Source organism: Rossellomorea oryzaecorticis (assembly GCF_038405515.1).
GTDB classification, from domain to species: Bacteria; Bacillota; Bacilli; order Bacillales; family Bacillaceae_B; genus Rossellomorea; species Rossellomorea oryzaecorticis_A.
Genome location: NZ_JBBYAF010000005.1, coordinates 56459 through 113144 on the forward strand (window position 1 = coordinate 56459; position 56686 = coordinate 113144).

The 56686-nt window shown below is 40.0% G+C and carries 64 protein-coding genes and 1 pseudogene (2 of these 65 cut by a window edge); 49 read left to right on the forward strand and 16 right to left on the reverse strand.

The genetic code is table 11. From position 1 onward, the window contains the following. Both AAEO50_RS03905 and AAEO50_RS03910 read left to right on the forward strand, forming a co-directional pair. Positions 1-114, forward strand: the 3' portion of a protein-coding gene (locus AAEO50_RS03905) for a hypothetical protein (protein ID WP_341980655.1). Its footprint begins 36 nt before the window's first position; only the last 114 of its 150 coding nucleotides appear in the window; its start codon lies beyond the left edge, outside the window; the stop codon is at positions 112-114. Positions 115-270: 156 nt separating this feature from the next. Next, entirely contained in the window at positions 271-1233 is a 963-nt protein-coding gene (locus tag AAEO50_RS03910) for a DUF2268 domain-containing protein (RefSeq protein WP_341980658.1), read from the forward strand. 58 nt (positions 1234-1291) lie between these two features. On the opposite strand, the gene AAEO50_RS03915 is transcribed toward AAEO50_RS03910, so the two are convergent. Next, positions 1292-1765 (reverse strand): DinB family protein, encoded by a 474-nt coding sequence (locus AAEO50_RS03915; RefSeq protein ID WP_341980661.1) that lies wholly within the window; start codon positions 1763-1765, stop codon positions 1292-1294. Between the two features lie 137 nt (positions 1766-1902). Here AAEO50_RS03915 and AAEO50_RS03920 point away from each other — a divergent pair, with 137 nt between their 5' ends. Continuing rightward, entirely contained in the window at positions 1903-2448 is a 546-nt protein-coding gene (locus tag AAEO50_RS03920) for a histidine phosphatase family protein (RefSeq protein ID WP_341980663.1), read from the forward strand. Between the two features lie 36 nt (positions 2449-2484). On the opposite strand, the gene AAEO50_RS03925 is transcribed toward AAEO50_RS03920, so the two are convergent. Together AAEO50_RS03925 and AAEO50_RS03930 are read right to left on the reverse strand one after the other, a co-directional pair. Beyond that, positions 2485-3705, reverse strand: coding sequence for an MFS transporter (locus tag AAEO50_RS03925; protein WP_341980665.1), 1221 nt, complete (start codon positions 3703-3705; stop codon positions 2485-2487). Then, the gene (locus tag AAEO50_RS03930; RefSeq protein WP_341980667.1) at positions 3702-4742 is read right to left on the reverse strand and encodes a winged helix-turn-helix domain-containing protein; all 1041 of its coding nucleotides are present in this window, start codon (positions 4740-4742) and stop codon (positions 3702-3704) included. Before AAEO50_RS03930 ends, AAEO50_RS03925 begins: the two co-directional genes overlap by 4 nt. Positions 4743-4914: 172 nt before the next feature. On the opposite strand from AAEO50_RS03930, the gene AAEO50_RS03935 reads away from it, so the two are divergent. Beyond that, a complete protein-coding gene (locus AAEO50_RS03935) occupies positions 4915-5325 on the forward strand; it encodes a VOC family protein (protein WP_341980669.1) in 411 nt (136 codons plus the stop codon). 137 nt (positions 5326-5462) lie between these two features. On the opposite strand, the gene AAEO50_RS03940 is transcribed toward AAEO50_RS03935, so the two are convergent. Then, positions 5463-6083, reverse strand: a complete 621-nt coding sequence (locus AAEO50_RS03940) for a class I SAM-dependent methyltransferase (protein ID WP_341980671.1) — start codon at positions 6081-6083, stop codon at positions 5463-5465. Between the two features lie 119 nt (positions 6084-6202). Here AAEO50_RS03940 and AAEO50_RS03945 point away from each other — a divergent pair, with 119 nt between their 5' ends. The 11 genes from AAEO50_RS03945 to AAEO50_RS03995 all read left to right on the forward strand — a co-directional run bounded on the left by AAEO50_RS03945 (position 6203) and on the right by AAEO50_RS03995 (position 13181). Beyond that, a complete protein-coding gene (locus AAEO50_RS03945) occupies positions 6203-7093 on the forward strand; it encodes a LysR family transcriptional regulator (protein WP_341980673.1) in 891 nt (296 codons plus the stop codon). Positions 7094-7159: 66 nt separating this feature from the next. Further along, positions 7160-7696 (forward strand): DUF4269 domain-containing protein, encoded by a 537-nt coding sequence (locus AAEO50_RS03950; RefSeq protein WP_341980675.1) that lies wholly within the window; start codon positions 7160-7162, stop codon positions 7694-7696. An 18-nt stretch (positions 7697-7714) separates the two neighbouring features. Beyond that, positions 7715-8197, forward strand: coding sequence for an NUDIX hydrolase (locus AAEO50_RS03955; RefSeq protein ID WP_341980677.1), 483 nt, complete (start codon positions 7715-7717; stop codon positions 8195-8197). A gap of 63 nt (positions 8198-8260) precedes the next feature. After that, positions 8261-8758, forward strand: coding sequence for a GNAT family N-acetyltransferase (locus tag AAEO50_RS03960; RefSeq protein WP_341980679.1), 498 nt, complete (start codon positions 8261-8263; stop codon positions 8756-8758). 48 nt (positions 8759-8806) lie between these two features. Then, a complete protein-coding gene (locus AAEO50_RS03965) occupies positions 8807-9604 on the forward strand; it encodes a protein phosphatase 2C domain-containing protein (RefSeq protein WP_341980681.1) in 798 nt (265 codons plus the stop codon). Between the two features lie 158 nt (positions 9605-9762). Further along, on the forward strand, positions 9763-10056 hold the full coding sequence (locus tag AAEO50_RS03970) for a hypothetical protein (RefSeq protein ID WP_341980683.1): 294 nt from the start codon (positions 9763-9765) through the stop codon (positions 10054-10056). 44 nt (positions 10057-10100) lie between these two features. Next, the gene (locus tag AAEO50_RS03975) at positions 10101-10352 is read left to right on the forward strand and encodes a hypothetical protein (RefSeq protein ID WP_341980685.1); all 252 of its coding nucleotides are present in this window, start codon (positions 10101-10103) and stop codon (positions 10350-10352) included. 87 nt (positions 10353-10439) lie between these two features. Then, positions 10440-10613 carry a hypothetical protein gene (locus AAEO50_RS03980; protein WP_341980687.1) on the forward strand — a complete coding sequence of 58 codons (174 nt, stop codon included), beginning with the start codon at positions 10440-10442 and terminating at the stop codon, positions 10611-10613. Between the two features lie 251 nt (positions 10614-10864). After that, a complete protein-coding gene (locus tag AAEO50_RS03985) occupies positions 10865-11716 on the forward strand; it encodes a pirin family protein (protein WP_341980688.1) in 852 nt (283 codons plus the stop codon). A 62-nt stretch (positions 11717-11778) separates the two neighbouring features. Next, a complete protein-coding gene (locus AAEO50_RS03990; protein WP_341980691.1) occupies positions 11779-12381 on the forward strand; it encodes a nitroreductase in 603 nt (200 codons plus the stop codon). 482 nt (positions 12382-12863) lie between these two features. Beyond that, entirely contained in the window at positions 12864-13181 is a 318-nt protein-coding gene (locus AAEO50_RS03995; protein ID WP_341980693.1) for a DUF3892 domain-containing protein, read from the forward strand. A gap of 71 nt (positions 13182-13252) precedes the next feature. On the opposite strand, the gene AAEO50_RS04000 is transcribed toward AAEO50_RS03995, so the two are convergent. Beyond that, positions 13253-13780 (reverse strand): GNAT family N-acetyltransferase, encoded by a 528-nt coding sequence (locus AAEO50_RS04000; protein WP_341980695.1) that lies wholly within the window; start codon positions 13778-13780, stop codon positions 13253-13255. A 113-nt stretch (positions 13781-13893) separates the two neighbouring features. After that, complete coding sequence (locus AAEO50_RS04005) at positions 13894-14706, reverse strand: STAS domain-containing protein (protein WP_341980697.1); 813 nt, start codon at positions 14704-14706, stop codon at positions 13894-13896. A gap of 257 nt (positions 14707-14963) precedes the next feature. Here AAEO50_RS04005 and AAEO50_RS04010 point away from each other — a divergent pair, with 257 nt between their 5' ends. Together AAEO50_RS04010 and AAEO50_RS04015 are read left to right on the forward strand one after the other, a co-directional pair. Beyond that, positions 14964-15848: a TIGR01777 family oxidoreductase gene (locus tag AAEO50_RS04010; protein ID WP_341980699.1), complete on the forward strand. Its 885-nt coding sequence runs from the start codon at positions 14964-14966 to the stop codon at positions 15846-15848. A 202-nt stretch (positions 15849-16050) separates the two neighbouring features. Then, positions 16051-16713, forward strand: coding sequence for a tubby C-terminal domain-like protein (locus tag AAEO50_RS04015; protein ID WP_341980701.1), 663 nt, complete (start codon positions 16051-16053; stop codon positions 16711-16713). A gap of 63 nt (positions 16714-16776) precedes the next feature. Here the strand turns inward: AAEO50_RS04015 and AAEO50_RS04020 are convergent, their stop codons facing one another. Together AAEO50_RS04020 and AAEO50_RS04025 are read right to left on the reverse strand one after the other, a co-directional pair. After that, positions 16777-17595 (reverse strand): STAS domain-containing protein, encoded by an 819-nt coding sequence (locus tag AAEO50_RS04020; RefSeq protein WP_341980861.1) that lies wholly within the window; start codon positions 17593-17595, stop codon positions 16777-16779. 144 nt (positions 17596-17739) lie between these two features. Further along, a complete protein-coding gene (locus tag AAEO50_RS04025) occupies positions 17740-18165 on the reverse strand; it encodes a hypothetical protein (RefSeq protein WP_341980703.1) in 426 nt (141 codons plus the stop codon). 282 nt (positions 18166-18447) lie between these two features. On the opposite strand from AAEO50_RS04025, the gene AAEO50_RS04030 reads away from it, so the two are divergent. The 4 genes from AAEO50_RS04030 (at position 18448) to AAEO50_RS04045 (ending at position 24374) form a co-directional block, all read left to right on the forward strand. Then, positions 18448-18873: a VOC family protein gene (locus AAEO50_RS04030; protein ID WP_341980705.1), complete on the forward strand. Its 426-nt coding sequence runs from the start codon at positions 18448-18450 to the stop codon at positions 18871-18873. 230 nt (positions 18874-19103) lie between these two features. Continuing rightward, positions 19104-22271, forward strand: coding sequence for an SNF2 helicase associated domain-containing protein (locus AAEO50_RS04035; RefSeq protein ID WP_341980707.1), 3168 nt, complete (start codon positions 19104-19106; stop codon positions 22269-22271). Positions 22272-22412: 141 nt separating this feature from the next. Further along, the gene (locus AAEO50_RS04040; protein ID WP_341980709.1) at positions 22413-23591 is read left to right on the forward strand and encodes a TraB/GumN family protein; all 1179 of its coding nucleotides are present in this window, start codon (positions 22413-22415) and stop codon (positions 23589-23591) included. A gap of 207 nt (positions 23592-23798) precedes the next feature. Further along, positions 23799-24374 carry a GNAT family N-acetyltransferase gene (locus AAEO50_RS04045; protein ID WP_341980711.1) on the forward strand — a complete coding sequence of 192 codons (576 nt, stop codon included), beginning with the start codon at positions 23799-23801 and terminating at the stop codon, positions 24372-24374. 182 nt (positions 24375-24556) lie between these two features. Here the strand turns inward: AAEO50_RS04045 and AAEO50_RS04050 are convergent, their stop codons facing one another. Continuing rightward, positions 24557-25504 (reverse strand): nucleoside hydrolase, encoded by a 948-nt coding sequence (locus tag AAEO50_RS04050; protein ID WP_341980713.1) that lies wholly within the window; start codon positions 25502-25504, stop codon positions 24557-24559. 301 nt (positions 25505-25805) lie between these two features. On the opposite strand from AAEO50_RS04050, the gene AAEO50_RS04055 reads away from it, so the two are divergent. The 3 genes from AAEO50_RS04055 (at position 25806) to AAEO50_RS04065 (ending at position 28548) form a co-directional block, all read left to right on the forward strand. Next, positions 25806-27491 (forward strand): acyl-CoA dehydrogenase family protein, encoded by a 1686-nt coding sequence (locus tag AAEO50_RS04055; protein WP_341980715.1) that lies wholly within the window; start codon positions 25806-25808, stop codon positions 27489-27491. Positions 27492-27796: 305 nt separating this feature from the next. Next, on the forward strand, positions 27797-27937 hold the full coding sequence (locus AAEO50_RS04060; RefSeq protein WP_341980717.1) for a hypothetical protein: 141 nt from the start codon (positions 27797-27799) through the stop codon (positions 27935-27937). An 86-nt stretch (positions 27938-28023) separates the two neighbouring features. Continuing rightward, complete coding sequence (locus AAEO50_RS04065) at positions 28024-28548, forward strand: N-acetyltransferase (RefSeq protein WP_341980720.1); 525 nt, start codon at positions 28024-28026, stop codon at positions 28546-28548. A gap of 131 nt (positions 28549-28679) precedes the next feature. Here the strand turns inward: AAEO50_RS04065 and AAEO50_RS04070 are convergent, their stop codons facing one another. Continuing rightward, positions 28680-29003: a YnfA family protein gene (locus tag AAEO50_RS04070; protein WP_341980863.1), complete on the reverse strand. Its 324-nt coding sequence runs from the start codon at positions 29001-29003 to the stop codon at positions 28680-28682. A gap of 215 nt (positions 29004-29218) precedes the next feature. Between AAEO50_RS04070 and AAEO50_RS04075 the strand changes: the two genes are divergently transcribed. The 6 genes from AAEO50_RS04075 to AAEO50_RS04100 all read left to right on the forward strand — a co-directional run bounded on the left by AAEO50_RS04075 (position 29219) and on the right by AAEO50_RS04100 (position 35822). Continuing rightward, a complete protein-coding gene (locus AAEO50_RS04075) occupies positions 29219-29545 on the forward strand; it encodes an ArsR/SmtB family transcription factor (RefSeq protein ID WP_425383151.1) in 327 nt (108 codons plus the stop codon). An 18-nt stretch (positions 29546-29563) separates the two neighbouring features. Then, positions 29564-31669: a cation-translocating P-type ATPase gene (locus tag AAEO50_RS04080; protein ID WP_341980722.1), complete on the forward strand. Its 2106-nt coding sequence runs from the start codon at positions 29564-29566 to the stop codon at positions 31667-31669. Between the two features lie 461 nt (positions 31670-32130). Beyond that, positions 32131-32370 carry a hypothetical protein gene (locus AAEO50_RS04085; RefSeq protein ID WP_341980724.1) on the forward strand — a complete coding sequence of 80 codons (240 nt, stop codon included), beginning with the start codon at positions 32131-32133 and terminating at the stop codon, positions 32368-32370. Positions 32371-32775: 405 nt separating this feature from the next. Beyond that, positions 32776-34161, forward strand: a complete 1386-nt coding sequence (locus AAEO50_RS04090) for a polysaccharide deacetylase family protein (protein ID WP_341980725.1) — start codon at positions 32776-32778, stop codon at positions 34159-34161. 261 nt (positions 34162-34422) lie between these two features. Continuing rightward, the gene (locus tag AAEO50_RS04095) at positions 34423-35466 is read left to right on the forward strand and encodes an aldo/keto reductase (protein WP_341980728.1); all 1044 of its coding nucleotides are present in this window, start codon (positions 34423-34425) and stop codon (positions 35464-35466) included. Then, positions 35463-35822 carry a cupin domain-containing protein gene (locus AAEO50_RS04100; protein WP_341980731.1) on the forward strand — a complete coding sequence of 120 codons (360 nt, stop codon included), beginning with the start codon at positions 35463-35465 and terminating at the stop codon, positions 35820-35822. Before AAEO50_RS04095 ends, AAEO50_RS04100 begins: the two co-directional genes overlap by 4 nt. A 41-nt stretch (positions 35823-35863) precedes the next feature. Here AAEO50_RS04100 and AAEO50_RS04105 read toward each other — a convergent pair whose 3' ends face one another. Next, positions 35864-36412 (reverse strand): GNAT family protein, encoded by a 549-nt coding sequence (locus tag AAEO50_RS04105; RefSeq protein ID WP_341980734.1) that lies wholly within the window; start codon positions 36410-36412, stop codon positions 35864-35866. 151 nt (positions 36413-36563) lie between these two features. Here AAEO50_RS04105 and AAEO50_RS04110 point away from each other — a divergent pair, with 151 nt between their 5' ends. From AAEO50_RS04110 to AAEO50_RS04135, 6 genes are all read left to right on the forward strand, one after another. Then, a complete protein-coding gene (locus AAEO50_RS04110; RefSeq protein WP_341980736.1) occupies positions 36564-37022 on the forward strand; it encodes a GNAT family N-acetyltransferase in 459 nt (152 codons plus the stop codon). 32 nt (positions 37023-37054) lie between these two features. After that, entirely contained in the window at positions 37055-37504 is a 450-nt protein-coding gene (locus AAEO50_RS04115) for a GNAT family N-acetyltransferase (RefSeq protein ID WP_341980737.1), read from the forward strand. A gap of 124 nt (positions 37505-37628) precedes the next feature. Beyond that, positions 37629-38246, forward strand: a complete 618-nt coding sequence (locus tag AAEO50_RS04120) for an HAD family hydrolase (RefSeq protein ID WP_341980739.1) — start codon at positions 37629-37631, stop codon at positions 38244-38246. 144 nt (positions 38247-38390) lie between these two features. After that, the gene (gene glsA / locus AAEO50_RS04125) at positions 38391-39329 is read left to right on the forward strand and encodes a glutaminase A (protein WP_341980741.1); all 939 of its coding nucleotides are present in this window, start codon (positions 38391-38393) and stop codon (positions 39327-39329) included. A gap of 197 nt (positions 39330-39526) precedes the next feature. Next, positions 39527-40144, forward strand: coding sequence for a hypothetical protein (locus tag AAEO50_RS04130; protein WP_341980743.1), 618 nt, complete (start codon positions 39527-39529; stop codon positions 40142-40144). 13 nt (positions 40145-40157) lie between these two features. Continuing rightward, positions 40158-40712: an AAA family ATPase gene (locus AAEO50_RS04135; RefSeq protein WP_341980745.1), complete on the forward strand. Its 555-nt coding sequence runs from the start codon at positions 40158-40160 to the stop codon at positions 40710-40712. Between the two features lie 410 nt (positions 40713-41122). Here the strand turns inward: AAEO50_RS04135 and AAEO50_RS04140 are convergent, their stop codons facing one another. Next, the gene (locus AAEO50_RS04140) at positions 41123-41509 is read right to left on the reverse strand and encodes a sporulation protein (protein ID WP_341980747.1); all 387 of its coding nucleotides are present in this window, start codon (positions 41507-41509) and stop codon (positions 41123-41125) included. Positions 41510-41976: 467 nt separating this feature from the next. Between AAEO50_RS04140 and AAEO50_RS04145 the strand changes: the two genes are divergently transcribed. The 3 genes from AAEO50_RS04145 to AAEO50_RS04155 all read left to right on the forward strand — a co-directional run bounded on the left by AAEO50_RS04145 (position 41977) and on the right by AAEO50_RS04155 (position 44489). Continuing rightward, complete coding sequence (locus AAEO50_RS04145) at positions 41977-42600, forward strand: ArsR/SmtB family transcription factor (RefSeq protein ID WP_341980748.1); 624 nt, start codon at positions 41977-41979, stop codon at positions 42598-42600. 120 nt (positions 42601-42720) lie between these two features. Further along, on the forward strand, positions 42721-43983 hold the full coding sequence (locus tag AAEO50_RS04150) for an MFS transporter (protein WP_341980750.1): 1263 nt from the start codon (positions 42721-42723) through the stop codon (positions 43981-43983). A gap of 65 nt (positions 43984-44048) precedes the next feature. Further along, positions 44049-44489, forward strand: a complete 441-nt coding sequence (locus AAEO50_RS04155; RefSeq protein WP_341980752.1) for a DUF1801 domain-containing protein — start codon at positions 44049-44051, stop codon at positions 44487-44489. 15 nt (positions 44490-44504) lie between these two features. On the opposite strand, the gene AAEO50_RS04160 is transcribed toward AAEO50_RS04155, so the two are convergent. Both AAEO50_RS04160 and AAEO50_RS04165 read right to left on the reverse strand, forming a co-directional pair. After that, complete coding sequence (locus AAEO50_RS04160; RefSeq protein ID WP_341980754.1) at positions 44505-45023, reverse strand: hypothetical protein; 519 nt, start codon at positions 45021-45023, stop codon at positions 44505-44507. Between the two features lie 119 nt (positions 45024-45142). Beyond that, positions 45143-45484, reverse strand: coding sequence for a YqzG/YhdC family protein (locus AAEO50_RS04165; RefSeq protein WP_341980756.1), 342 nt, complete (start codon positions 45482-45484; stop codon positions 45143-45145). 277 nt (positions 45485-45761) lie between these two features. On the opposite strand from AAEO50_RS04165, the gene AAEO50_RS04170 reads away from it, so the two are divergent. The 4 genes and pseudogenes from AAEO50_RS04170 to AAEO50_RS04185 all read left to right on the forward strand — a co-directional run bounded on the left by AAEO50_RS04170 (position 45762) and on the right by AAEO50_RS04185 (position 49130). Then, positions 45762-46184 carry an NUDIX hydrolase gene (locus AAEO50_RS04170; protein WP_341980758.1) on the forward strand — a complete coding sequence of 141 codons (423 nt, stop codon included), beginning with the start codon at positions 45762-45764 and terminating at the stop codon, positions 46182-46184. Further along, positions 46160-46872: pseudogene (locus tag AAEO50_RS04175) on the forward strand (diphthine--ammonia ligase). Before AAEO50_RS04170 ends, AAEO50_RS04175 begins: the two are co-directional and overlap by 25 nt. A gap of 167 nt (positions 46873-47039) precedes the next feature. After that, positions 47040-47666: a TetR/AcrR family transcriptional regulator gene (locus AAEO50_RS04180; protein WP_341980760.1), complete on the forward strand. Its 627-nt coding sequence runs from the start codon at positions 47040-47042 to the stop codon at positions 47664-47666. 42 nt (positions 47667-47708) lie between these two features. Then, a complete protein-coding gene (locus AAEO50_RS04185; RefSeq protein WP_341980762.1) occupies positions 47709-49130 on the forward strand; it encodes an MDR family MFS transporter in 1422 nt (473 codons plus the stop codon). A 109-nt stretch (positions 49131-49239) separates the two neighbouring features. On the opposite strand, the gene AAEO50_RS04190 is transcribed toward AAEO50_RS04185, so the two are convergent. After that, positions 49240-50676 (reverse strand): MDR family MFS transporter, encoded by a 1437-nt coding sequence (locus AAEO50_RS04190; RefSeq protein ID WP_341980764.1) that lies wholly within the window; start codon positions 50674-50676, stop codon positions 49240-49242. A gap of 112 nt (positions 50677-50788) precedes the next feature. Here AAEO50_RS04190 and AAEO50_RS04195 point away from each other — a divergent pair, with 112 nt between their 5' ends. From AAEO50_RS04195 to AAEO50_RS04215, 5 genes are all read left to right on the forward strand, one after another. After that, the gene (locus AAEO50_RS04195; protein ID WP_341980766.1) at positions 50789-51508 is read left to right on the forward strand and encodes a class I SAM-dependent methyltransferase; all 720 of its coding nucleotides are present in this window, start codon (positions 50789-50791) and stop codon (positions 51506-51508) included. Between the two features lie 202 nt (positions 51509-51710). Further along, positions 51711-52346, forward strand: a complete 636-nt coding sequence (locus AAEO50_RS04200; protein WP_341980768.1) for an FMN-dependent NADH-azoreductase — start codon at positions 51711-51713, stop codon at positions 52344-52346. A gap of 276 nt (positions 52347-52622) precedes the next feature. Continuing rightward, the gene (locus AAEO50_RS04205) at positions 52623-53282 is read left to right on the forward strand and encodes an O-methyltransferase (RefSeq protein ID WP_425383145.1); all 660 of its coding nucleotides are present in this window, start codon (positions 52623-52625) and stop codon (positions 53280-53282) included. A 138-nt stretch (positions 53283-53420) separates the two neighbouring features. After that, positions 53421-54065, forward strand: a complete 645-nt coding sequence (locus AAEO50_RS04210; RefSeq protein WP_341980770.1) for an SDR family oxidoreductase — start codon at positions 53421-53423, stop codon at positions 54063-54065. A gap of 256 nt (positions 54066-54321) precedes the next feature. After that, complete coding sequence (locus AAEO50_RS04215; RefSeq protein ID WP_341980869.1) at positions 54322-55290, forward strand: STAS domain-containing protein; 969 nt, start codon at positions 54322-54324, stop codon at positions 55288-55290. Between the two features lie 68 nt (positions 55291-55358). Here AAEO50_RS04215 and safA read toward each other — a convergent pair whose 3' ends face one another. Further along, the gene (gene safA / locus AAEO50_RS04220) at positions 55359-55988 is read right to left on the reverse strand and encodes a SafA/ExsA family spore coat assembly protein (RefSeq protein ID WP_341980772.1); all 630 of its coding nucleotides are present in this window, start codon (positions 55986-55988) and stop codon (positions 55359-55361) included. Positions 55989-56180: 192 nt separating this feature from the next. Between safA and AAEO50_RS04225 the strand changes: the two genes are divergently transcribed. Continuing rightward, on the forward strand, positions 56181-56686 hold the 5' portion of the coding sequence (locus tag AAEO50_RS04225; protein ID WP_341980774.1) for an SAM-dependent methyltransferase. Its footprint extends 259 nt past the window's final position; 506 of the gene's 765 nt are visible here — the first part of the coding sequence; its start codon is at positions 56181-56183; the stop codon falls past the right edge of the window.

Here is a 56686-nt window from a genome sequence, read left to right on the forward strand (position 1 = left end):
AGGCAGAAGTTAAGAAAAAAGGAACGATATCAAACATCTTCATTGGAAATCATCATCATCGCGATCCTCATGTTTGCTTTTATTATTGGTAAATGGATCTTTTCATTAAATTGAAGCAGTACAGCTTGGGGATCCCAGTGTGTACTGTTTTTATTTTAAACAAGATATTTTACAAAATAATCAATAGACGAAACCTTTTGGTAATTCATTCGTACTTAATGGTGCAATTAAACTTTGAAAGGGGTGTGCATCATTAGTCGATTATATCTTATGCTGCTAATTGTACCGTTATTTTTATTAATCAGCTGTTCGAAAGCCACAATTCAAGAGCAGATCAAAGAGGGGGAAATTCCTTCTCAAACTACATTGAAATTCACCCATAATGGACAGACCTTTCACATCATTCCTCTTTATGAAGAAGTGCTGAACTATACAGGTTCGGCAAGAGATAACGCTTCCCTGAATACGAAGAAGATGTACTTTGAAAAAGTACTTGAACCTTTTCAGGACAAAGTCGATGAACATAATGCAGATGCCGGGTCCTATTATTTTGATTATTTTTTCCCCACTAAGGATGTCGCAGAACTAGAAGAAAACACTGCTGAGCTTCTTCAAAATCAGAAAGTAATCAATGGTTATATCAAAGAATCTCTTATAAAATCCTCTAAGCATATCGCAGGCGGCGACAAAACAATCTTTATGCTTCCCAGTAATCCTGAGATGACCGTCATCCCGGATAAAATGGAAGGTATTTCCGGTGTCACCTTCAGTGATGATGTAATTTTGCTGCAGATTGATCCTTCATTTACAGAGAAAGCCCTGAAGTATACTGCAGCTCATGAATATCATCACACAATAAATATGGAAGTTATGGGGATGAAGCGAGAAACTTTATTAGGATTAACCCTTAATGAAGGAAAGGCGGATTCATTCGCAAAGATTGTCTATCCTGATCATAATCCTCAATGGACCGAGACGTTACCTGAGGATTCAGAGGAAGCTGTATTGGCAGAACTTAAGAAGAATCTGAACTCATTTGATTTATCGGTTTACTATGAATTCTTTGGAGGGGAGCCATCAAAAGGGCTGCCTCAATGGTCCAATTACAGGATAGGTTTCAGCATTCTGCAAAGTTACTTGGACGCCCATCCTGAGGATTCAATTGAGGAATGGACAAAGCTTGAAGCGGAGGAAATTCTTCAAGGAAGTGAATATAAGCATTTGTTAAATTGAAATAATTCATTAAATGAAAGAGTATTGAATATATTACTGTCCAATGCTCTTTCATTGATTACTTCCATTCCCTGAATATCAAATCAGATGACACTGGTTTCTTATCGATTTCCCTTGCCCACACCGATAACTGCCCCATATGATGAACTTCGTGGGTAACGATATGCAGCAGGACTTTATGATAAGGGAAGTCATAGCTGACGCCTTTCCGTGTGGTAACTGACAAAATCTTTTCATTCAGGTCTGCCTCAATGGTATGCAAGAATTGTTGTGTGTTCTTTTTGATTTCGTTTGAAAACACGATTATCTCTTCAAGACTTGTAGACTTAGTAAAGTCTTTCTTTGAAACTGGTTCCCCATTCATCTGACTGATCCAAATATGCTCGCAATTAATTACATGGAGTAAGTTGTGTAAGATACTGCCCATACCGCCGACCCGCTCTTTCGTTAATTCTTCATTTTGAACGTTTCGGCACCATTCAAACCACTCCTTCCTCACTTGCCAGTTGTATGAAAATAGATTATTAATCATTGAATTGTTCTCCATTCTTTAATATCGTTTTTGAAGGAAAGCGAATTATAAAACCTTTATTTTCCATATTTTATATACTATACTAATCTTACAATTAATCAATATCTCAATGAAATAATAATGAGAGGTGGCCGTATATGATATACGTAGTCAGACATGGGCAAACGGATCTCAATAAAGAAGCAAGACTGCAGGGCAGGAATGGATTGCCATTAAATGAGGAAGGACGCAAACAAGCTGAGAGTTTGAGAGAACGATTGAAAGAAGTAAGGTTTGATTATGTGTATTCATCTCCCCAGGAAAGAGCCATTCAAACGGCTGAAATTGCAACTGGAATGCAGCCTCTCATAGAGCCTCGGCTGGATGTTTACGATTTAGGAGAAGCTGATGGATTAAAGAAACATGAAGTTCAACTGGATGGCATACTTCCCGACAGAAACTTATACTCAGGTATGGAAGACATTCAAGATTACATAAATAGAGTATTCAGCTTTATGGGGGAACTGCAGCTGAAGTACGGGGAAAAAGAAGTGAACATACTACTATCCGGACACAGATGTACGACGGGAGGGATCGGGGCTTTTTTTGAAGGTGTACCTGAAGATCAGAATATATTAAGATTTTCCTCTAACAACGGTGACTACAAAAAATATGAGTTTGCGATAAAAAAGATGGTAAAATGAAGATAAACAAAAAAGAACGGATGCAGCCGTTCTTTTTTATGCATTTTTAAGGTTTTTACCTGCATCATGAACCTGTTCTGATTGAATAAATGATCTAATCAAATAATATATTCCCGGAATGAAGATGCAGCTGCCAATGATTAAGTAAATGTACCTCATCTCCATCAGGCTGATCGAAGCGAACAGGATTCCAAGCGGCATGGTGACTCGAAGGAAGAACAAACGAACCGCGCTTAATTGCGAGAGTCGATTGCGAGGAGCATGCTGCTGGAAAATGGCTGCACTTTGAGCGTTGAAGAGAGGGAACATGATACCTCCAAACAGCTCACACAGCCAAGCGAGGTAAATGGAATCTACTAAAAATAGCAGTGAGAATGAGAGACCGCCCCCGATTAAGCCTGCATACATAAATGCGGAGGTACGTGGTAATTTTCTTAATATAAGCGTACCAGCCGCATACCCGACCGGGAAGGAACCGGCAAAGATTGCATATTCCCATTGTTGTCCGCTCAATTCACTTCTAATGAAAGGCACGCTTAAGACCATCGCTGCCCCTACGGCGAACTGAACGAGTGAAGAAAGAAACGTCAATCGTACAAGAACCGGTACGCTGAAGAAACTCTTATATCCTTCTTTCATTTCCGACCACCAAAATCTCCTTGACCATGCTGCCCCCTTTTTTTGATGGGGTAACTTGATACGTGCAAGTGAAAAATAACTCAATAAAAATAAGGAGGCAGAAAGGATATAAACATAATGCAGCGGAATCAGGAACAGAAATAAAGAAGTGACTCCGGGAGCAAGAAAGCTCATTAATCGGAGCGTTCCATCCAATAAACCGTTGGCGTTTATCAGTTCTTCTTCTCTACACAGTTCAGGAACCAATGAAAAAGATAGGCTCCCATAAATCGGCTGTAATAAACCGAGTATGCATTGAAGAACAATAAGGCCAATGATTGCCGCTTTATCATTTCCCATCGTATAACCCAGTAAAGGGAATAAATAGACAACCGCCCTGATCAATTGCATGTTCATTAACATTTTTTCCTTTACCACATGGTTCAGGATTGGAGCACTTACGCTTTGCAGGATCAAGGAGGGGATGAAATAGACAAGCCACAAGGCACCCATCCATTCCTTGGAACCGGTGATTTCATATAACAACAGACCATTAATGATCCCTCCCGCTGCCCCCGCGAACTCTGAGACGATTTCCCCGGTCCATAACGCTTTGAACCCAGCAGAATATCTATTCATTTTCTTATTCCCAGAAATTGTTCAAGCTTATTCGTTAATGAATGAATCTGTATTTCATTTATCGAGTAAATACCTTTATCTGTTCTGACGAGTTTTGCTGCCTTTAATAGGGAGAGCTGATGGTGAACAGTCGTTTTAGAAAGGTTGAACCTTCCGCTGATTTCCTGGAGGGAGAGAGGGCCTTTCATAAGTTCATAAAGTAATTTCAAGCGGGTCCCGTCTCCTAACGCTTTATGTCCATTTATCAAATCCTGCCCAGGTACTCCGGGTTCCAATAAGTACTCTTCTTTTACAGGGTAGAAGAAGAGTTTCGTTTCAGAGGTACGTTGTTCCATTACCCATGGACGATAGGAAACATGGGGGATCAATTTGATGGTCCAAATCGAGGGTTCAGGTACATAGCGTACTCCTCCGGTTATCCGCTCTATTTCTTCAATTGGATTTTTTTCATCCAATGATGCTTGCAGCTTATCTTCATATTGTAAAGCTTTGCTCCATGTAGACCATTCTTCTTTTTGGCTGATCCAGGCAAACCATTCCTGTACAGAGTCAATCAATAATTCACGAAGTTCATCCAGCCCTTGCCGGGACAGATTTTGTATGTATCCTCCAAGAAATTCATGATCTTTGAATTGTTCAACATACGTATTTAAGAGTTCGTTATTCAACATATTTTCTGCAAGGGATCTTCTTAAGTTTTCACATTCTCTATTTTTATACGGCAGCACGATTTCATAAAATTCCTCGTAGGTTACCTGATAGAGAGAATTCGAAAAATCTCGAATGGTTTCTGCTGATAATTTATTTTGAAGCATAATAAGGGCAAACCAGGAATTTGTCTCTTCGATCCAAATTAGTCTATTTTGTAAGGCAGCCGGCATCGAAGGACTATCCATTTTCCATTTCTCATCAAAATCAAAGGTATGCCGCAGCTTGGAATGTGTATATCCTGCGATTCCTAAAATGATTTCCCATACAGGAGATGATTCAACTTTAAGAGATATCTTTTCTTTGGATTGGGGTGAATAATACTTCATCATTTTCCTCCTTTAGGTAAAAGCGTCTTGGTTATAGGATATAGTAAGAAAAAATATAATTCAATATATTTCGAATTATATATTCAAAAAAATTAAATTGTTAATATATCCACATTTGAAGGGATTCAACATGGAATTGAAGAAATAGTATCTCAGAAAAAGGAGGTAAAATATGAGTGAGAAGCTAATAAGAGTGGGTACCAACTATATTCCTGTAATCGATGTGGACCGTTCAGCAGAATGGTACGAAGGAAATCTTGGAGCGGTGTTGAACTATAAAGACGGAGAGAAAGCCATACTTGATCTGGCTAACCAAAGCCTATTTCTTGTAAAAGCAGAAACGGGACAAACTGCAAACTTTCATGACCATGATGGAGCAGTGAGGTTTTCAATGACGTTCGAAGTGGATGGACTGGAAGTATTGAATTCCCTTCACACAGAATTAACTGAAAAAGGAATTGTTGTCGGGGAAATTGAAAACAGGGGACATGCGGGCAGAAACTTTGTCTTCACCGATCCTGATGGTAATAAGTTTGATGTCTGGAGTGAGTTGAGCCCCACTTTTAAAGAGAGATGGAATTGAACGATTTAAAAAGGACCAATTATTTAGGTCCTTTTTTTCGTTTGATAAGCCGGCTGTGGATTGGTGAAACGGAATGATTTCAAATCAAGTTTAAATTATGATTTTAATTTAAAAAGCGACAGTAATCGCTTTTTGACTTACTTCTTTTTCCCAGCAATGGCAACGGTATGATAACCTCTGGAATCGGGTCCCATTAGCATTTCGATGTGATGAAAGCCGGTCTTGGTCATGACTGGAATCAATTGTCCCTCTATCAGCTCTTCAATTGAAGGCCACGCTTCTCCATCTTTTCCATTAGAAATGGTAAGAATCGTCATTCCTCCCGGGACTAACAAGCGGTGCATCTCTTTGACTGCTGCCTGCAGATCCTCCCAGAAGTATAAGGAATGGATGCTGAAAATTTTATGAAAGCTCTCGTTCTCCAAGGGGAGGGAATCAACGCTGCTGTGCACCAGCTCTGCTCTTCCTGATTGGATTTCTCTATGGTTCCTTCTATTCGCCAACTTCAATACAACAGGGGAAAGATCCACACCCGTTACATGTTGGACTTGCTCTGTCTTTAAAATTTTGTTCAAGGCATATCCTGCACCACAACCGAGTTCCAATACTGTGTCTTGTCTGTTCAAGTCCAAGAGACTGATCGTCCAATGAGTCTCTGGCTGGTGCTGTTTAACCATCTTTTCCCCAATGACATATCCAATCAATCCGGACGGCGTTTTGTATTGACGATCAATATAGGTGTGGAATAATTGCAGCATGGTAAGCACTCCTCTTCTGATTATTTTAACATCCATTTAAAGTATAATAGAGATGATGTATTAAACAATACAATATCAATTATACTTAATATAAATATTTTTAATAATGAGGTGAGCATATGGATATTAATCAGCTAAAGGCTTTTGATTACGTAGTGAGGATGGGCAGTTTCAGTAAAGCTGCCAGATACTTAAATTTATCCCAGCCGACTATCTCTTTAAGAATTCAAGGATTGGAGAAAAAAGTTGGTGGACCACTATTCCAGAAAGCAGGTAAGTCGTTGGAATTAAGTGAATTAGGGAAAGGATTTTTACCTTACGCCCGCCAGGCATTGGAAATCTTAAGCAAGGGGGTGGAAACCGCTCGTCATATGCAAGAAGGAAAGGCAGGTAAATTATCGGTCGGAACTTTGCCGACGTTCACAACTAAGCCTTTCAGTGAAATCATCTTCTCTTTATATAGGGATAATCCTGATATAGATATTGAGATTCATACTGGGCATAATCAGCAAATCGTGGACATGCTATTCGAAGGTCAAATCAAAATCGGCTTTATCACTCATCCTTTTTTCAATACAGATATTAAGAAACATCTTGTGTTGAAGGAGCCCCTTAAGTTAGTTGCACATCAATCAAATGGAGTCTGGGAGGTGTTGAATGAACACGGCACTACCTTAAACCAAATCTTTGGGAATAGCCGGCCGTATATAATGGTGGATTGGAGCAGTGATTCCAAGCAATGGCAAAAAAATCATATGGAACGGGACGTGGAAACCATTGAGCTTCCCCCGTTGAGCGCGCTTGACTTTATCAGCAATGGAAGAGGAGTTGCTTTGCTGACGGCTTCCATGATTGATACTCCCGCGATAAGTGAAAACATAAAGATCCTTGAGCATGCCAGTATACCTAAAGTCCATAGGGAAATAGCGTTGGTAAGTTTGGAATCCGAGCAGGATCTGTCACCTGTATATAAAAACTTCATTGAGTTGGTGAGGGAGACAGCTGAGTGAGGAAATTTATGTTAAAATAAATTTATAATTTTTGGAATTTTCGTATATGAGTAGGCGATTATAGAGATGCATGGGATATATGAACAAATGAAAGCAGGAAGTCCAAGGCAGCAAGCTGCCTATGAAGCTGTACAATCATTGAATGTGATGAATGACTTAAATCATTATCAACCGCTTGTATGCGGCACGATTCCAATCGGTATTGATATCGAAACGTCGGATCTGGACATCATTATGGAAGTGGAAGATTTGCAGCTCTTTGAAAAAGAAGTTCATCGATTATATAGCGCGAATGAACAATTCAGATTGAAATGGAAAGTCATCAGAGGAATACCTGTTGTAAAAGCAAATTTTACATATGGAAACTTTGAATTTGAATTATTTGGCCAGCCGCAATCGGTTTTTAATCAAAACGCTTATTTACATGTGGTAATAGAATATTCCATTCTGAAAAGCAGACCCGAAATGAAGCAGCAGGTAATTCGCCTCAAAATGGATGGCCTTAAAACGGAAGAAGCATTTTGTGAACTGCTCGGAATCAGCGGGGATCCTTATATGGGGTTGATTCGTTACGGTATAGAAAAAGAAATCATTAATCAATAAATTCAGGAGGGGAAGACGATGAAAATGCCTACGCATATAGTTGCTGTGGGAGGAATTGTTGAAGACGGAAAGGGAAATGTCTTATTGGTGAAAACCGTTCATAGAGGGTGGGAGACTCCAGGTGGACAAGTTGAAGTCGGAGAAAATCTGACTGATGCATTAGTGAGAGAGATAAAGGAAGAGAGCGGAATAGATGCTGAAGTATCGCAAATGATCGGGGTATACTCCAACACCGGAAATTATATTTGGCATGATGGTGAAACGGAAGTGCCGACCAAGGTCATGTTTGATTTTATCTGTCGATACACAGGCGGGGAGCTTGGTGTGTCTGAAGAAACAACCGACAGCAGCTGGGTTGCAAAAGAAAAAGTGTTGGATTTAGTTGAAACACCTGCAATCCGTGCTCGGTATCAAACATATTTGGAGTTCGAAGGAAAAATTAATTATATGGAGTATGTAACTAAGCCTGTTTTTGAATTGAAAGAAAAAAGGTCAGTATAAGGTTTTTTTGAGCTAGGGGAATTATTTATATGTTTTTCAGGTTACAACACGGAGGATGGTTGCATGGTTATTAGAGAAATACATACTGAAGACGCTGAAGAAATAATGAATTTGATCAAGGAAGTTGAAGCACACTCGGAATATATGCTTATGGAACCTGGAGAACGGCAGACTTCTGTAAAACAACAAAGAAAGATGATTGAACGTATACAGAAGCAGGAAAATGCGGTTATATTGGTTGCGGAGAAAGAAGGTAGATTGATAGGGTACCTGATGGCGCTTGGCGGATCTGCGAAAAGGACCAGACATTCTGCATACCTCGTCACTGGCATCTTGAAGGATCTCAGAGGTCAGGGTGTGGGAACTTCTCTATTTCAAACGGTGGAAAAATGGGCGGATAAACATCGTATATCACGCCTTGAACTCACTGCAGTGACTCGAAACTCTGCTGGAATCGCACTCTACCAAAAGAGCGGTTTTGAAATAGAAGGCACAAAACGCAATTCACTAATCATTAATGGAGAATTTCATGATGAATACTATATGTCCAAATTACTTTAACCAATTAATGACCCTTCAAAGAATAAAATATTTAAAGGAGTTTAACAAATGCATGAATTCAGTTGGGCAGGCAGTCAAGAACATTACGTTGATCAAGTTCAGGTAAAATCAATAAATGATATTGTGGTAGGACTATTTGGAGGAAATTCTTCCGCGGGACAATTTAAAAACGAAGACGGTTGTCTGGTCTGGTCCTCACCGGGAGAATGGGAGTTTGTCATAATCCTGGATGGGCATGACACAGCAGAAAGTGTCGAGTTAGTGCTGGAAACGCTTGAAAATAATAAATCACAAGTTTTTGAAATCTTTAAACAAGAAACACACGAAACGCTTCGTAGCTTGCAAGACTTTTTTATTGATACATTCAAGAGTGACAATTTTAGAGAGAAAGCAAAAAATATCCAAGGTGAAACGGCTTGCCTGATTGTGTACAGAAAAGAAAATCATCTATGGTGGCTCTCGATTGGTGACTGCATTCTCCATTTATTTAATCGGGAATTGTCTGCATTAGGGGAATTTCAACAGAATCACAGAAGTTTTTATGAATGGATTGGTAATAACAGTACGTTCAACAAGGCAATACCTAGTTATAGTACGGGAATAAAAGAATTGAGATCAGGAGAGAATCATATATTTTTGACAACAGATGGTCTGATAGAATGTCCGAATACACATTTTGAAGAAGCGCGATTCATTTTGCAGGAGTTCAGTGAAGGAACGCTTGAGGATGGGGTATATAATCTCATGAATGAAATTAAAAGAAACCAGGTTAAAGATAGTACAACAATCGTTACTTGGAAGACTTTTAATAACTTGGATGCGACAATTCCGAGTGATATGAAATAAAGCTTTAAAAAGGCGGTGAAAGGGAGGTTAAAAAGATTACGAACATGAAAAAGTTTCCATAAAAGTGAAACTTTCTATTCTCTAATTTCGTAAACTTTTTATAGCTATTAAAGGGGGGCATTGCAATTAACAAGAAGATTTTAACTATTTTAATCACCTTGGCAGCATTAATATTACTAAATTACTCATTCGTATTCATCTTTAACACCAAGTTCATTGACTATTCTTTTGTAGTTGGAATCATAGGGGCTGTTACGATTAAATTCTTCAATTCTTCCGGAAGCTTCACCGGCCGTCACATGGATATGCGTCTGCGCGGTACAACGGGAATTAAACAAGAGATTCAGGAGAAGAAATTCACACCGACTATCGGTTTTTATACGGCAATTGGGTACACTTTGGTTTCTGCTATAGTTCTATTTTTCTATTACAAAGATTTTTTTATTTCGTAGTAGTTTCATATGTTTTTCTAGTACGAAAAAAAGGGGGGACAGCAATGAAAAGAATGATGGGCAAGCTATCAACCGTATTATTCTTACTAGGATTGGCAGCATATATCACGATGTTATTTGGAAATGACTCATTTTTGTTGACCGGTGTGATTTTATCAATGATCGGCTTCTTATTTGCCTTATTCGCACGTAAAAGCTGGTACAGAAGAGTGGGATTATTCGGAAATGGGCTGATTATCTTCACGGTTATCATCATGCCGGTCGTCATCACGACTTTTTTCTGGAATCAGCCTTGATCTAAATCTACTAGTCTAGTGAGGAATATTAGATAGTATTTGAAATGAAGAAGGACTTAATCTTTCATTGAAAAAATGGAGGTCACCATGAGAAGAAAACTTATTGCAGCTGTCATCATTACAAGCAGCTTTCTGACAACAGCGGTAATTGCAAATTCTATAGCGTTCAACCATGCAAAGCAGTCATGTGTCGAGAATCAAAAAACTACTAGAGCAGAGAAAGAGTTCCTGGCATTTAATTGGTCCGTCAGCTGCAGGTAGTTAATAAATATAGGAGTGAAAGTGGAGCTTAAAGAGATTTTGCACTTTACTCCTTTTTTGATTCTCATAGTATTTTTACGTACTGAGTTTTTAAAGAATAGCTCAGAAAATATTCATGGAACAGTACAATTGCCATATTGGGAGATTATATGCTGTAATGAAAATAACTTGGTAATTCATACACACATTGTTAGTGCTGATTACAATCACTATCAGAAGGAGTTTTATAAATGTCCCCATCTCCAAAAGTCATGAAAAGAAGCGTAAAAGATTCATGGTACGTAAAATACGAAGAAGCACAGTTTCCTTCAATTCAAAAAGGTTGGGTGCTCCCCGCTGGCCGTTGGGCTGAATTTGATCCTTTTATCTTAATGGCGGAGGACTGGTTTAAACGCGGTACATTTTCAGATCATCCTCATAGAGGGTTTCAGACAATTACATATGTCATCGATGGAAGGCTTGAACACATTGATAACGGAGGCAGAAGGGATATTCTGGAACCTGGGGATCTACAATATATGAACGCAGGATGGGGCGCACGGCATGCAGAGGAAGGCGTGGACGATGATATTGCCCACACCCTTCAATTATGGCTGAATCTGCCAAAGCATCTGAAGAACTCAGATACTTTTTATCAAAATGTCTACTCAGAAGATGCACCTCAATTTAAGGTGGAAGGTGGTTCCGTGAAAGTTTTCGCAGGTGAAATTAGACCAGCTAAAGGACCCTTGAATTCACTTGTTCCTATTACATTAAGTGAAATAACCTTGGAGGATGGAGCCGAATATACTCATCATCTCCCTGAAAACCATAACTCATTTATTTACATTTTGTCCGGTGATGTAGAAATTGGTGAAAACAAATTAAACCTTAAAAAACATGGCGTAGCCACTCTTACGTATCATGAGCATGGAAGCAAAGAAACAACCAGCGAAGTACCCATTAAATCCAAACACCGTCGTTCCAAACTCCTTGTGTATTCAGGTGCACCCATCAAGGAAGAAATCGTACCATATGGACCATTCGTCATGAATTCGATGGATGAAATAAGAGAAGCGTTCCAAGACTTTCAAAATGGGAAATTCGGACCTCCAGCCAAATAAAGAAACGTATAGATAATAATTGTTTCATATAAATTAGGGAGAATATAAAAGGGGTGACCTGCATGGATATTTTCGAAGCGATTCAAAACCGTAGAAGCATGGGACTTGTCAAGGAAGAACCAGTCCCAAAAGAACTCATAGAAAAGATTCTGGATGCCGGAAATTGGGCACCCAGTCATCATCGGACAGAGCCTTGGCGCTTTTTTGTCCTGACAGGTGATGGGCGAAAACCACTTGGTGAAACACTCGTAAAAGTTGCCAGGGAAAATATGAACGAAACAGATAGTGAAGAAAGTAAGAAAAAGCTGGAAAAAACTGCTGCGAAACCATACCGGGCACCACTGATCATCGCAGTCGCCGTTGAACCAAGCGACAATCCGAAAGTGATTGAAATCGAAGAGTACGGAGCTGCCTATGCAGCAACTCAAAACATGCTTCTTGCAGCACATGCACTTGGGTTAGCGGGGATCTGGAGAACCGGTAAACCTTGCTATCACCCTTCAATGAACGAACTTTTCGGCTTATCAGATAAAGGGAAAGTGCTAGGATTTCTCTACTTTGGATATCCGAAGAAAGTTGCACCTGCCGGAAAACGCAAGGACGTCGAAGGGTCTGTGAAATGGCTTGGTGATGAGAGTGATTTCGTGAATTTGAAGGGAAACTGATAGGAGATTCATGATTTGATAAAGTTCACAGTATTAAAAAGCAGATGCTTTAAACAAAAAGTGCTCAGAATTCATATTCAGGGCACTTTTTCACGTGGTAAAGGTATATTATGGGGCAAATTTCATTGGAACTTGTTTTAAGCAGATTTAAACGACATTCATATCTGTGAAGACATTACATTTATGATCCATTATGTGTAAATATAATCCATTTTCAGGATTTATGATCCATTCTGGAAATATACAATCCATTATATGAAAATACGATCCATTCTCTAATTTTATGATCGTTTAAGAATCATTCTAATCTACCACCGCTTACCGCCTCTATATATCGATATTGAATAAAGGGTAGTACCCACTTTCAAATTGAATGCATGGTTTTAACACTCCTAAAGCGAATATGTAAACAATTCAAAACTCCATTTAATAAAAACACTATCTCCCGTACATACTAAACATACGTTCGGGAGGTGTAATCATTGGGAAATAAAGATTTTGAACAAATTTATGATCAGTACAAGCAGGAAGGAGCCCATCATCTTCAGCAGGAAACTTCAGGTTCCTCTGATGAAAGTGGTGGGGAAAAAATCATTGCCATACGTAAAAATGAGGACGATGATATTATCGCATTCAAAACAGAAAGTGGACGCGAACTCGATTACCTGACAGCGCTCGATGAAGCGAAATCAGGGAAACTCGCGCATGTCGATGTGTTTCACCGATACGGAAGAGATATCATCCGTAGTGAACCGGATGGAATTGAAGAGAACAATTTAAATAATTTGCCGCATTTTTAGGAAGCGAAAGGGAGTCTGAAACGTTATTTGATTCAGACTCCCTTTTTCTAAACAGCCTTGGCTCTGCAGTTTCATTTATTTCTTAAAACTGTAATGAACCCTCCCAGGATATCATGGCTTACTGTAAACCCTTTACGTTTATAAAATTCAAGAGCATTGCTGTTTCCGTTTGATACAAAGATAAAAATATCATCAATCTCATCAAATTGATTCAGCCAATCCATCGACATGGTGTAGAGTCGTGAACCGATTCCAAACTTTCTATAACCATCTTTGATGTAAAACTGAGAAAGGCAGCCTACATTTGCTTTTTGTACGGATGATAGATCAAAGAAAGTTGCAAATTCATTGGAATAGGTTTCCTTTGGAGAAACATTAGAATAGACATAACCCACAATTTGATTTCCATCCTTAACCACAACGGTATAATTATGAATAGCTTTATCAACAGAAGGAATCAATCTTGTTTCAAAACTCATATCATCAAAGAGTTCAGGAGTGATAGTTGCCACCGACTTTTGAAACGCCATCAGTTCATTACAGCTTTCACGGACATAATCCATTTTGTCTTCAGGAAGTACTTCAAAGGTGAAATTCACTTTTTTTCTCTCCTACCTTTTTATTGTATTACTATGTATGAATTAATTTTATAAGAAATCTTTTAAAACGGATACTTATTTAACATTATAAAAAAAATTGAAAGGCGATTTTATTATATATTCTCCAATGCTTGTTTGACATTTGTATAAGAAGTGACGTCATGGAACTCTGCTCCAATGGCTACTGCAATCTGCGCAAGTTGAGGGGAAATACCGGTGAGTATCGTACGGATGCCTAATAAACGCAAAACGCTCCCTATTTGTTGTAAGTAGCTGGCGGTCGTTTCGTCAAAAGTCTGCACACCCGAAAAGTCGACGATAACGTAATTGAGATTGAGATGTGCGATTTCAGGAATGACCTTTTCCATCAGATGGTTCACCCTATATGAATCGATGGTTCCTACCAAAGGAAGGACGGCGATGCCTTCTTTTAAAGGAACAATCGGATTCGAAAGGGTGTCTAGTTCTTTTTGATAGTCCTTTTTCATTTGTTTGGTCAATTTCTCAAAGGCAAAAACGGTTTCTACTTCGCTTACATCAAGCATGGCATTCATTTTTTGAAGGATCTTGATACTTTCTTTATTGGTGAGAGAAAATTCCTCCGCCCATTGAGTTGAAAGGTCTGCGAATATTTTTCTTGTGACGGGATAGCGAATAATTATTTCTGAAATTTTCCCACCAGAAAATATTTGACCTTCTGCGTTTTTCTTGCTCCACTCAATCAATTTTGAAGGAATTTCATTTGTCTCTTGTTCCAAGGAATCTCCCATAAATTGAAAAAACGTTTCATATACACAAACAGCATGATCTTTTTCCTCATCAGGAATTTTGATATTCATTTCTTTAATTCCTTGTTCGACTAGATTTGCTGCAATCCTTGAATGGTTATGCAGTAAGTAATAGGCAAGTTTTGAGAGTGATGACATGGTGAGTTGATACCTCCTTATAACATAATTATAGCAAGTTTGGAAAATGCGTTGTAGACAGAATTTTGTGAAAATGTCTATTTTTATAAGGATATGGAACTAAATATTTACTGCGATTTGAAGGCCCGTCCCTCACTCAGATAAAGCGTTAACGAGATGAGGGACGGGCCTTTAGTTTAGGGCAGTCAGAACTGGATGGTTATGGTATAATTAATGTGAATTATTTCACATAAAACTCCAGTGAAGGAGCGATATTCATGGTAAAGAGAGTTGTCATAGCAGGAGGGACCGGTTTTGTCGGTCAGTATTTAGAAGATAAATTCAGCGAATCTGGCTATGAGGTGAAAATCATTTCGCGGAGAGAACCTCATATTATCTGGGAGAACAGAAATGAAATCATACAGGCTCTTGAGGGTTCAGACCTTCTTATTAACCTTGCTGGTAAATCCGTCAACTGCCGCTACAACGACAGGAATAAAGAAGAAATCCTTAAATCAAGGACAACGACTACGGAAATACTGGGCAAAGCTCTCGAAGAATGTATAAATCCTCCAAGGTTGTGGATTAATTCGAGTACAGCAACGATTTACAGACATTCTGAAGACAAACCGATGACCGAAGTTGAGGGAGAGGTAGGCACAGGCTTCTCTGTAGAAGTAGCTAAGGAATGGGAGAAGTCATTTTTCTCATTTGACCTTCCAGTTACAAGACAGGCAGCCCTTAGAATGGCCATCGTTCTTGGGAGCGAAGGAGGAGTGATGACACCTTACAAAAACTTAGTAAAGTTCGGACTTGGCGGTGTTCAAGGACCCGGCACCCAAATGTTCAGCTGGATTCATATCGAAGATCTGTATAGAGTGATACTCTTTATTAAAGAACAGGAACAACTTTCAGGCATTTTCAATTGCTCTTCACCCGTGCCGATTACAAACCGTGAATTAATGGCTGCTTTGAGAAATAAGATGAATAAAAAAGCAGGTCTGCCTTCAGCTAAATGGATGCTTGAATTGGGGGCTGTATTCATCTGTACAGAAACCGAACTGATTTTGAAAAGCAGATGGGTCCTTCCAGAAAAGTTAATAGACGAAGGATTTAGTTTTAAATATCCGACAATCCAAGAGGCCATGGAAGACATTCTGTAAAACATTATTGAATTGATACAATAGGTTTAACATGATCTTTTATTTGAAACAGTGAAGCAGCCACGTGCTTATGGGTTTGACCCTTAAAATCATCAGCTGGGCACTAACTATGCTATTATGAATGACAGGTGCTTATTTTACTGAATTCCTCGGCTCCTAATGCTCAAGGTTAAGTAAAAGTGAACAGAAAGGAGGCATCATTATGTATACATCAGGAATTGTTCCCCCATGGTTTTACATCATGGTCATTATTGTCTTTATATTATTTGTGGGAATAGGCTATTGGGTGACTAGAAGTGAGAAAGGCTTGCAAACCGGGGGAGATGGAAAGCTTGCGTTGAAGGCGATATACCATGAGAATCGTTTCAGGGCATCAGCCAAACCTGCAGAAATCATCGACGTAAAAATAAACTATGTGGGTTATATAAAACGTTACTTTACTAGTATATTTCAACAGTTGCTTACGTTCTTTTCACCTCGTAGAGATATCCATCTAACAGGTGAAAATCACGATGGAAGTATGAAAATCAAATTACATAATGTTAGAACCCACAGTAAGTTCCTCCTCAGCAGCTGGGAAGCAGAGGTTACAACAAGTGGAAAAGTTGAGAGGTTTACCATTGAGAGCAAGTCTGAAAAGAAGTCAAATATCAGACTCTCATTCCCTTATGAAAACGAAGTGATTCAAGTATCAAATAACCCTAGAGATGGTTTGATAAGTTTTCAAAAGAATGAGGTAGAAATAGCCGTCATTACGTACCAAAGAAAGCTTCCGCCACGCAAGATCTTCATTGACTCAAAAGAAGGGGACCTGCCTCTGCTTTTATTGGCTTGTATGTTTGAGATTGTAAAATATTATGATTAAACAAAAAGTGGAAATATAGAAAGGGAGTCCCGGAAATCCAGGACTCCCTTTTCATCCCCTTCACTATTCCTGTAGAGTTTTCATGGCAATATGAAGACTTGAATAAATAGGGATATTCGAAATGTTGATACCCAGATTGATCATCGTCTGGGCAATTTCTGGTCTGATGCCAGTTAAGATAGCACTGATGCCTGAAAGGCCTAGAGCATCAATCACTTTAAAGATCCGATCAGCCACCATTGTGTCAATGATAGGGACACCGGATAAGTCTAAAATGATATGATCTAATTCCAATTGAGTTCCTTTTACCAGGGCTTTATCCATTAATTCGTGGGCACGCTTTGTATCAATATCGCCGACTAAAGGAAGAATCCCTATAGTGTCTGTGACTTTGATTACAGGAACAGACAGTTCTAGTGCGACTGATTCAGCTGCGTGAATTCTGGAATAGTATTTTTTACTGTAAGAAATGCTAAGCCAGTGGACAGCACGATCGACAACGGAGTTAAAGCGTGAAAGGACATCGTAAAATTCTGTATACGAAAGCTGCTGTTTTTCAGCTTCATCTCTGATGATTTTTCCAATGCGATCTCTGTAATTCCGAATCTCTTCAATTGCAATATCCAGGGGAAGATCTAATTCTATCAGTAAATCAACGGCCTGTTCTCCCCATTTTTTTAATTTTATATAGGAGGTTTCAAGGTCGTTGTTGATTGATTGAGCATAAATGTCAATAAGGTTATGCCGCCAAACCTTTAAATCTTTACTAATCTTACTTGAGTAATTATCATGATTATCAACTGCTCGTTGATCAACCATACTTTCTTTTAAGCTGAGTATGGCTTCAGCAATACCCATCATTTTTGTATTTTCCATATTCACAGACAAACAATCATTCCCCTTCCAGGACTTTTTAAAAATATGGTATCATAAAAAACATTCTTCGTCTTTTAATTTCCTGACTTTTTTAAATTTGTATTCATTTGTTATTTGATGTGATGGCCTGCTATGAAAGTCTTTTTCATGCTAATTTTCACTCCACTCCACCAATAATTTTTCAGATATTCCATAATAAACCGTATCCGTCTCGTCCCTTAACCCGTAACGGACAATACATGAATCAGCCACCCAATTTACTTCAATGGAATCCACCACTGCACATCGTTTCAAACCGGCAATTTCAATCATGATGGAATCATTCAGTTCATATGCAGTTTGAAATGACAACAGTGCCCTTTTAATAGAAGGAGAGGATAAACCATCTTCCACATTAACATACTTCTTGAAAACTCCGTCGATATCATACGTGATAAACGAAGAGTCCTCATATAATCGAAAACAAATCCTTTTTATCACACCGGCTTTCAAACTGCTTGCTTTACCTTGGTCTCCATACAATTCATCATTGCTAATGATCTTTTCCAATGGAATGACTTCAACCGTACCGTACATAAGCGGCCCTCCAAGTATGAATGTCTTATTTATACCTATTAGAAATCTTGGCTTAATAGACCAGGGAATGGAAGATTAATAGACTTATAAAAATAAACGGCATGTTATATTTCAAAGATAAATAGAAAAATAATCCAAAAATCTTATTGCGAACATTCGTTCTATCGATTATGATAAATATGTATTGGGTGATGGCAGAAATTTGAATTCTTCTACAGTAGGAGAAACCGGTATTGCATGGTGTTTCAAAACGCTATGATTCTAACTTAGGAGCTGATTTTGTTGACAGTACAAGTATTTCCTTATTTGGTGATGGATGGCAATGCGAGAGAGGCAATCAATTTTTACAAAGAATCGCTGGATGCAGAAGTTCTTTTTATCCAGTCTTTTGGAGAGAGTCCCGAGGACCCTGAGTTTTCCTTGCCCGAAGAAGCGAAAGACCGTATCATGCATGCAACGATAAAAATCGGTGAAACTGAATTGATGTTCAGTGACACATTCCCGGGACAGCCTCACTCAACGGGCAGCCAGGTGACACTATGCATCACAACGACCGACGCCGAGAAATCACAGAAACTATTTGATGGATTAAAGCAAGGCGGCGAAGTAACGATGCCTTTACAAAAAACGTTCTTCAGCCCGCTTTACGGATGTGTCATCGATAAATATGGCGTGACGTTCCAGATTTATACTGGCGAAGAAAAGTAAATTAAAAAAACTGTGATTACAAATATCACCCATACCACCTAACCTAGAACCTTACATAACATCAAATACAGTTAAAAAGCCTATCCCCAGTTCAAACGGGGTGGGCTTTTTACATTTAATAATCTCTATATATAGCAAAACAAGTTGCATCTTAATGAGACAGCAGCCACCCATAAATATGTTACAATCGATTTATCGAATAGTCGTTATAAAGCATGAAGGAGCGAAACATGAATATTAAGATTAAACATAAGATCATTCAAGATATGTGTGGTACTGTCTCCTTCAAGAGAGGAGAGTCATACTTTCGATCGAACAAAGTCAATATAGAAGAGTATAATGATAATAATTGTAAAGCGACGGTAAATGGTGCCGAAACGTTTCATGTCACTGTCAAAAAAGACGCTTACGGTGATTTGCAAACTGATTGCAGTTGCCCGAAACTGGCTTCGTTTGACTTGTCTTGTCAGCATGTCGCTGCAGTATTGATCGCCATTCAGCAGCAACAACAGACATCCGGCCGGAATTTGACTGAAGACTTTTTTACTTTATTCAATCAAAGAGAGGCCCGTTCAAGCGGTGAGCAGCGCCACTTTGAAACGAGGGAATCCGTCCATACTGAATTTACATGTATACCTGTCTCGCTGGGTGATGGCACCAATCACATCAGTATCCAAATGAGAATCAATAACTATCCAATTGAAAATTTACGGACATTTTTATTCAAGTTGCAAGAAGGAAGACCTTACGAGATCGCAGAAAACTTTACATACTCAACCAAGAAATATTTTTTCAATAGAGAAACGGATGCTATAGTGAGAGTTTTGATCAAAGTTCTCCTTGATGAGCGAATTTATATAGAGGAAATGAACGAGAAAGTACATCTAGATAAAATGACAATGATTATTCCTCCGTCTTCATGGGAAACCATACAACCTTTGCTCGTTAAACTATCTGATGCGAAATGGGGATATATGGGTAACTGGTTCAAAGGCATTCAGCAATCAACTACAACTCTCCCGTTGGTATTCAATTTTGATGAAACTGAGGACAGTCGATATACATTGAGTATTTCCGGTCTATCAGAAATGGTTTTATTAAAGCCATACCATTCCATTCTCTACAAAGGAAAGCTATTTGAACTAAACGAGACAGACTGCAGCAGGCTTGAAGAATTACAATCCATGCTGGATGCATCAAAAACAAATGAAATAGCCATTCCAAAAGAAAAAATCGGCTTTTTCCTTGAAAAAGTGGCTCCGCATCTAAAAAAGCTTGGGGAGGTAAGGATGTCAAAATCATTGACGGATCAGTTTATCAAATCTCCCTTGATTGCTAAACTCTACTTGGATCGGGTGAATAATAAACTGCTTGCCGGCCTCGAGTTTCAATATGACCATGTAGTCATAAATCCATTGGAAGAGGATGTTCCAGCCGGTTCTCTGATCATTCGGGATGACGAAAAGGAACAAGAAGTTTTAGCCCTCATGGAAGACAGTTCCTTTGCCCAGACGGAGGGCGGTTATTTACTCCACAATGAAGAATTGGAATTTGAATTTCTTCACTATCAAGTGCCCAAGCTGCAAAAAATTGTGCGTATTTATGCTACCACCGCAGTAAGAACTCGAATTTTCCGAGGGGACGCAAAGCCGCAAATCAGGGTAAAGGTGAAAAGAGAGCGGACCAATTGGCTGGAGTTCAAATTCGATATGGACGGAATTCCGGAAAGAGACATCCATGAATTGTTGTCAGCACTTGAGGAAAAAAGGAAATACTATCGAATGCGAAATGGCTCACTGATGTCATTGGACACAAAAGAAGCTCAGGAAATACAGCGCTTCCTGCAGAGAGCAGAGGTGAACCCGGGCACACTCGCAAACGGTCTCGAACTCCCAATGACTCAATGTCTGGAACTTCTGGATCATGTAGATGGAAGCGAAGGGTTCAAAATAGAAAAATCCTTCAGGGGGGTTCTGGAAAGTCTCCGTAATCCAAGAACTAGTGAATTCAAGGTGCCGAGAAATCTTGATTCCATTCTAAGGGATTACCAGAAGAATGGTTATCTATGGATGAAAACGCTCGCCCATTATGGATTCGGAGGCATTCTTGCAGATGATATGGGCCTTGGTAAAACACTACAGAGCATCACATTCCTTCAATCAATCCTGGAGGAAATCAGAAGTGACAAAGCACCTGCACTCATCGTTTGTCCTTCTTCAGTTACATATAACTGGTTAAGTGAATTTTCGAATTTCACACCGGACATTGAAGCAATGGTTATTGACGGAAACAAAACGAACAGAACAAGACTGCAAGCAAATATTTCGAAGGTCGATGTCCTCATCACATCCTATCCAATCGTCCGACGGGATGTCCATTGGTTTGAAAAACAGAAATTCTCAGCTGTATTTTTCGATGAAGCCCAGGCGTTTAAAAATCCGGTGACCCAAACGGCCCGAGCAGTTAAAAGAATTCAGGCCAGTCACCGCTTCGCCTTAACCGGAACGCCAGTCGAAAATTCAATTGAAGAACTGTGGTCGATTTTTCACGTTGTCTTCCCGCAGCTATTCCTTGGATTGAAGGAATACAGTCAGCTCACACGTAAAACCATCGCTCGCAGGATCCAGCCTTTTATGCTGCGGAGAGTAAAAGAAGATGTTCTCGAAGAACTTCCAGATAAAATCGAAATACGGGAAACCGTAGAACTGCATCCCGAGCAAAAGAAGCTCTATGCTGCTTACCTTGCAAAGCTTCGTCACGACACATTAAAGCACCTGGACAAAGACACACTGAGAAAAAACAAAATTAAAATCCTGGCAGGCATAACAAGATTGCGGCAGTTATGCTGTCACCCAGCCTTATTTGTGGACGGATATAAAGGAAGATCCGCAAAAATGGACCATCTCATGGAAATCCTTGAAGAATCGAGCCATTCGGGAAGAAGAGTCCTTATTTTCTCCCAATTCACCAAAATGCTTCAGCTGATTGGCAGGGATCTGGCAGGTAAAGACACACCATTTTTCTACCTGGATGGGGAAACACCTTCTGAAGAACGGTTGAACTTGTGTAATCGATACAATAAGGGGGAACGGGATATCTTCCTTATCTCACTTAAAGCGGGAGGGACCGGTCTTAACCTTCATAGTGCAGACACGGTTATCCTGTACGACACTTGGTGGAATCCTGCTGTGGAAGAGCAAGCTGCAGACCGGGCTCATCGGATGGGGCAGAAGAATGTCGTTCAAGTGATCAAACTGGTCGCACGGGGGACGATTGAAGAGAAGATTAATGAACTCCAGGAAAAAAAGAAAGATTTAATCTCAGAAATTATTGATCCGGCAGAAAAAATGGGAACTATCCTTAGTGAAGATGACATTAGGGAAATATTAAGGATTTAATTAACCTTTTCTCGGAAATTCATCTAATCTATTCATATAGGAAAAGTTTTCAGGCAAACGTTTATAAAAATGGTAAAATAAAAGAAGTATTTAATTTAACGATGATAAAGCTTATTATTATCCTAAAAAGGAAGGTACCCGATGTCTATTGATATAGAAGAACAAAGCATAACAAGGATTAACCAGGACGGGAAGGAATACATATTAATCGGCACAGCCCATGTATCAAAAAAGAGCGCAGAACAAGTCAAAGAAGTAATCGAAAGGGAACAGCCTGATTCCGTATGTGTAGAATTGGATGAACAAAGATACCTATCAATCGTGCAAGGCGATAAGTGGAAAGAAACGGACATTTTCAAAGTTATCAAGGAGCGCAAAGCTACTTTCCTGTTGATGAACTTAGCGATTTCTTCTTTCCAAAAAAGAATGGCGAAGCAGCTTGGCATTCAAGCTGGGCAGGAAATGATTCAGGGAATTGAATCTGCAAAGGAAGCGGGGGCGGAGCTTGTTCTTGCTGATCGTAATATCCAGATAACGTTCTCGCGAATTTGGAGCAATGTTGGTTTCACCGGAAAAGCAAAACTGCTCATGCAAATTATTTACAGTATCTTCAGCAATGACAGCATTTCGGAAGAAGAACTTGAGAAGCTGAAATCGAAGGACATGCTCGAAGGGATGCTTAACGAATTTACAGAAACCTTCCCTCGATTGAAGAAACCTTTGATTGATGAAAGAGATCAATACCTTTCTCAAAAGATTAAAGAAGCTCCAGGTAAGAAGATCGTCGCTGTCTTAGGAGCTGCTCATGTTCCGGGTATTAGAGAAGAAATCAAGAAAGACCATAATCTCGACCGATTGAATGAACGTCCCCCAAAATCCAAGCTTCCTAAAATCATAGGTTGGGGAATCCCAATTTTTATCCTTGCCCTTATTGCGTACACATTCATTTCTAATCCTGATGCAGGTATGCAGCAGTCAATCAGCTGGATATTATGGAATGGAGGATTTTCTGCCCTGGGTGTGGCAATAGGACTCGGACATCCTTTAGCTATTTTGACTGCGTTTGTTGCGGCACCCTTCACTTCACTTAATCCATTGCTGGCAGCAGGATGGTTTGCAGGTGCAGTTCAGGCATACATCAAGAGGCCGAATGTTGCCGATTTCGACCGGCTATCCGAGGATGTATTAAGTATGAAGGGATTCTGGTCCAATAAAGTGACTCGTGTATTATTGATTGTAGTGTTAGCTAACCTTGGGAGTTCGCTGGGAACTTTTATCGGGGGAGCAGATGTCATACGGTTATTCTTTGAAAACCTTTAATTTGATTTATGGGTAAGCTGCTTTCAGGAAAGCAGCTTTTTTTATTTAACTTATCGAGGTTGAAGTTTATAATAAGAACAAGTTTCCAGAGTAACCTGCTGAGCTCAAGTTAAGAGGCGAAGAAGTAGTAAAAACCTCATACTTGGCTGATATTAAAAAAGACCATAAAGGGACATCATTTGTGTAAGTTAAAGGGGGAAGTTTTATTTGATTAAAGTCCTGCATACAGAAAAACTGATTCTGAGACGTTTCAGCAAATCAGACGCTCCAAGTGTTCAAAATCTTGCTAACAACAAAGAAGTGGGAGAAATGATTGGTTTGCCTCAACCGTACTTATTGAAGCATGCGCTTGACTGGTTTGATATCCAACCCGGATTGTTTGAAAAAGAAATTGAATATCCATTGGCGATCGTGCAGAAAAGAACGGACGAATTGGTCGGCACGATCACGCTGCGGGTGGATAAAGACAACCAGAAGGGGGAGCTTGGATACTGGATCGGGAGACCTTTCTGGGGTTTGGGATTTGCAACGGAAGCCGTTAAGAGGATGATGTTGTTCGGAATGGAAGAGCTTGAATTAAATAAGATTTGGGCTTCTGCGCTTTCCAGGAACATCGGCTCCATAACAGTACTACAGAAAGCTGGCTTGGTTAAGGAAGGCGTGCTCAAACAAGATCGGCTACTAAGTGGAACATTTGAAGATATCGAGGTATTTGGTATTGTTAAAAGTGATTTTGAAAATCAGCTAAAATCCCAAAAAAGAAAAGGCCGCCAAGCATTTTAAGTTCTAATTTATTTTTCATATGTGTTTCCCTTCAATATGTAGTCTTCTTATGTACTTTCCAACGGTAGTTAAATTATTCAGATATGGATTGAACTCACTTGGATTCTCTCAGGTTCTTGGGTGATTTCAAGATATGAAGAAAAAAAGATATGAGCAAAAAGAGGGAAGAGTTTGAATTAGGCTCATCCAAACTCTTCCCCCGTCATAAGGGACATAAACCGATTATAAAACTTCTTATAATCAAACCCGAATGCAATCCGATGCTTCTTTGCGTCTTCCTCAAAATTGATGTATGGCCTGATGTCAGTGATGCTTTGTCCTTGATTGACATGCCCCTCTGTGGTCACGATATAGACAGGAAGTTCTCTGAAGGTGAACATGTCTTCGTAAAGTGGCGCCATAAGGGTGATCGCATCGTGCACGGGACTGCCCTGTATATCTGGATTTCGTTCTTTGTAGAAAGCATAGTAGTAATCGAGCAGAGGCTTTAACAGCTCAGTTCGTCCTTTGGAGTCGATATAATCCACCATTTCAGGCGTCACGATCGCATAATCGGTGACATTAAGAGGAATGATCGTCAATTTATCCGCATAGTTCATGACTAGCCGTGCCGCAACGGGGTCTGAATAAAAGTTCGCTTCTGAGACCGCTGTTACATTCCCTGGAACCCAAAATGCTCCTCCCATTACAAATATTTCCTTCACTGTATCCATAAGATCCGGATATAGGATATACATCGTAGCGAGCGACGTCAATCTCCCAATACTAACAATGGTTAGATCTCCGTCATATTGCTCAATGAGGTTTACAATTTCAAAGAAATTTTCAGATGTGTTACCCAATTTATCCGGGATGATAGGTCCCAATCCATACTCACCATGAATCTCTGGGTAAAATGTCGGTTGCTGGGCCGTCATCGGAATTTCCGCTCCTCCTATAATAGGAAACTTCTTTTCTTCCGGAACGTAGGTCATTAAGTAATTTGCTGTCTGGATTGCACGTTCCCTCGGGACATTTCCGTAATCTGCAACCACTCCCACAAGTTCTATATCATCACTTAAGTATGCATATATTAGCGCGATGATGTCATCGATACCGACATCAGCGAAAAGCAGAACCTTCTTTTTCACAAGGAAACACTCCTGCCTGTTTTTTCACATTATATGGGAACCGGATATTGTCCTGTGTCAAAATGGCAAGAATACTAGCTTCAGCCTCCATTCATAATAGTGAAGTTTATTGACTTTCTATCCTAACTATTGAACTTAACGGTAACTTAAATGGTAAAATAAAACTATCGGAATATTCTTGAAACAAAATGGTCAAAGGTGAAGTTCAAGAGAAATTGAATCAATTGGAGATAAGTGAATGAATCTACCCAATCACTTACCGTCATGCCAGGAAAATACATAAAGGGAGAGAAGTGAAATCATGAAGAAAATCGAGAACTTTTATCTTGAGGATCATCACCTCCAACAGCTTATGTGCCATTATCTCAAGGGCGACTTTTACCAATGGGCTGAAGGGGAGCTGACTGAATTCGGAGGAATGTGTGCTGGGGATATTGATGAGCGTGCGGCTCATACCGACCGAGAAGGACAGCCGCGGCTGATCAAGTATAATCGTTTTGGTGAGGAAGTCTCAGAGATCTGGGTAAATGAAGGCTATAAGAAAACAGTCGAGGAGACATACAAAAAAGGGATTGTCGGCTATATCCACAAAGAGATACCCGAACTCGGGTCTAAAGGTAACTATCTCTATTCATATGCACAGGGTTATCTTTTGTCCCAAACCGAGCCAGGATTCTACTGTCCAGTCACTTTAACGATGGCGACGGCATTACTGCTCGAAAAATATGCATCTGATGAAGTGAAAAAGAAATTCCTAAAACATGTGCTGGCGACGGGAGAGGTCGAGTTTTATGAAGGAGCAACATTCTTGACAGAGAGACAGGGAGGGTCGGATGTAGGTGCGAACGAAGTGCGTGCCGTTGAGAATGGTGATGAATATAATTTATATGGGGAAAAATACTTTGCATCTAATTCCGGTATGTGCGGTGTCGCCATGGTACTGGCTCGAATCGATGGTGCTGGAGTCGGAACGAAGGGTCTCAGTCTTTTCGCTGTACCATGGAGAAAAAAGGATGGCAGCTTGAATGGCATCCATGTCCGCCGGTTGAAGGATAAGCTTGGCGTTCGTGCCGTCCCTTCTGCTGAAATCGAATTTGATGGAGCAAGAGCCTATCTTGTGGGGGAACCAAACAAAGGCATTTATTATATGATGGAAGCCTTGAACCTATCCAGGATCTGCAACGCGGTTGCCTCAATCGGAATCATGCGCAGAGCCTATATGGAAGCGAGAAATTATGCATTTTACCGTACGGCTTTTGGAGAGAAGCTTGCACATTACCCCATGATCAGGGAGAGCCTTGTAAATCTGGCAGCTAAGCAGGAAGTAGAAACGAGTGCTGTATTCAGGTTGGTGGAAATGTTTGATCGGATATCGGATGATAATATTCCGACATCAGAAGATGATGCTGCACTCACCCGTCTGCTTATTGCCATTTTAAAAAAAGAAAGCGCTGAACAGGCAATCCATTTTTCACATGAAGCGATTGAATTACATGGAGGCAACGGATATATAGAGGATTTCGTTCTTCCTCGGCTTCTGAGGGATGCCCAGGTACTGACGGTTTGGGAAGGCACGGCAAACATATTAGGGCTTGAAGTGCTTCGGTTGATGAAGAAGTACCGGGTACACGAGTTGTTTCTGAGTAAAATGAAGAAGGAACTTGCAGGACTTCCTGAAGAGCTGATTAAGCTAGGCGAACCGGTCCTCGAAGGATTAATTGTTCTAGAAAAATTACTGGTGAAAGTAGCGGAGGCTGACGGTGATACCCAAACGTATCATAGTAAACGTATCGCAGAATTGATGGTACTGATTTATGAAAGCGTGGTTGCCCTAAGTGATGCAGCACTATTCGGAGGCGAACGCAGGAGAATGATCGCTGACATCTACATTGAGAACGCTTGGAAGAAGAATGAATGGCTGGATTCAGAAATGAAATCACTTAAATATTTTAAAGAAATTGTTGGATTGAACGTTAAAGTTTACTAAATGAGAAACCCCGGGCTTATGGATGCCCGGGGATTTAATTATTTTTCACAGCAACATGGACAATCACATTCTTTTTTTGTTTGACATTTACAACGTTTGCAACTGCAATTTTTCTTAATCATGGGGTCACCTCCAGGCAGGTTTTCTTAGTAACAAGGATAACCAGTTTGTGCTGTTCCATACTTGTTGGAATGTAGTGAAGGGTTGGTTAATTTATATAGAACGAATAGCCATTATCAAAAGGCATGTTTTCTCCTTCTACTGCACATATTATTCCTAGCACCTACGAAAGGGGATTTAGATTCATGAAAGAAGGTAAACAACATAAAGAAGTACCGCTAAAAGAAAAAGGCGACATGCAAACCATTGAAAACATTTCAAACAGCGAGAACGTACAGGCAGAACCACAACCCCAGCCAAAAGATTATGATGAAATCGAATACTGAATCGGTTATCATTACATTACGTACGAAGGCCCGTCCCTCACCGATTTAAATCGGTAAAGGGCGGGCCTTAAAAAGGGGGATGCAAGATGGGGGATGTAGTGATAAGACAGGAAATAATGGATGATTTTGCAGGTATTAAAGATGTGAATGATCTTGCGTTTAAGAAAGAGGATGAATCGATACTGATAGAGAAAATCAGGGAGAGTGATGCGTATATTCCGGAGCTTTCACTCGTTGCCATTTCAAATGAAGGAATCTTGTCAGGACATATTCTATTCAGCAAAATACATATTGAGAATAAAATGGGGGAGCAGGTACCCTCCATCGCTTTAGCGCCAGTGGCGGTCCGTCCTGATCATCAAGGGACAGGAATAGGGAGTTCTCTGATAAAGGAAGGAATAGCCCGCGCAAGGAATCTGGGGTATACTTCGGTCATTGTATTAGGCCATCCAACATACTATCCTCGATTTGGCTTTAAACCTGCGAGGGAGTTTTCCATTAAAGCTCCAGTTGATATCGGTGATGAATTCTTTATGGCGATGGAATTAAAGAAAGGCGGCCTTTTTGGAGTCAGCGGCACTGTTCGTTACTCCGAGCCATTTGGAATCTAGAAAATTAGCTCTCTGTCCCATGGTCCGGCGGCTTTCTTAAAGATATGCTATGAAATCACATTCGTCTTTTCTGTGGAACAAAACCAACTAATTAAAGAAAAGCTGAAGTTTGTCATAACTTCAGCTTTTCTTTATCTTGGTGCCCATAAAATAACGGACACACCAATCATACATATAGCAGCGCCAATAACATCATAAACATCAGGCGTGTTCTTATCGACCCACCAGCCCCACAATATTGCAAGCACGATAAACACTCCGCCATAAGCTGCATACACTCTTCCGAAGCTCGGGAAGTTCTGCAGCGTTGGTATGATACCGTAAAGAACCAGGGTCAAGCTGCCGAATACTCCGTACCATGGAGATGCATTTTCTCTAAGCCAAATCCAGACAAGATACCCGCCGCCGATTTCCGCCAGCCCTGCAATGATGAATAGTAAAATTGCTGATAAGATTTCCATCCCGTCCTTTCTTTAAAGTGATTGAATAGGTACAAGTATATCAGAGGAGCCTGCATGAACATTTCCTTTATCCCTTTTGTTATATTTGACAGCTTCTCATACTTTTTTTATGATTAAACTATAATACATGAACACATTGTCATATATTGAAGTAGAATAGGAGTGACACCGTGGGTAAAAATAAAAAAGATGATAAATTGGTCGAGTTTATTAACGGAGAGCCGGTCAACAATCCTGAAAACTGCGTAGAAATCGATGAAGAAACATTATTTATAGTCACACAAACGTTCAAAGCGCTTTCTGAACCAACCAGGGTCAAAATATTGCACCTATTAGCCCAAAAAGAACATTCGGTCAATGAAATTGCTGAGAGACTGTCACTTCTTCAAACGACTGTTTCACATCAGTTACGTTTCTTGAAGAATCTGCGATTGGTCAAATACAGACGTGAAGGAACTACGCTTTATTATTCAGCTGATGATGATCATGTGATGAACATGCTTCAGCAAACGATGCATCACGCGAGACATCACTAATATCACGGGGGAATCTACATGAACGAATATAAACTCCAAGGCCTTACATGCGGCAACTGTGCCAGGGAAATGGAGGAACAGATAAAACAATTAGAAAACGGAGAGGGAACAAGAATTCTCTACAATAGCAGTAAGCTGGTGTTAAGCGAGGGAGTAAACATGCAGGAGGTTGAGAAAATTCTTTCATCTGACGGGGCAGCAATTATGAAAGAGAAGCCTCACGATCATTCTGAGCATGACCAGGCTCATGTTCACTCTCACAGCAGCAATGATAATATGAAAATTTTAATCGGCTTGTCTGCAATTATTTTCTTTTCCGCTATTTATGTAGACACTCAATTGAATAATTTGGTGCCTGTCATCATGTATCTTACAGCCGCAGCAACAAGTGGTTATCCCACTTTTATCAAGGGTGCGAAAAACCTTTTTAAGCTGAAATTCAATATTGATACGCTAATGACAATTGCACTAATAGGCGCTTTTTCAATCGGTGAATGGAAAGAAGGTACACTTGTTGCAATTCTGTTTGGCATCAACGAGCTTCTTGAAGGTTTAGGAATGGAAAAAGCAAGGAAGTCTATGGAAGAGCTTCTCAAAGTGGCCCCGAAAGAAGCAGTTCTCCTTGAAAACGGACAAGAGCGGGTTGTACCGATCAGTACATTGGTTGTTGGGGATCTGGTGCTGGTCAAGTCTGGTCAGAAGATTCCATCCGACGGGATTGTGGCTTCCGGAAGAAGTTCTGTAAACGAAGCAGCCATTACAGGCGAGGCCATGCCTGTTGAAAAAGAAGCAGATGAAAAGGTATTTGGAGGAAGTATTAACAACGAAGGGGTACTGAAAGTTAAAATTACGAAAGAATATAAGGATTCATCCCTTGCTAAAATCCTTCATTTGGTCGAAGAAGCACAGGAAACCAAAACCCCGACCGAGCAATTTATTAATCGTTTTGCCAAATACTATACACCCATCATTATGGTGATATCTACTCTCGTTATGATCATACCTCCACTATTACTCAATGGAGAATGGGGATTCTGGTTTTACCAAGGACTGGCGGTTCTCATTGTTGGCTGTCCTTGTGCGTTGATCCTATCATCACCGATTGCAATTGTTTCAGGGATTGCACGGAATGCCAAGAATGGAATCCTTATCAAAGGCGGAGTATTCCTTGAACAGCTTGGAAAGATCGATACAATAGCATTTGATAAAACTGGTACATTAACGAAGGGGCATCCATATGTAGAGAGAATGGTTGTCTTTGATGAAGAAAACTTCCTCCATGTGGCGGGTTCAGTTGAAAAATCTTCATCACATCCAATTGCAAAAGCAGTGATGGAAAAAGTGAACGGTGAAAAAATCCCACTTGCAGAACCTGAAGAAATCAACACCATTTCCGGTCAGGGAGTTTCTGCAGTCATTGACGGAAAACCATACAAGGTAGGCAATGAAAAAAGTATTGTGTTCTCATTTCCTTCCAACGTATTGGAAAACATCGATACCTTGAAAAGTGAAGGATATACACTGGTGATTGTCTCGAGTGAAGAAGAAGTTTTAGGCCTCTTTGGTATCACCGATGAAATCAGGGAGGAGAGTAAAGACATCATAGGTGAACTTTACTCATCCGGAATCAGAAATGCCGTGATGCTAACCGGAGATCACAATAAAACGGCTGAAAAAGTCGCAAAGCAAGTCGGGTTGACGAATTACTATGCAGGTCTATTACCCGATGAGAAAGTGGCAAAAGTGAAAGAACTGACTGAGGGAGGAAAGGTTGCCATGGTAGGTGATGGGATAAACGATGCACCTGCTTTGGCAACTGCAGACCTGGGTATTGCCATGGGTAAAGGAACAGACAGCGCTATAGAAACGGCTGATATTGTCTTGATGCAGGATCATCTGGGAAAACTTCCTTCAGCCATCAAAATATCAAAAAGAGTGAATAAAATTATCAAACTGAATATTTCACTTGCACTCGGTCTGAAGTTGATTGCCTTATTATTGACAATCCCTGGGTTACTGACACTCTGGATTGCCATTTTGTCTGATATGGGAGCAACGATTCTGGTCACCTTGATCAGCTTGACAGTCATGTTCGGGGAGAAGAAACAAATAACCCCGAGATAGCATGAATTTCACATTATATTCAAACGTTTCCGTATAAAATAAATGCTTAAAGAGTTAGAATGGTAACAAAGGTACTAAGGAGGTTGAGGGATATTCTAAATCTACTATTGGGATACGTCATATTATCCATACCTGCATTACTCGTTGTTTTATTTTTCAAGCGTAAATCGAAAAAAGAACTAGAGAAATTAGATGAAATTGAGTATACCTCAAGAGATTGAATAGAAAGAAATGCTCATGGTCACAGCCATGAGCATTTTTTTGTGATGATTTCTTTATATTTATTTGATATTTTTCTTAACTATATCCAGATGATTGAGATCTAAGGAGCAACACTTTGATAAATTGCTTCCGGTAACGAAGAAATAGGGATCTTTTTAAAAAATACCCATCCGACGCTGGATGGGTTTTTAAAATTATCTGCCGCAGTTACATTTTTTACCGTGATGTTCACGGTGTTTATGACAATTACAATGATGATGCTTCATGCAGCCACAGTCGCCATGATGGTGTTCTTTCTTGCATCCGCACTTACTGTGTTCTTTCTTGCATCCGCATTTATTCGAATGGTGATGATGGTCGTCTCGTCTGTGGCATTTGCAGGAATGAGAATCGTTGATCTTAAAACATTTTTGTTCAACGGCTTCATTTCTTCTGGAGTCTCTACAGTCATCATGGTCATAGTCGTCATCATAGTGTGAACAGTGTATAAACATCAAATTATCCCAGAAACTGCAGCGGTTGTGTCTTTTTCTCCTTCTGTCGCAGCCATGAAAATATGGAAACCACATATTACTTCCCCCTAACTCCACGTATTTGCCTGAGGTAATACCTCGACTTAGTACATTCTATGTATATTTGTCCAATTGGTATGGACGAGCGCCCGTTTTCACGGGAGATTTTTACACTTAATGTGGATATCTGTATTTTAAAGGAGCATGTAGTTGGGGCTCCTTACGACTATTGATAATGAGGGAAGAGATGATATAATTCTATACTTGGATAAAGATTAAGAGATTAAAATCTTTGAGTTTGAAAGAAAACACCTGCTTTAAGGGAAGGGTATGAATGATATGAATAGAAGATTACTAGGCATTAGTGTAATTATGTTTCTGTTAATTGTCTCATTTAGTCTTTTTGCAAATGGTGAATGGGCTGATAATGATTCTAAAGCAGTTGTAAAAATAGAGGAAAAGGAGCTAAGTGCGTTTTCCGGATTAAACCTCGAAACGAAAACCAAAGAGGGAGAGCTGTTTACTTCTTCTATATCTACACCGATTACGAAAAGTGATGCACTTAATAGCCAAATCAATGCCTGGATCCAGAAACAACAGAATGAGTTTATGAAGGAAGTTAAAATAAATGAGGCATTTATCAATAAAGACAAACGTGCACATTTAAACATAAATATTGATACAGCTAAGGTTAACGACCACATTTATAGTTTAACTTTGGAATCTTACCAATATACAGGGCGAGCAAGTGGGAAGAAAGAGATTCAGCCATTTACTATCAACTTGGAAACTGAAAAGGTTCTTGCACTGCAGCATGTAGTAAAAGACAACACTGAGAAGAAGATTGCCTCTCTTGTTAAGAAAGAAATTTTGGCAGATAACAACTTGGTCATGTATGTTTTTGAAGATATTTTGAATGAAGTATTAAAAGAGCCCAGCGAATGGAAATGGTCGTTAAATAAAGATGGATTTACTCTCCATTTTGATGAGAGTGAAATTGCTGCAGGAGCCGCTGGGTCGGTTAACATCGAAATACCTATTGAAAAAATGGCACCCTATCTTGACGAAGAGATCCTGGAAGGGTTAAAAGAGAAGACAGTGGATGAACTGCCTGAAGAAGTCACTCCTGATAACGTTGACCTTGATCCGGATAAAAAGGTTGTAGCCTTAACGTTCGACGACGGGCCCCACCCAAAGGTAACACCTGAAATACTCTCGACTTTGGATGAATTCGATGCAAAAGCAACATTTTTCATGCTGGGTAATCAAGCAGAGTATTATCCTTCGGTTGCTCAGGAAGTGGCGCAGGAAGGACATGAAATCGGTAATCATACGACGAGCCACATGAATCTCACCAATCTCAACAAAGAAGAAATAATTAAAGAAATCCAAACCTCAAATCAATTGATCAAAAAAGCCAGCGGTCAAACCCCGTCTGTTTTCCGTCCCCCATATGGAGCATTTAATGAGGACGTAAAAGAATACATAAAGGAAAAAAATACACCTTTAGTTTTATGGTCTGTTGATTCACTTGATTGGCAGTCACGTAATGCAAATGATGTGAATAAAAAGGTTAAAGAAGAAATTGTTTCAGGTTCCATCATCTTATTGCATGATATTCACCCATCAACAGCCGAAGCCCTGCCTAAGCTTCTCGAAAGCTTGGAAAGGGAAGGATACCAATTTATAACCATCTCACAGCTCCTTTCACTTCAGGGGCAATCGGGTGTGGGACCTCATTACGGAAAAACTAAATAACCTAAAAAGCCGCATTTTAAATTTAAATGCGGCTTTTTGTACATATTGATTGTATGTTTCTTACATTTTAGGGCAATGCTCTGATTTCCTATTGAACTAGTCAACAAGTAAAATCAAATGGAGTTTTAGATGGCTGCTTTTCAACCAGTTGGAATTGTTCCTTATAACTAAAGTATACCACACAATATATGGAAACTTTAGACTGTTTTTTCACATTTATTTCCACTAAAATCAAGATTGGGTGAAGAGGAGGGGATTACGATGATTAAAGGATATGCAGATTTAAAAGGCACATCGGAATATTTTTCACGGCATTGTGAAATACCTGCCAGGAAAACACCTTGGTTTATGGTGTCTCCGATTGCACTGGGGACTCACCTTGGAGACATGACTGAAGCTGATTCAATTCTTTATAGACAATCTTTATCCTATGCTCTGACTCATGGAATCAATTTCATAGATACAGCCATCAATTATAGAGGGATGAAATCGGAGCGGGATATTGGAAAGGTACTATCGGAAATGATCTCTGGAACACGCTTGAAAAGAGATGAGATTGTCATTTCTACTAAAGCAGGACTAATTCCGGGTGACATTGATGCAAAGCTGGTTCCTGCTGAATATTTAAAAGAAATTCTTTTATTCAACAACATCATTTCTGAAACCGACCTTAATATTGTTGAACACAGGAAACATGTGTTGACCCCAAGCTATTATCAGTTTGCAATGGAGGAAAGCAGAAAACATTTAAACCTCGATACCATTGATATCTATTACATTCATAATCCTGAAATTTCAATGAGAGTGTTAGGACCTCAGGTATTCTATGAAAGACTGATTGATTTGTTTTCGTATCTTGAACAAGCGGTGCTCCGTAGGAAGATTCGATTCTATGGAATAGCCTCTTGGGACGCATTTCTCGTTAGCTCCGATCATCCATCTTATATTTCTTTGGAAAAAATAATCGAGACTGCGGAAAGAGCAGCAGGGAGGCATCATCATTTCAAGTTCGTGCAATTCCCCTTTAACCAAAATAGAAGCGAAGCCATTAGGAAGAAGAATCAAGTCGTGTCGGGAGTCCCTTTAACAATTTTGAAAGCTTCAGACGAACTTGGAATCTATGTAACAACCAGTGCGCCATTCGATCTTGGTAACTTGATCAAAGCAAGGGACTCATCTGTTTTATTAAAAACTGTAACAGAAACGGATGGCATCCTCTCGGTAATGACAGGAATGAGACATGAGGAAAATGTCAAAGCAAATCTAGGTTCGATTACTATGCACAGGAAGGAGGATAATCAATGAAGCTCTACACATTTCATCAAAACCAAGGAACCAAGATTACAAAATTTGATTCAAATTTCGTCATGTCTAAAATCGTCCAAACAAATCAAGAAGCACATGTTGGGTGTATGTATCTTGGAGAAAAGGGCATCATCGGGTACCACCAGGCGGTAGTGCCACAGCTTTTAATGATCTTGAAAGGAGAAGGGCTGGTAAAAGGGGAAGAAGGCGAATATGTACCCATAAAAGCCGGTGAGGCTGTCTTTTGGGATAAAAATGAGTGGCATGAAACCAAATCAGAAAACGGGTTGGTGGCGATTGTCATTGAATCTCCCGAATTGGAACCAGCAAAGTTCATGCACTTAAAGTATCAGTAAATATAAAAAAGGAAGCCCTTAATTCCGGGCTTCTTAATAATCTATTTTCTTAGTTTCCAATCGTCTTGAAGCATCCCGTATACCACATGGTCAACGTAATGATCATACAGCCATTCAGCCTGTCTGATTGTACCTTCTTCGACAAAGCCCAACCGCTCGGGTATGCTTCTGCTTTTTTTATTCCCTTTAGCTGCCCTGATATCCACTTTATTTAATTTGTGATACTCGAAAGCGTACTCCGTCAATGCTTTTGCAACTCTCGTCATAATGCCGTTTCCCTGATAGTCTTGATGGAGCCAATAGCCGATATAGGCTGTTTTATTTGACCAATCGATCGAATTATATCCAGCCGTGCCTACCATTTTCCCTTTATATAGAATGACGGTATTCATGCTTTTGTTTTCAGCATAGCTCCGCATACAGCCTTGAATGAATTCCTTTGAATCTTCTACTTTTTTTGTATAATCCACCCATCCCAGCCACTCTTTCAAATGGTCCCTTGCCGTATCGACCAATTGAAACATTTCTTCAGAATCATTTAAGTCTACCAATTTCAATGACAAATCTTTATCAATCTTATGTACAAACATGATCAACACCCCTATAAACTAATATTGTACAATTTTACTATATGAATAGGAAAAATACACAATAACTTTTTTTAAAAACTATTTATAAAGGATAAATCAAGCGTGAAACCGAATGGTACATATATAATATAGAAAAAAAAGAGGGGTTTCGATGAGCATCCACGAACTGAGTGAACGAAAAGATTTATTTGAAGAGGCAGTCAATGCTTTTTGGAAGCAATGGGGAAGCGAAGAAAGCTACAATTTTTATAGGGATTGTATGCTGCGCTCGTGTGAAACGGATGAGGAGGTACCTAGGTTTTATATTTCTGTAGAAAATGGGGCAATCATTGGAACTTTTGCTATCTTGCGCAATGATATTAACAGCAGGCAGGACCTGACTCCTTGGCTTGCTTGTTTATATGTAGACCCTGCATTCCGCGGAAAAGAGCTTGGATCACAGTTTCTGCAGTATGCTATTGACGAAGCAGCCCGAAAAGGCTATAAAAAACTTTATCTTGCAACGGATTTGGTTGGATACTATGAAAAATATCAATGGCTTCATTCATCGGAGGCTTACGGAATAGGTGGTAGTTCAATAAAAGTGTATGAGAAATCAACGATAGATTAATACATATGATTTAGTTAGTGGGAGGTAATGGGATGAAAAACATACACTGGGGAGAACTGAAAGACTTAAACGATTTAGTTCATATTGATAAATTAATTATAGGAAATGAAGAAAGGTGCCTGGAGATTGAAGAAGCAATCGTGAATCATCAATGTTTAGTTTACAAGACAAATGGAGAAGCAGTTGGTTTTCTTTTATTTAACAACTATTTCTTTGATCATACGTTTATATCTTTGGTCATAGTCCATCCCCATCATAGAAACAAAGGGGTGGCGCGGACACTTATCGCGGCGTTTGAAGAAGAAATAAACGAAGATAAGATCTTCTCTTCTACGAACCAATCACACGATATCATGCATCACCTATTTCATTCTCTGGGCTATGAAAAGAGCGGTTTTGTTGACAATCTTGATGAAGGGGACCCCGAAATCATTTATGTGAAAAAGAAGATTGGGCAGGGGCGTAATGATAGAACGGATTGACACAGAAAAGGAATCAATTGTAAAAGAGGATTCGGGTTTGAAGTTATCGATGAAAAGGAATTAACGGAAGGATTATGGATTACAACTTTCAGGAAAGAACTGTTATAAACAAGGAGGACTAAAGATGGACAGTATCATTTTTGATTTAGATGGGACGTTATGGGATCCCCGTAAAACGGTAGTGTTTGCATGGAATAAGGTTATTGAAAATCACGACAAAGTAAAAAAAGAACTGACCTCTCAGCAGTTAAAGGAAACGATGGGACTCCAGATGCACGAAATTGGGCGTAAGTTGTTTCCTGAACTAGAGGAAAAGGAGCGTGAGCAGTTCCTGAACACCTGCTCGGAAGTAGAGAAGGAGCATCTTAGTGAAAAAGGCGGAAACCTTTATGAGAATGTGGAAGAAGTACTGGAAGACTTGGCAAAAAAGTACAAGCTCTTTATCGTAAGCAACTGCCAGCATGGATATATCGAAGCCTTTTATGAGTATCATAGATTGGAAAAGCACTTCATTGATTATGAAAACCCTGGAAGAACCGGACTTTCGAAAGGGGAAAATATTAAATTGATCATCGAACGTAACCATTTAAAGCAGCCAGTTTACGTAGGAGATACTGATGGAGATCGGAAATCAGCCCAGGATGCCGGTATACCGTTCGTGTATGCAAGGTATGGGTTCGGTGAAGCAAGTAATTACGATTATGTCATTGATTCATTCGATGAAATGAATGAACTATTCTAATGAATGAGAATAGCAATATCGGAATATTTGCGGTGATGCAAGGTGACCAAAGCAAAACGCAGTTAACTTTTCTTTTCAAACCTATTTAATTCCTTATATATTGGGTAAATAATAAGAATCAGATCGAAATGAGGAGGAACTGGATTGGAGAAGTTATCAAATGCGTTTATGGAAGAAGTGGTAAAGGCCTGCAGGCCATATACAGCACAGGGAGAGGTAATCGATCATATCCCGGGATTAGATCAATCTCATGCAACCGACCTGGGAGTGACAATCATCACTCAAAAAGGAGAAGTTTATTCAGCAGGAGAAGATGACTGCAGCTTTTCCCTTCAAAGTATTTCGAAGGTAATCATATTGTTAATGGCTTTGGAGGACTTCGGAAAAGAAGTAGTCTTTCAGAAAGTTGGCATGGAGCCGACAGATGATTTTTTCAATTCAATATCAAACCTGGAAGACTATGAAGGTCACCGGCCGTTCAATCCCCTCATCAATTCTGGAGCCATTGCGACAGCCAGTCTGGTCAATGGAGCTTCGGTCGATGAACGCTTCGATCGGATAATATCCTTTCTTCAAACCATTACAAGTGACGAAAGAGTAAAATTCAACGAAGAAGTTTATCAATCTGAAATCAAGAACGGTGCTCGTAATCGTTCACTTGCTTATTTCATGGAAAGTACAGGAGTTCTTTCTAATCAAGAAGCGGAGGAAGCGCTGGATCTTTATTACCGGGTGAATTCTATAGACATCACGTCACTTGCACTAGCAAAACTTGGCTGTTTCCTGACCAATCACGGAAGAAATATCGAAACGGGTGATCAGCTGATTCAGGCTAGACATGTCCGTACGGTGAAAGCGATCATGTTAACATCAGGTATGTATAATGAATCAGGCACCTACGCCGTTGAAGTAGGGTTCCCTTTGAAGAGCGGTGTCTCGGGAAGCATTGTTGGAGCAGTTCCAGGCAGAATGGGAATCGGCATCATAGGTCCTTCCATCAATAAAAAAGGAAACAGTGTAGCAGGGGGACAAGTGTTGCGTATGCTGTCTGATAAGCTAAAGTTGAATATTTTTCATGATTAATGATTTATAAAAGGAGCAGCCTTCGGGCTGCTTTTTTCGATAAATAGATGGATGGTTCAGTTAAAATATTCCATATTAAAGGGTATTCCAATAATCGTGTCGAAACAAACTAATGACTCAGCAAATCGTAGAGAGATAATGCAAAACCAAGGATGTAAACAACGAAAGCGAAAAAACAATCCTGACGAGGTGAATAAATGAGCTGGAAGAAAGCGTTAGAAACGGTATGTGATATCTATGAAAATTCCAATACAACTTTCGAATGGATAATAGTCGGTTCAGTCGGTTCTGTGTTGCAAGGGTGTGAAATGGAGCCGGGAGACCTTGATATTTATACGAAACATCCAGAAGGAGTGGCGGAATTCGCGCGTTTACTGGAGGTTTATGCAATGCCTTCTACTTATCAAAAAGAGTCTAATCCAGACTGGTGGTCAACTAAAGAAGAACCGGTGCTTCACCAAACCTTTCCTTCAGGATTTTCTTGGTCAAAAGCCCGATACAAAATACATCATTTTGAAGTGGAAGTTGTACATATTGCTGAATCGGCAGGCATACCTGACACGCGAACAGGCAGCGGAATATGGGAGGGCGGCAAGTATATCTGGAACCTCGCCAAGACAACTAACTTTCGCGGGCATTCAATCAGGATGGTCCCTTTGGAAATTCAGCTGGAGTCAATTCTTAGAAGGAAACGACAAGAAAGAGTGCAGTCCATAATTCGGGCAATGCGGGGAAAAGGGTACGACGAAAACATTTTGAAAGAAGCCCTTTCTGCAAACCACTTTTCTATTGTCAAAAACGAAATTTCATACTAAAGGGGGAAATGAAATGATCATTATGATAAACGGTGCGTTTGGAGCGGGTAAAACAACCATTGCAACCGAGCTTTTAATTAAAATTAATGACAGCATGATATTCGATCCAGAAATGGTCGGGTATATGGTTAGAGAGATTCTGCCTGAAGATATCAGAAAGAAAGAGTCAAGGAGCGGCGACTTTCAAAATTATGAACTTTGGAGAGTTCTTACTGTAGAAACAGCCAGAAAACTGAAAGAACAATATGGCAAGAATCTTATAGTACCGATGACGCTAAGGGTTCCAGAATACTTTACATACATCTTCAATGGATTCAAGAATATTGATGAGCAAACGTACCACTATTGTTTAAAAGCCAGCAAAGAATCAATTTTTGAAAGACTCCGGAACAGGGGGGAGGAAGAGGGAAATTGGTGTTACCAGCAAACTGATAAATGTCTGAAAGCATTTGAAGAGCATGATTTTGGTGAGTACATTAAGACGGATCATGTTGAGATAGAAGATATCATCAAAACCATTGTGGACAAGCTGACGTGCCGGGCATCATATCATGAACATTCTCATTAATTGGTATACCAATTGGTGTGCTACAAATGATATTTAACTAGCAGGCGGCGCGTGTTGTTTTTTGAGAGACAGATAAATGAAGCAGACATTTTTTTCATCCTTAATTGTGAGTAACCTCTGATTGTTTTATAAGGGGAGTTTTTCCCGTTATCCTGCGGAATAAGGATAGGTTCGAGGGAAATAAGAGGAGATTTTCCCGTTAAGGCAAAGTAAAATGATCCATTTTCATGCTTTTGGAGTAAATAGAGGGAATGTTTCCCTCTATTTACTCTACATTTCGTGCCATTTTCTCAATAAGAGGAATTTCTCCCTTTATTTTGGCAGCTTATTTTATGAAAATTATTGTATATCCCAAAATCACTAACCAGTTCTTATCTTGAGACAATACTGGCGTTTTTTCTTTGAGTCCATTAGGAAACAACCGTTATCCAGTCTTCATCCAAGCTTTCAACGCCTTTATCGAAGGTCAATTTTGTTTTAAATAGATAACGGATACCCTTTCCATTGGCTTGCAATGTTTTGGGTATTCGATAAACAAAATTAAGTTTGTTGGTTTCATCAGGCTCAAGTTCTTCTGTTTTATATATGGTGGTGGAATCAATTATTTTCTCTGTTGAATTTTTATCCACCATGACTAGATCACAGTCGATTCGCCTCAGGTTTTGCTTCACGATCCCACCCTCTAGAATGAAATATCCATTAAGAAGCTCTCCTGGCTGAAAGGCTGTTTTCGGCAAAACCAAATCAATTTTAGCAGAGCCAATACCAAACATGGAAACATACTTTCTTAGTAACATTAGGCATTCTCCTTTTCACTATTGGTAAACTTCCTATTCACATTCTTTTTGCTAATACTGCATCATTTGTTTTACATTCTTATAGCCAAGACCTATTCATACTTTCGCGTTTAAGACTGATATACAAAAAGACCTTTACCTGTTTGGTAAAGGTCCTGATCTGCATATATCAACCTTCACCAACTGGTAAAGGTCTCGCTAACAACGTTGTTGTCAATAAAGCCGAGAGTGGTTGACTCCGTAATGACGACTTTATTGTAAAAGCTACTCCCCTTTAGGAGAATATGAATTTATGAACCAATCTTATAAGATTTATTTATACATGTCAATTTAAAACACCCTTCTGCAGGATTTGTCGAGAGAAAAAGGGTAGAAACCTATTGTGTGTAAAAAATATCATGTGATAAACTTCATTTACACGGTAAAATAAAATTTACGGAGTAAAATTAATTACAGGAGATGTTTACATGAAATCAATGTTTATCATCAAAGAGTATGACCAACTAAAAGCCCTAAGTGATCCTTTTCGCATCAAGTTGATGATGTGTCTAGTGGAAAAGCCTTACACCGGCCAGCAGCTTTCTGAAATATTCGAAATGTCCAGGGCGCGAATTCACTATCACCTGAAAGAATTAGAGAAACTCGGTTTGATTGAAATCGTCAAAACAGAGGAAAAGAACGGAATTGTGCAGAAGTTCTTTCAGTCTGTTTCAAGCGGGTTTTATCCCGATGCAAGTCTCCTTCCGCATAAAGAAGAAATAAGTGAAACGAAGAGACTGATGATGTACGGTATGCTTGAGCGGACGATGAGCAGGATCCTTGAGGCTCCCAGCAGAGCTTTTGAAGAAGCCGGGGATAAGGATCCTTCTGACTGGAATATACTTGCAACCTCTTTTGAAACCTCAAGCTCAGAAGATAATTTCAAATGGTTTTTGAAGGAATATTTTGAACTTGTCGGTGAATTTCAAAAAAGAGCTAAAGAAGAGAAAAATGCAGATCAAAACATTTATTACATGACAGGGATGGGGTTCGAAGTAGAAGAATCTAAGTTTGCAGATCGTATTATGGACAATAAAGAAAAAGACCGGTAATCGGTTTTTTTTACAACAACAGTAAAATAATTTTTACTGATTAAAAGTATTTTTTTGCAGTGACGGTAAAATAATTTTTACAGAATAAAAAATCCATACAAGTATAAGGGGGATTGTGAAATGAAAGAATTATTATTTAAAAACAGAAACTTTGCATCTTTATTTTTTGGAAGGCTGGTTACAAATATGGGGGACAGCATCTACTACGTCGCAGCGATGTGGCTTGTATACGAGTTGGGGGGAAGTGCATTTTATACTGGTTTGGCAGGATTCTTGACGCTGCTTCCCGGAACTCTTCAATTCCTGATTGGACCACTTGTTGATAGATGGCAGATTAAGAAGGTTTTGGTCCGCACACAAATTCTGCAAGGGATTCTTGTCTTATTAATTCCCGCTGCGCACTATGCTGGAATCCTATCTGTTTCGTTTATCTTAATCATCATGCCGATCATATCTGCCTTAAATCAATTCGCATATCCTGGCCAGGCCGCATTACTTCCTCGTATCGTCCGTAAAGATCAGCTTATGAAGAGTAATTCACTTTTTTCGTTCGCTTTTCAGGGAGTCGATCTTGCCTTCAACGCAATTGCCGGAATTCTTCTGACCGTAGTTGGAGCCATTACCCTATATATTGTTGATTCTGTTACTTTCATTGTTGCGAGTCTATTGTTTGGCTTAATCAAGCTCGCTGAAAAAGAAGCTGCCGGCGAAAAGAAAAAAATTAAGGAAGCCGCTCAACAGTACAAGAACGATTTAGCTGAAGGCTTTTCAATCGTCTTTAGATCACACTTAGCAAAATTCCTGCTTGGTTCGATTGTTGCAAACTTTGCGATTGGCTCGATTTATGCAGTACTCCCGGCCTTTGCCGATGGAAGAGGGGGGTCGGAGCTTTACGGACTGTACTTGGCAGCGATTTCTGGAGGAGCACTTATTGGAGCATTAAGCGCATCTTTGTTTGGGCGCTGGCCGATCGGAAAACTAACGATTCTGTTATTTTTCATAGGTGGAGTAATGTGGCTAATTTCAGGTATTGTGACAAGTAACAGCGTGAGTATCCTTCTTTTTGGCATCTCGTGGATTCCAATCGGCGCAACCAATGTCATTTTTGGTGCCGCGATACAATCAATGGTACCTTCCCAGCTGCTCGGTAGAATTTTCTCCGTAACAGCGTCCTTGGGAGCAATGGCTATGCCGCTCGGCTCATTGCTTGGTGGATACTTTGCAGATATGTTTGGTCCAGGTAGCGTATACCTTGCAAGTGCCGGGGGAATCCTATTTATTTCTTTTGTCTGGGTTCTGAACAAAACTCTTCGCTCCCTTCCCGCGTCATCAAGTCTCAACCCGGAAGAAATGGGTCTTCCAAGCGAAGATCAATCTGTATAATGAAGGTATTTCCAGCTGAAAGGTCGAAAGTATTAAAAAAGCTGGATAAGTAGAGGGGTGGAAGCTTGTACGAGTTAAAAACGAAGCAAAACGAAAACAGCGTTCTTGAATTCATTGAAAGTGTCGAGAGTGAGAAAAAACGGGAAGACGCTTACAGACTATTGGATATCTTCACCGAAGAAACAGGCTTTACTGCTAAAATGTGGGGTCCCAGCATAATCGGGTTCGGCTCATATCACTACACATATAAAACGGGGCATGAAGGTGATTCATTTCTTGCAGGATTTTCCCCGCGAAAAGCAAAAATCAGTCTATATTTTGCACCGGGAGATAAAGAACGTGAAGAACTTCTGAAGAAATTCGGTAAGCATACCACAGGAAAAGCATGTGTATATATCAATAAAATAGAGGATATTGATGGAGACGTTTTAAGAGAATTGATCCAGGCATCGATTTCATTTTTGAAGAGAACGTATCCGGAAGGTGGCGGCGAATCAGCTAAATAAAAGTAAATTTCGGCACTACAAATTATACATCTTACGAAAAGCCTGCATCGTGTCACGCTGCACTTTTAGTGTAGTGTCCGGAGCTCGACTTTCCATATGCTTTTCAATATAGGAAATATATCTGTTTAGGATCATAACCTGCTGCGTTGCCATATGAACATGAATTTTTTTAACATTATCGGCTTTCATCTGCAAAGCCGATGTGAAGTTTTTATCTGCCATTGTAGAAGCTGTATTTTTCAGATCCATGATCAAACTTTCCTGACTCATCCCCTTGGTGCTTTTATGACATGAAATCCTTGAAGGCTCCCATTTATGCAAGTCCTCTACGGAAATGTTTTCATTCTTCTCTGGATCCATTAAAGCAATCATAACTTTTACATGGTTTTTCATAATCACATACTGTTCATAAATAATTTGCTTTACTTTCGGATCTTCCACACTGCAGTAATGGGATGCCAGTTTATCCAATACAGCTTTATGAACCATTAAGTGCTCAGACATTAAAGCCAGATCAATCGCTTTTAGAATCATCAGCCATACCTCCCCTTTAAATTCATATGTATTTCAACATAGATATAAAGATGACTGAAAAGAAGGGTATGGGATATCTTCAATAAAAAAACTGCTGGATTGTCAGCAGTTTTTTATAACTATCTTGATACTTCTTTAAATGATAATTGCTTTATTTCATCGGTTTTAGGATCAAACCTGATGTTAATGAGCACCCCGAATTCCTTATCTTTTCCTTTTAGCCAAAGTTTGAATTTTTCTGTACTATAAGAAGCTCCATCTTCCCTCCCGATATGGAGGTAATCGATAATCTGAGCTTCAGGGTAACGCTCTTTCGTTTTTTGCATGGCAATACGTCCCCATTTAGCATAAGAAGGAACCGTCACTCCAATGCTATCGAGGTTTTTGGCACTTGTATTCGGTTGTTGGTAGCCTATTGAGAACAGTTGAATGATAAACAAACACAGAATTATTTTTTTCATTTGAATGTTTCCTTCCAAGTTTTTGTATTATCTTTTGTTAATTTTCACTTCCTATTCAAAAGGAATATTTTCCAAATATGATGCATTTATTCACTCTGTACTATGCTACTATTGAATAAAGTCTGTACAACGCACCATTGTCTGCACTTTGAGATTTTGTACAATGAAAGAGGGATTCTGATGTCATCGATTCAAGTGAAATGGGGAGAGTCAGTCGTTAAATTAACTTGGGTGCCAAGCAGCACTTTACCTGATATGAAGCTGATAACGAGTGCACATGGTTTTTGTTTTTCATGAAAAGAAACTCATGCTTGTGGATCTTGAACACAGGGGATGGGAATTCCCTGGCGGTCATGTGGAACCGGGTGAAAGCCCAGAGGAGACATTTGCACGCGAAGCCCTGGAAGAGGGATGTGTCGAAGGGGTCTCCGAATATCTTGGTTGCATCATCGTTGACCACAATGAGAACCTGAAATGGAATGAAACCAGTAAGTATCCGAAAGTAGGATACCAAGTTTTTTACAAAATGGACATAAGGCATCTGCATCCATTTGAAAAGAAGCATGAGTCACATGGGAGGTTATTTATTGATCCAACGAGTGTAGAGGACTATTATAATGAATGGAATCAACTATACGAAGAAATCTTACATATTGCATGCACAGGGAGATTTAAATGGAAAACAGGTTGGAAACGTTGAATAATACACAAAATAAAAAGGTCGCTGTCTGCTGGAGCAGCGGTAAAGACAGCTGTCTGGCACTATACAGGCTTTTACAAGAACACAGAAATGTCGTTTGCCTGGTATCGATGGTAGCTGATAAAGACGATCGCAACCATGCTCATGTATCAGGCTTAACATTCTCGAATTCCAGGCAGAGGCATTAGGAATCCCATTAGTTCTGGTAGACTCTGCTCAGGAATATGAAAAGTCACTGGTCAATGCTCTGAGAAACCTTAAGGAGGAGCAGGGTGTAGAGCAGGTAGCCTTTGGGAGTTTATATGCAGAAGAAGACCGGAAATGGAATGAAGAAGTCTCACATAAGGCAGGGATTGAACCACTTTTCCCCACATGGATCTACCCTGAAGACGTTGATGAACTCTTAAAAGAATTTCTGTCACTCGGTTTTACTGCTATTGTATGCAGGGCTTCGGAACAACACTTTGATCAAGCGTGGCCGGGCCGGATCCTGGATTGGGGTTTTTATGAAGAAGTTCAGCAAAAAGATATTTGTGTAATGGGTGAATTTGGAGAATACCATACGTTTGTGGTAGACGGGCCGATTTTTTTAAAAAAAGTACAGCTGATAAAATCCGGAGTCGTGTTGAATTCAGGACTATGGTCACTGGATATTCAGAGCTGCCGATTAATTGATAAATTCAGCTAAACTAATTGGCTGAATTGGAATAAGCCATTCTAGTACAAGAAGCGCTCAATGTAGAGCGCTTTTTATTTTTGGGCAACTGAATCTGCTATGTATATCCGTTGACATATGACACCGTGTCATCTATAGTAGAGAAGGTCTTGATTATGACACCGTGTCACTTTGACAGGATGGAGGTAAGTATGCCAAAGCCGACGTTTTTTAACTTGAATGAAGGAAAAAGGCAGATTTTGATCGGAGCTGCCAAAAAAGAGTTTTCACGTGTCTCACTTTATGAAGCCTCGATTTCAAACATATTGAAATCAGCAGGAATTCCAAGAGGAAGTTTTTACCAGTACTTTGAAGATAAAGAAGACGCATTTTTCTATTTACTAAATGAACATACTCAGGAAAGACATGAAAAATTCTTAAATAATTTAAAGACATATAACGGGGATATTTTTGAGGCGGTAACAGAGATTTTCCATCATACCTTAAATCGTTCCCATACAGAGGGGCAAAATAATTTCATTAAAAATGTCCTTCTAAATATGAACTACAAGATTGAAAAAGCGTTCACGAAATTTCTCAGTAAGGAAGAACTGAGTAAAAGATATGATGAAGTTTATGAACTCGTAGATTGGAAGAGCCTGAATATCACCAATGAAAATCAGCTGTATCATGTTATGCAGATATTATCAGCGGTTACATTTCATAATCTGGTACACAGCGTCTCAAACCAATTAAGTATTGAGGATGCAGTCTCTAAGTACAAATTAGAAATAAATCTGCTCAAAACAGGATTATCCAAAAAATAACCTAATTAAACCGATGTTAAGGATAGAGAAAGAAGGGAGAAAATGAAGCCGCAATCACATGATATATCACAGTCTACAGAAACCTTCAATAAATTCCCGTTATTATTGGTCTTAATTTCAGGGGCTTTTGCGGCCATATTAAATCAGACGCTGCTTGCCACAGCACTGCCTCATATTATGGAAGACTTGCACCTCGAAGCAAGTACAGCACAGTGGTTAACCTCAATATTTATGCTTGTTAATGGAGTCATGATCCCAATTACTGCGTTTTTGATAGAACGTTTCACTACTCGTTCATTGTTTCTGACGGCGATGGGGTTGTTCGCGACCGGTACATTGATATGCGCGGTCGCACCAAACTTCGGTATTTTAATGGTGGGGAGGATCATACAGGCATCGGGTGCAGGTATTATCATGCCGCTGATGCAAACAATTCTATTCCTGATTTACCCCATTGAAAAACGTGGAAGTGCCATGGGGATGTTCGGTCTTGTTATTTCTTTCGCGCCAGCCATCGGACCGACACTTTCAGGATGGCTTGTCGATCAATTCCCATGGAGAAGTGTGTTCTACGTGATCTTGCCGATTGTCATCATCGATTTCATCGTGGCATATTATATCCTGGTAAATGTTACGAAGCAAACCTTCCCTAAAGTCGATATCCTGTCGATTATCTTGTCATCTCTAGGTTTCGGAGGATTACTGTACGGATTCAGTACCGCAGGGAGCACTGGATGGGGGAGTATACAGGTTGTCGCTGCGATGATTGTGGGATCCATTGCCCTAACGTTCTTCATACTAAGACAGTTTAAACTGAAACAGCCGATTCTTGAATTCCGTGTATTCAAAATAAAATTATTTACGATTACAACGGCTCTCGGCATGGTCGTCTTTATCGCCATGATCGGCGGGGCGACTGTACTCCCGATACTGATGCAGAATATGCTTGGTTTTACGGCTTTTGAGTCCGGACTTATGCTGCTGCCTGGTGCTCTCATAATGGGCTTCATGAACCCGATAACGGGGAGGATCTTTGACAAGTTCGGCGCGAAGTGGCTTGCTGTCACCGGATTGCTTCTGATTTCGGTGACAACGTTCATGTTCACGAACCTCACTCCTCAGACGACATTCATGTATCTAGCCACTGTCAATGCGGTGAGGATGCTTGGGGTCGCAATGGTGATGATGCCAGTAACCACTGCCGGTCTCAACCAGCTTCCAAATAGATTGATCCCGCATGGCACGGCGATGAACAATACAATGCGTCAAGTTTCCGGTGCAGTCGGGACGGCATTGCTCGTAACGGTCATGACCACGGCTGCCCAGCCAGACAGGGGACTGGAAGGACTCATACATGGTGTGAACGTATCCTTCATCGTTGCAGGCATCTCCGCTATGGTGGGATTGTTCCTTGCCTTTTTCGTAAAAGACAAGAAACCTAAGAGAGTTAAGAGTACTGCATGATAGAAGTCAAGCCAGTTTCTTTTTTTTAGAAACTGGCTTTTTTGAATTCATTTATAAACTTGTCTCTACAAAGAAGAACCTCATTATAAAAGACGAGGTTCTTTCTGTCTTATTCACCCAAAGCATCTTCAACATCAGGAGCAACAGCTTTCTTAATGAATAGTGAGATGGTAAAGGCTATAACCGCAAGTCCTAATGCAAACCAATAAGCGTGGTGAACACCATATGTCATCGCATCATTTAACACATCCCCCGAGACACTTCCTGTATGATGATTAAGATAGCTCTCACGGCTTTGGGTCATGATACTGACGAATACCGACACACCTAGAGCACCTGAAACGGGCTGAAGTGTATTCGCGATTGCTGTTCCATGAGGGTACAGATTCTTGGGCAATTCATTCAATGCATTTGTTTGGGCAGGCATCATGATAGCCGATATTGATAACATCAACATCATATACACAATGATGAAAAGCCAGATCGGGGTGGACTGACTGATATTACTATAGAATATTATCACTCCGGTAAGGACGACTGTACCCGGTATGATCAATTTTCTCGGACCGTATTTATCAAATAATCCCCCCATTACAGGTGACATTAATCCGTTTAAGAGTGCCCCGGGTAATAAGAGCAGGCCTGCAACCTTTGCCGAATAGCCAAGAGGGCCCTGTAAATACATCGGCATCACTATTTCTGAAGCAAACATCGCCATAATCACGATGATGAATAGTATGACCCCTCGGGCATAGCTTTTGTATTTAAATACACGAACATCAAGCAGGGGTTCATCCAATTTTAATTGCCTTAAAACAAACCAAACTAGACTGACTGCACTGACTATGATAATCGTGAGAATTTTTATTGAAGTGAAGCCTTCACCTTCTTCCCCGGCAGCACTAAACCCATAAACGATACCTGCAATCCCGACAGAGGACAGAACGATCGACCATACATCGACGCCAGGTCGCGTCACTTCTCCAACATTTTGGAGATACCTCCAGGCAAACAGTATAGAGAACAAAGAGAAAGGTATGACCGTTATGAATAACCAGCGCCATCCAAGGGTATCTACTATCACACCTGATAAAGTAGGTCCGACCGCAGGAGCAAACATGATGACCAGTCCGAATGTACCCATGATCTTCCCGCGGACTTCAGGCTTATAGATAAGCAGTAGTGCATTCATAATGACCGGAATCAATAACCCCGTTCCTACTGCCTGGATCATTCGGCCTGTTAAAAGCATGGGGAAATTCAATGCACATGCTGCAATTGTCGTTCCAAGCAGGAATACTGACATTACTCCAATGAACATTTGTCTCGTTGTGAACCATTGGATCAATAATGCTGAAATTGGCATCAATACACCCATTACAAGCATAAAACCTGTAGCGAGCCACTGAACTGTGGGTGCTTTCACTCCAAATACGTCCATTAATTCAGTTAAAGCTATATTCAATAATGTTTCATTCAGAATGGCAAAAAATGCACCAATCATAAATGTAATAAGTATCGCTTTTGAATTTATTTTTGGTTCCATTTTACTCCTCCAGCTTTCTAAATAATTCTAAATAACTACCTAACAGTTTATAGGAATAAATGGTACACTACAATCAAGAAATTGTACCGTTGCATGAAAGGGAGATTGTTAAATGTCTGATTCCACTAAAAATACATATAACCAATTGGCAGAAACCTATCAACATGATATTGATAAAGACAGTCCTTACAATGCTTATTATGAACGACCTGCCATGCTTCGTGAGCTTACAGAGGATTTGAAGAACACAACCATACTTGATGCGGGTTGCGCGGCAGGCTGGTACACCGAGTACTTCGCAAAAAAAGGAGCAAATGTCACGGGAATAGACCTGAGCCCGGAAATGATAAAAGCCGCAAAAGAGAGAGTAGGGAACCGGGCAGCCGTATTATGTCATGACCTTCAAATGGCTCTCCCTTTTGAAGACGATTGCTTTGATTATATTATCAGTTCGCTCACTCTTCACTACTTTGAAAATTGGGAGGATACTTTCAAGGAGTTTCACCGTGTATTAAAACCCGGCGGTACTTTTTTGTATTCCATTCATCATCCGTTCATGGACTTTACACGGAATGACTGTGACGATTATTTTAAAACGGAAACGATTACTGAAACGTGGAATAAGCCACATATCACAATTGATGTCACCTTTTACAGGAAGCCGCTTGAACGAATCTTGAATGATACGGCCAGGCATTTCAATCTTGATCGATTTATAGAGCCGAAACCTAGCGAAAAGATGAAACGTGTAAAAAAGAAATCTTATGATTACTTGATGAAGAACCCGCATTTTTTAATTATAAAATCTCATTCTAAGAAGCCCCGCAGGTAGGGGTTTTAATTTTACTGAAGCAAAAAGGTATGGTTAAAACTACTGTAATATACAGCTTATTAATACAATCAAATATCTTCATCAAGCAAATAGCTTGATGAAATCCTTTGGATGTCTTACAATAATCTCGAATTAAGAATATATCTATTTGAGATATGTGATAGGTATATTACTTAGACATACAGAAAGGAAGGTCATTTAAATGACAAAGGTATTGTACATCACAGCTCATCCTCACGATCACGTTCAATCTTTCAGCATGGCCGCTGGGAAAGCGTTTATTGACACATATAAGAAGGTGAATCCATCACACGAGGTTGTGGCTGTGGATTTATACAAAGAAGATATTCCACAAATTGATGCAGATGTGTTCAGCGGGTGGGGAAAGCTGCAAACTGGTAAAGGTTTTGAAGAACTATCAGACAGTGAGAAGGCCAAAGTAGGCCGATTAACCGAACTTGTTGATCAATTTGTGGAGGCGGATAAATACATTTTTGTTACGCCGTTCTGGAATTTTTCATTCCCTCCTGTTATGAAAGCCTATATCGATTCCGTTTCAGTAGCAGGAAAAACATTTAAATACACTGAGCATGGCCCGATTGGCCTGCTTTCAGATAAAAAAGCCCTTCACATCCAGGCACGCGGGGGTGTATATTCCGAAGGACCTGCCGCTCAGATGGAGATGGGACACCGCTATCTGGACATCATGATGCAATTCTATGGAGTTCCTTCCTTCGAAGGGTTATTCATAGAAGGACATGCAGCCATGCCAGATAAAGCACAAGAAATCAAAGAAGACGGCATCGCCCGTGCAGAGGATCTTGCACATACATTTTAAGAAGATGAAAGAGACATAGATTCAAAGTATCCAAAATTACGCCTATACTTCAATGTTTATCGAAAGAGCTTATTAAAGAGTCAGCATTTTTTTGCTGGCTCTTTTTTAGACTAGCTACATAAATTGTACAATTATGGTAAAATGATTTGGAATAGTTTGAATAGAATCATTTCATTCCTTTTTTGCTTATCACACGTTGCACACCTGCTTCATTAGAATGAACCCCTCCATTTAAACCATTAATAACTAACTCATTAATCATAAAGGAGCTAAATTATGACTAAAAAAGGCTGGCAAGAGGTCGATCATTATTTCACTACCAAACTGCATAACCAGGATGAAGTGATGGAAGCAGCAATAAAAGCCAACGAAGAAGCAGAACTGCCTTCGATTGATGTAGCGCCCAACCAGGGGAAGATGCTTCATCTCTTGGCAAAGATGAAAGGTGCAAAGCACATCCTTGAAATTGGTACTCTTGGAGGCTATAGCAGCATATGGATGGCAAAAGCATTGCCTGAAAACGGTACCCTGATCACTCTCGAATATAGTGAAAAACATGCTGAAGTGGCCCGTAAAAATATTAAACTTGCAGGACTTGATAATAAAATCGAGGTGCTTGTTGGCGCTGCACTTGATACACTTCCTTCCTTAAAGGACAAAAAATTCGATTTTATCTTTATTGATGCAGATAAAAAGAATAACCCGCACTACATCAAATGGGCATTCGAGCTTTCCAAGCCAGGAACCGTGATCATTACAGATAACGTGGTTCGCGGAGGCAAGGTAACGGATGCTGCCAGTGAAGACGAGAATATTAAAGGGATAAGAGAATTTGTAGATTTACTCTCAGAAAACGAGCGGATTGATTCTACAGCCATTCAAACAGTGGGAACGAAAGGTTATGATGGATTTGTGATTAGTATCGTAAAAGAATGAATATCTCACGGAATAAGGGGCCGGCAAAGGCTCCTTTTTTACTTTCTTATTGCTTGCAAAATCAGAAAGTTTGTAAACTCTTATAAAACATGTCATCATAAATTCATACCATTTTAATCGGGTAAGGAGATGAGAAGAATGAATGTAGCAGTTGTTGGGGCAAATGGACAAATCGGAAAACACTTGATCAAGCTCTTACAAAACAGCAAGGACCATACTCCCAGAGCAGTTGTAAGAAAAGAAGAACAGGCTAAATCTTTTCAAGATGAAAAAATTGAAACTGCACTTGTCGACTTGGAAGATACGGTCGATCAAATCGCAAAAGGTCTGGATGGGGTGGATGCTGTAGTATTTACCGCTGGTTCAGGCGGACACACAGGTTCTGATAAGACGCTGCTTATCGATTTAGACGGGGCGGTAAAAACGATGGAAGCAGCAAGCCAGTCCAGAATTGAACGATTCATCATGGTTAGCGCACTGCAAGCCCATCACAGGGAAAATTGGAACGAATCAATAAAGCCGTATTATACTGCAAAACATTTTGCTGATAAGGGACTGGAGCAAAGTGGGCTGACTTACACAATCATCCGACCGGGCGGATTATTGAACGAAAGGGGAACAGGGAAGGTGGCTGCGGCGGAAAATCTATCGAGAGGGACTATACCGCGTGAAGACGTCGCAAAAACCATCTTCGCTTCTTTAACAGAAGAACACACGTATAATCGAGGGTTCGATTTGGTTTCTGGAAACGATCCTATTGAACAAGCAGTTAAAAAAATTTAATGCCCTACAGGCGTGATGAATCCTCATCGCGCCTTTTGTCGTTGGATTAATCCAAAATGAAGCCCATTCTCCTATCCAATCACAGAATCACATTTTTACTGGATAATAAATGAAATAAGATGCATTGTTAAGGAATGATTATGAATTTTTTCATGAAACTGTGTTAACATGTTAAGCAGAAACGTTAAAAACTGGAGGGTCAAACGTGCAAACTAAGAACGTATACAAGGTCGAGGGAATTAATTTTGAATGGAATATGGACAAGGGACAATTCTCGTATGAAGGGCAGGATGCTGTTCTTTTTTGGATTTCTAGTGCAATGAGAATGTTCTTTGATACGATTGAAGAGGTATCCGGGGAAGAAGCGGCTAATTTAGTGCTTGAAACAACAGGTTATCGACAGGGTCTAGTAGTTGGAGAATACTTTGAGAAATTGAAGCATGTACGTGCAGAAGAAGCTGCAAAGTTGATTGGTCATACATACGCATCAGCAGGATGGGGACAAATATCCACTGATCAACTGAATGTTGAGGCGAAAACAGCAACAATCATTCTAAAGGACAGCTGGGAGCATAAGATTAACGTGGCTCAGGAAAAAAGCGAGGGAGGAAAATTTCTTCCTGCACACTTTGCCGGAATCTTCACAGGTCTGTTCAAAACGAACATTTGGTACAATGTGATTCAGTATCAGCTGAATGGACATGAATACACAAAGGTTGAGTACTTCCAATCGGAAATTACCGTCAATAACAACATCCATGAGCTTGCACGTAACAGAGAAACCGAGCAAATCAGACAGTTAGAGGCTCTTGTGGAAGATAAAACGAGAGATCTCAAAGAACTGGTAAAAGCTTTATCTTCACCTATCATACCTGTGCTCGAAGGTGTAGTCGTCGTGCCGCTCCTTGGTAAATACGATGGAGAACGATCTGAGGACCTAGTGTTCAAAACATTAAATAATCTGCCTTCCCATAAAGCCAATTACCTGATACTTGATTTAACGGCATTGGACGAAGACATTGATGACCACACTACAAGCCTGATTGAAAAAATCGGTTCGGCCGCTTCATTAATTGGTACAAGAACGATCCTCGTTGGTATTTCTGCCAGGCTTGGCGCACATATCGCTCAGACAAAAATCGATTTTTCTCGATTCGAATGTTTCAAGACGCTGCAACATGGCATACATTTTGCCCTTGCCCAGGCAGGACGCAGAATCGTATAACTGCATGATTAAAAGGGTCAAATCACTGTGATTTGACCCTTTTGATTACCTCCCGTTTTTTTAATAGATTATCTTTTAATGAACATCTGTATCCAATAATGTCCGTACGATCCACCTTTTACATATCCTACTCCGATTTCTGTATAAGCAGGGGAAAGAATGTTTTTTCTGTGACCCTCGCTGTTCATCCATGCATCGACCACTTCAGCAGGCGTTCTTTGTCCGGCTGCAATGTTTTCTCCGGCAGCTTGATAAGAAATGCCGAAGTCTTTCATCATTTGGAATGGCGAGCCGTATGTCGGAGATGTATGACTGAAATAGTTCTTGTCGATCATATCTTGGGACTTATAGCGGGCGACTCTTGATAGTTCCCAGTTTTCTTTAAGTGGTGCGAATCCAGCTTTTGCACGTTCGGCATTCACTAATTTCACCACTTCGTATGTATAATTTTGAGCTGTTTGATCTCCACCGGGTATTGCGATGCTTTGTCCAGGGTAGATGAGATCGGGGTTATTTAATTGCGGATTGGCACCAATCAATTCTGATACACCAACCTGATGCTTCACAGCGATCTTCCACATTGTGTCCCCATATTTTACAGTGTAAGTACCTGCAGCAGAGACTTCCGGATTTTTCCCTAAACCAGTGACTAAAGTGACAGACAACAATAAGATGAAAAATAATTTTAATGTTTTCATAGTTCTATTGAAATATATTTTTGAAAACGTTTAAACAGGTAGTTGTTACCATAACAAAATGATTACCTAAACATCACCATCTAGTAATATTTACTAGAGTTTTAATTTGTAAAATAAAGGAATAATTAATCAATTACAAGAGTGATATAGGTATACTGTTAATAGTAAAGATTCAAGGGGGATCAACCACAAATGAAGGACACATTATTTGAAAATTACCTTAGGGATATTGAAGAACATTTTTCAGGATGGGATTTTTCCTATATTACTGATTCAGGGCGCATGGACAGCGGGATGCTAAGCTGGTCCTACGGCAGCATTGTGACTCCACACATTCGTCAGTCAAAAGCGATGTTGGATATGGGAACAGGGGGAGGTGAGCTGCTGGCAAAGTTTCAGCCGCTGCCTCCGGTTACTTGTGCAACTGAAGGCTATGCCCCAAACTTTCCAATCGCAAAAAAACGCCTGGAACCTCTCGGAGTCACAGTAAAAGAAGTAAAAGAGGATAATCTTCTTCCATTTACTAGTGAAAGATTTGATCTCATCATCAATAAGCATGAGGAATATTCACCAAAAGAAGTGAAAAGAATTCTCTCTTCACAGGGGACCTTCATCACTCAGCAGGTTGGGGGCAATGACTGTCTTGATATCAATCAAGCATTGGGTGCACCGGTCAACGAGGAGTTTCTTCACTGGAA

What these genes read in the sequence shown, in the direction of transcription:
- AAEO50_RS04095 (WP_341980728.1), top strand. Translation starts at nt 34,423, where the DNA reads ATGATTAAAGGATATGCAGATTTAAAAGGCACATCGGAATATTTTTCA.
- AAEO50_RS03945 (WP_341980673.1), top strand. Translation starts at nt 6,203, where the DNA reads ATGGATATTAATCAGCTAAAGGCTTTTGATTACGTAGTGAGGATGGGC.
- AAEO50_RS04015 (WP_341980701.1), top strand. Translation starts at nt 16,051, where the DNA reads ATGTATACATCAGGAATTGTTCCCCCATGGTTTTACATCATGGTCATT.
- AAEO50_RS04205 (WP_425383145.1), top strand. Translation starts at nt 52,623, where the DNA reads ATGACTAAAAAAGGCTGGCAAGAGGTCGATCATTATTTCACTACCAAA.
- AAEO50_RS03955 (WP_341980677.1), top strand. Translation starts at nt 7,715, where the DNA reads ATGAAAATGCCTACGCATATAGTTGCTGTGGGAGGAATTGTTGAAGAC.
- AAEO50_RS03935 (WP_341980669.1), top strand. Translation starts at nt 4,915, where the DNA reads ATGAGTGAGAAGCTAATAAGAGTGGGTACCAACTATATTCCTGTAATC.
- AAEO50_RS04170 (WP_341980758.1), top strand. Translation starts at nt 45,762, where the DNA reads ATGGTTTTTGTTTTTCATGAAAAGAAACTCATGCTTGTGGATCTTGAA.
- AAEO50_RS04185 (WP_341980762.1), top strand. Translation starts at nt 47,709, where the DNA reads ATGAAGCCGCAATCACATGATATATCACAGTCTACAGAAACCTTCAAT.
- AAEO50_RS04005 (WP_341980697.1), bottom strand. Translation starts at nt 14,706, where the DNA reads ATGTCATCACTCTCAAAACTTGCCTATTACTTACTGCATAACCATTCA.
- AAEO50_RS04085 (WP_341980724.1), top strand. Translation starts at nt 32,131, where the DNA reads ATGACAATTACAATGATGATGCTTCATGCAGCCACAGTCGCCATGATG.
- AAEO50_RS04105 (WP_341980734.1), bottom strand. Translation starts at nt 36,412, where the DNA reads ATGTTTGTACATAAGATTGATAAAGATTTGTCATTGAAATTGGTAGAC.
- AAEO50_RS04180 (WP_341980760.1), top strand. Translation starts at nt 47,040, where the DNA reads ATGGAGGTAAGTATGCCAAAGCCGACGTTTTTTAACTTGAATGAAGGA.
- AAEO50_RS03950 (WP_341980675.1), top strand. Translation starts at nt 7,160, where the DNA reads ATGCATGGGATATATGAACAAATGAAAGCAGGAAGTCCAAGGCAGCAA.
- AAEO50_RS04060 (WP_341980717.1), top strand. Translation starts at nt 27,797, where the DNA reads ATGAAAGAAGGTAAACAACATAAAGAAGTACCGCTAAAAGAAAAAGGC.
- AAEO50_RS03925 (WP_341980665.1), bottom strand. Translation starts at nt 3,705, where the DNA reads ATGAATAGATATTCTGCTGGGTTCAAAGCGTTATGGACCGGGGAAATC.
- AAEO50_RS04080 (WP_341980722.1), top strand. Translation starts at nt 29,564, where the DNA reads ATGAACGAATATAAACTCCAAGGCCTTACATGCGGCAACTGTGCCAGG.
- AAEO50_RS04025 (WP_341980703.1), bottom strand. Translation starts at nt 18,165, where the DNA reads ATGTACGGTACGGTTGAAGTCATTCCATTGGAAAAGATCATTAGCAAT.
- AAEO50_RS04090 (WP_341980725.1), top strand. Translation starts at nt 32,776, where the DNA reads ATGTTTCTGTTAATTGTCTCATTTAGTCTTTTTGCAAATGGTGAATGG.
- AAEO50_RS03910 (WP_341980658.1), top strand. Translation starts at nt 271, where the DNA reads ATGCTGCTAATTGTACCGTTATTTTTATTAATCAGCTGTTCGAAAGCC.
- AAEO50_RS03980 (WP_341980687.1), top strand. Translation starts at nt 10,440, where the DNA reads ATGAGAAGAAAACTTATTGCAGCTGTCATCATTACAAGCAGCTTTCTG.
- AAEO50_RS04215 (WP_341980869.1), top strand. Translation starts at nt 54,322, where the DNA reads ATGGACAAGGGACAATTCTCGTATGAAGGGCAGGATGCTGTTCTTTTT.
- AAEO50_RS04160 (WP_341980754.1), bottom strand. Translation starts at nt 45,023, where the DNA reads ATGATTCTAAAAGCGATTGATCTGGCTTTAATGTCTGAGCACTTAATG.
- AAEO50_RS04065 (WP_341980720.1), top strand. Translation starts at nt 28,024, where the DNA reads ATGGGGGATGTAGTGATAAGACAGGAAATAATGGATGATTTTGCAGGT.
- AAEO50_RS04165 (WP_341980756.1), bottom strand. Translation starts at nt 45,484, where the DNA reads ATGAAAAAAATAATTCTGTGTTTGTTTATCATTCAACTGTTCTCAATA.
- AAEO50_RS04100 (WP_341980731.1), top strand. Translation starts at nt 35,463, where the DNA reads ATGAAGCTCTACACATTTCATCAAAACCAAGGAACCAAGATTACAAAA.
- AAEO50_RS03960 (WP_341980679.1), top strand. Translation starts at nt 8,261, where the DNA reads ATGGTTATTAGAGAAATACATACTGAAGACGCTGAAGAAATAATGAAT.
- AAEO50_RS04210 (WP_341980770.1), top strand. Translation starts at nt 53,421, where the DNA reads ATGAATGTAGCAGTTGTTGGGGCAAATGGACAAATCGGAAAACACTTG.
- AAEO50_RS03965 (WP_341980681.1), top strand. Translation starts at nt 8,807, where the DNA reads ATGCATGAATTCAGTTGGGCAGGCAGTCAAGAACATTACGTTGATCAA.
- AAEO50_RS03985 (WP_341980688.1), top strand. Translation starts at nt 10,865, where the DNA reads ATGAAAAGAAGCGTAAAAGATTCATGGTACGTAAAATACGAAGAAGCA.
- AAEO50_RS04150 (WP_341980750.1), top strand. Translation starts at nt 42,721, where the DNA reads ATGAAAGAATTATTATTTAAAAACAGAAACTTTGCATCTTTATTTTTT.
- AAEO50_RS04115 (WP_341980737.1), top strand. Translation starts at nt 37,055, where the DNA reads ATGAAAAACATACACTGGGGAGAACTGAAAGACTTAAACGATTTAGTT.
- AAEO50_RS04130 (WP_341980743.1), top strand. Translation starts at nt 39,527, where the DNA reads ATGAGCTGGAAGAAAGCGTTAGAAACGGTATGTGATATCTATGAAAAT.
- AAEO50_RS03990 (WP_341980691.1), top strand. Translation starts at nt 11,779, where the DNA reads ATGGATATTTTCGAAGCGATTCAAAACCGTAGAAGCATGGGACTTGTC.
- safA (WP_341980772.1), bottom strand. Translation starts at nt 55,988, where the DNA reads ATGAAAACATTAAAATTATTTTTCATCTTATTGTTGTCTGTCACTTTA.
- AAEO50_RS04040 (WP_341980709.1), top strand. Translation starts at nt 22,413, where the DNA reads ATGTCTATTGATATAGAAGAACAAAGCATAACAAGGATTAACCAGGAC.
- AAEO50_RS04190 (WP_341980764.1), bottom strand. Translation starts at nt 50,676, where the DNA reads ATGGAACCAAAAATAAATTCAAAAGCGATACTTATTACATTTATGATT.
- AAEO50_RS04145 (WP_341980748.1), top strand. Translation starts at nt 41,977, where the DNA reads ATGAAATCAATGTTTATCATCAAAGAGTATGACCAACTAAAAGCCCTA.
- AAEO50_RS04110 (WP_341980736.1), top strand. Translation starts at nt 36,564, where the DNA reads ATGAGCATCCACGAACTGAGTGAACGAAAAGATTTATTTGAAGAGGCA.
- AAEO50_RS04135 (WP_341980745.1), top strand. Translation starts at nt 40,158, where the DNA reads ATGATCATTATGATAAACGGTGCGTTTGGAGCGGGTAAAACAACCATT.
- AAEO50_RS04055 (WP_341980715.1), top strand. Translation starts at nt 25,806, where the DNA reads ATGAAGAAAATCGAGAACTTTTATCTTGAGGATCATCACCTCCAACAG.
- AAEO50_RS04140 (WP_341980747.1), bottom strand. Translation starts at nt 41,509, where the DNA reads ATGTTACTAAGAAAGTATGTTTCCATGTTTGGTATTGGCTCTGCTAAA.
- AAEO50_RS04035 (WP_341980707.1), top strand. Translation starts at nt 19,104, where the DNA reads ATGAATATTAAGATTAAACATAAGATCATTCAAGATATGTGTGGTACT.
- AAEO50_RS03930 (WP_341980667.1), bottom strand. Translation starts at nt 4,742, where the DNA reads ATGAAGTATTATTCACCCCAATCCAAAGAAAAGATATCTCTTAAAGTT.
- AAEO50_RS03975 (WP_341980685.1), top strand. Translation starts at nt 10,101, where the DNA reads ATGAAAAGAATGATGGGCAAGCTATCAACCGTATTATTCTTACTAGGA.
- AAEO50_RS04200 (WP_341980768.1), top strand. Translation starts at nt 51,711, where the DNA reads ATGACAAAGGTATTGTACATCACAGCTCATCCTCACGATCACGTTCAA.
- AAEO50_RS03920 (WP_341980663.1), top strand. Translation starts at nt 1,903, where the DNA reads ATGATATACGTAGTCAGACATGGGCAAACGGATCTCAATAAAGAAGCA.
- AAEO50_RS04120 (WP_341980739.1), top strand. Translation starts at nt 37,629, where the DNA reads ATGGACAGTATCATTTTTGATTTAGATGGGACGTTATGGGATCCCCGT.
- AAEO50_RS03940 (WP_341980671.1), bottom strand. Translation starts at nt 6,083, where the DNA reads ATGCTGCAATTATTCCACACCTATATTGATCGTCAATACAAAACGCCG.
- AAEO50_RS03915 (WP_341980661.1), bottom strand. Translation starts at nt 1,765, where the DNA reads ATGATTAATAATCTATTTTCATACAACTGGCAAGTGAGGAAGGAGTGG.
- AAEO50_RS04195 (WP_341980766.1), top strand. Translation starts at nt 50,789, where the DNA reads ATGTCTGATTCCACTAAAAATACATATAACCAATTGGCAGAAACCTAT.
- AAEO50_RS04010 (WP_341980699.1), top strand. Translation starts at nt 14,964, where the DNA reads ATGGTAAAGAGAGTTGTCATAGCAGGAGGGACCGGTTTTGTCGGTCAG.